Consider the following 49,546-nt stretch of genomic DNA (forward strand, 5'->3'; position numbering starts at 1 on the left):
GAACCCCGCCGCCCGCGCGGCCGCCGGCCGCTCCAGCAACGGAAGCTCGGTGAACAGGATCGACAGATTGACGTTGAAGCGCGTGTCCGAGAAACCCATGAGGGCCGGCGCTCCTTCCGGATAGTGGAACTGTTTTTCTGCGTAACGGAACATTGCCTGCCGTGCTCGGAGGCTGTCAAGGGGGCCCCGGCGCAATTTCTGGTGGCCGGGCCGAACCGCGCGTAGGTTGAGCGACGTGCGATTGAGAGTGGAGTTCACGACGGAGCCGTTCGACCTGGACGAGGCGCCGGAACATGCGGTGGTGGCCCGGGACGTCGTCACCGGCGCCGAGCTGGACGCCGTCGATGTCGGCCCGTTCGGCAACACGGCCGAAGGGGATGCCGAGCAGGTGCTCGGAGCGGTCTCCGCGCTGCTGCGCGAATCCCTGCGGGCGGGCGCCACCCGGGTCTCCCTGCAGGTCAATGTGATCGGGGAAGCCGGGCGGGGCGAGGGGGACGCGACGTGACCGAGCCCGCCGACCACCCGTTCGTCCAGGCGGTCAAGCCGCTGGTGGACGCGATGGGCGGACAGATGGTCGCCCCCGACCTGGCCCAGGGTGACGACGTCGTCCTCGCCTGGGAGGGGCAGGACCGGGTGGCCGTACGGCTCCCGCACCTGTCGGATTCGCTCGACCACATCCTGGCCGAGCTCCAGCGCCGGCACGGCATGCCGCTGGCGGAGCTGGACCGCAAGACCAAGCAGTCGGTGGTGCGCATCCTGGAGACGCGGGGCGCCTTCTCGGTGCGGCACGGGGTCGAGACCGTGGCCGGCGCCCTCGGCGTCAGCCGTTTCACCGTCTACAACTACTTGAACAGGGAGAATGCCGCGAAGGACGCCGACTGAGGCGAACTGCCCGAGTTCCCCGCTCCGGTCGCCGAAGCCGCCGTCCCGCAACCCCGGACGGCGGCTTTTGTGTCGCCGAGTTTTCAACAAAGTGTTGACGTGTTGTTGCCGGGGGTCTTAGCTGTTTCCAGCCAAGCAGAGCTGTCCAGCACCAGGCCACGGAGGCTTCCCGTGTCTTCGACCACCCAGCGTTCGACGGGGGTCACCCCCGAGCCCCCGTCGGGGCTCGCCCGGTTCAACACCGCCGACGACAGTACGGCGCGAGCCGTCCTGCACGAGGTGTGTGCCAGCCGGGTCTGGGGGAGCAAGGTCCTCGCCCGGCGCCCCTACGCCACCACCGACGCCCTGTTCGCCGCCAGCGACGCCGCCATGGCCGAGCTGACCGCGGAGGATCTGGCCGAGGCGATGGCCGGGCACCCGCCCATCGGCCGGCCGAAGCCCGGAGACCCGACCTCGTCCCGCGAGCAGAGCGGGATGGCCGGGGCCTCCGACGAGCTCAAGACGGAGATGCTCGAACTCAACCTGGCCTACCAGGAGAAGTTCGGGCATGTCTTCCTGATCTGCGCCTCCGGCCGTACCGGGGAGCAGATGCGCGATGCGGTCCGTAACCGGATCGACAACACGCCGGAACAGGAACGAGAGATCGTTCGTGTGGAGCTCGGCAAGATCAACCGCATTCGCCTGACCCGTATCGCGGAACACGCAGAAGGAGACGCAGCATGAGCAGCGAGACGGCTGCACAGACGTCGGTGTCCACGCACATCCTGGACACCAGCGTGGGCCGCCCCGCGGAGGGCGTCGCCCTCACGCTCTCGGTGCGCTCCGGCAGCGACGGCACCTGGACCGCCCACGGCGCGTCCAAGACCGACGCGGACGGGCGCTGCAAGGACCTGCCGGCGCTGCCGGAAGGCACCACCCACGTGCGCCTCGACTTCGAGACCGAGGCGTACTTCGTTTCCCATCAGCCCAGTTCCAACCAGCAAGCCGAGGAACAGCAGGACGCCCCCCGCGTAAGGGACAGCGGAGCCTTCTTCCCGGAGGTGGCAATCACCTTTGCCGTCAAGCCGGGCGAGCACTACCACGTACCGCTGCTGCTCAACCCGTTCGGCTACTCCGTATACCGAGGGAGCTAGCACCGACATGCCCACGATTCTCGGCCAGAACCAATACGGCAAAGCGGAAAACCGCGTCGTCAAGATCACTCGCGACGGCGACACGCACCACATCAAGGACCTCAACGTCTCCGTCGCGCTCTCCGGCGACCTGGAGGAGGTCCACCTCTCCGGCTCCAACGCCCACTGCCTGCCCACCGACACGACCAAGAACACCGTGTACGCCTTCGCCAAGGAGTACGGGATCGAGTCGGCCGAGCAGTTCGGCATCCACCTGGCCCGGCACTTCGTGACCAGCCAGGAGCCGATACACCGGGCCCGGATCCGCATCGAGGAGTACGCCTGGGAGCGGATCGCGACCTCCGACGCCAACTCCCGCTTCATCGGCTCCGACGAGGTCAAGCACTCCTTCGTCCGCCAGGGCCAGGAGACCCGCCTGACCGAGATCACCTACGACGGTGAGCAGTGGCAGGTCATCTCCGGTCTGAAGGACCTCGTGGTGATGAACTCCACCAACTCGGAGTTCTGGGGGTACATCAAGGACAAGTACACGACGCTGAAGGAGGCGTACGACCGCATCCTGGCCACCGAGGTATCGGGCCGCTGGCGGTTCAACTGGACCGACGACGACCAGCGGATGCCCAACTGGGAGCGTTCGTACGAGCAGGTGAAGAAGCACATGCTGCACGCCTTCGCCGAGACCTACAGCCTCTCCCTCCAGCAGACCCTGTACCAGATGGGTTCGCGCATCATCAACAACCGCTCCGAGATCGACGAGGTGCGGTTCTCGCTCCCGAACAAGCACCACTTCCTGGTGGACCTGGAGCCGTTCGGGCTCAAGAACGACAATGAGGTCTACTACGCGGCGGACCGCCCGTACGGCCTGATCGAAGCCACTGTTCTGCGCGACGGTGTCGAGCCCAAGATCCCGGTGGATCTGACGAACCTCTGAGCGGCTCCGACGCAACGCCGTGCCTCGCGTCCCCTCCCCACCCCGCAGCGGGGAGGGGACGCGGATCCTGAGGGGAACGACCCATGGCACAGCCATCGCAAGTCCCGCACCACCCCCCGCCCGCGGTCCACCCGGTGGACGAGAAGCCGGCGGCCAAGCGGCTCGTCCCGGCCGCGCTCCAGCACATCGCCGCCATGTACGCGGGTGTCGTCACCCCTCCGCTCATCATCGGCCAGGCCGTCGGCCTGGACGCCGCGGGCCGGACCCGGCTGATCGCCGCCGGCCTGCTCATCGCCGGGCTCGCCACGCTCCTGCAGACGCTCGGCGTCCGTACGTTCGCCGGCAACCGGCTGCCGTTCGTCAACGCGGCCAGCTCCGCCGGCATCACGCCGATGCTCGCCATCGCCGAGACCACCGCCAAGGGCCACCAACTCCCCGCCATCTACGGGGCGGTGATGGTCGCCGGGGTCTTCTGCCTCGCCGTCGGACCGTTCTTCGGCAGACTGCTGCGTTTCTTCCCGCCGCTGGTCACCGGCGTCGTGATCACCCTCATCGGGGTCACCCTGATGCCCGTACCGGTCGGCTGGGCGCAGGGCGGCGACCAGCGCGCCGCCGACTTCGGCGACATGAGCAACCTGGCCCTCGCCGCCTTCACACTCGTGGTGATCCTGCTCATCCAGCGCTTCACCCAGGGCTTCGTCAAGCAGATCGCGCTGCTGATCGGCCTGGTCGTCGGCACCCTCGCGGCGGTCCCCTTCGGCATGGCGAGCTTCGACGGGCTGCGCTCGGCCCCGGTCGCCGCGCTGCCCACCCCGTTCGCCTTCGGCCCGCCGGAGTTCCAGCCCGCCGCGATTCTCTCGCTGTGCATCGTGATGCTGGTGCTGATGACGGAGTCGGCGGCCGGCATGCTCGCCCTCGGCGAGATCTGCGACCGCCCGACCACCGGCGTCACCCTCACCCGCGGACTGCGCACCGACGGCATCGCCACCCTGCTCGGACCGGTCTTCGGCGGCTTCCCGACCAGCGCCTTCGCGCAGAACGTCGGAGTGGTCTCGCTGACCCGTGTGCGCAGCCGCTACGTCGTGGCGCTCGCCGGCGCCACCCTCCTGGTCCTCGGTGCCTTCCCCGTCCTGGGCGCCGTGGTCTCCCTGGTGCCGATGCCGGTGCTCGGCGGTGCGGGTATCGTCCTGTTCGGATCGATCGCGGTCAGCGGTATCCGTACGCTCTCCGAGGCCGGTCTCGACGACAGCTCCAACATCATCCTGGTGGCCGTGTCGCTCGGCGCAGGCATCATCCCGCTCGCCGCGCCGACCTTCTACGCGGACTTCCCCGCCTGGGCACAGACCGTGCTCGGCTCCGGAATCAGTGCCGGAGCCCTGGTAGCGGTCCTGCTCAATCTCTTCTTCCACCATCTCGGCACCCGGAGTCGTTCCACGGTTCCGGCACTCAAATCTTCCTAGGGTCCTGCCGTGCCCACACCATCACCGGAAAGAGGAAGCACGATGGCACCATCGGCAGCCCAGCGCATCGTCATCGAGAACTGTGCGATCGCGACCGTCGACGCCGACGACACCGAGTACGCCACCGGCCATGTCGTCGTCGCCGGCAACATCATCGAGTCCATCGGCGCTGGCAAGGCACCCGAGGGCCTGGAGAACGTCGTCCGCCGCGTCGACGGCACCGGACACCTGGTCACCCCCGGCCTGGTGAATACCCATCACCACTTCTACCAGTGGATCACCCGGGGTCTGGCCACCGACCACAACCTGTTCAACTGGCTGGTCGCGCTCTACCCGACCTGGGCCCGTATCGACGCCCCGATGCTCGCCGCGGCCACCCAGGGCTCGCTCGGCATGATGGTCAGGGGTGGCGTCACCACCGCCTCCGACCACCACTACGTCTTCCCGCAGGGCTCCGGCGACCTGGTCGCCGCCGAGCTGGCCGCGGCCGCCGAGATCGGCGCCCGGATCACCCTGGCCCGCGGCTCGATGGACCGCAGCGAGAAGGACGGCGGGCTGCCCCCGGACTTCGCCGTGGAGACCACCGAGGGCGCCCTGCTGGCCACCGAGGAAGCCGTCGACAAGCACCACGACGCCTCCTTCGGCTCGATGGTGCACATCTCCGTGGCGCCCTGCTCGCCGTTCTCCGTCTCCACCGAACTCTTGCGGGAGGGCGCCGTACTGGCCCGCCGTAAGGGCGTACGGATGCACACCCACGGCTCGGAGACCGTGGAGGAGGAGAAGTTCTGCCACGAGCTGTTCGGCATGGGCCCGACCGACTACTTCGAGTCGACCGGCTGGCTCGGTGACGACGTGTGGATGGCGCACTGCGTCCACATGAACGACTCCGACATCGCCGCCTTCGCCCGCACGGGCACCGGCGTGGCGCACTGCCCGTCCTCGAACGCGCGGCTGGCGGCCGGTATCGCCCGCGTCCCCGACATGCTCGCGGCCGGCGTCCCGGTCGGCCTCGGCGTCGACGGCACCGCCTCGAACGAGTCCGGCGAACTCCACACCGAGCTGCGCAACGCCCTGCTGATCAACCGCCTCGGTGCCCACCGGGAAGCCGCCCTCAACGCCCGCAAGGCGCTGCGGCTCGGCACCTACGGCGGCGCGCAGGTCCTCGGCCGGACCGCCGAGATCGGCTCGTTGGAGGCCGGCAAGCTCGCCGACCTGGTGCTGTGGAAGCTGGACGGCCTCGGCCACTCCTCCATCGCCGACCCGGTCACCGCGCTGGTCTTCGGCGCGGCCGCACCGATCACGCTCTCCCTCGTGGGCGGCAAGCCGGTCGTCGAGGACAACCACCTCACGAACGTCGACGAGGACGCCATCGCCCGCACCGCGCGGGCCGAGGCACAGCGTCTGGCCCGGATCGCCGCCGAGGGCTGACCCCCTCGGCGCGGTCCACGACCGACGCCACCCCAGACTCGGCCGGGAGGGACGGCTCCCGGCCGATCTTGTGGATCCGAGCAGGATCCGCAAGAAGCCGGACCCCGGGGCGCGGGACCCCTCGCGCCCCGGGCCGGTCGGCCTCCCCCACCGCCGTTGACGCGCCACAAGCGCCGCCCGCACCACACGCTCACCAGGCGACTTCTCGCACCACGCACCACATGGCAAGCCCTCCGTGACAGCCTCGCACCGCCGGCCCCGGCGCTGCAGAAATCGACAGGAGGCCCGCAGTGGCCGCAATTACCGGGCAGAAGTCGGAGGCGGACCGGAAGCACCCGGTCGATGAGACCCTCCCGCCCTTCAAGATGTTCACCAGCGGCCTCCAGCACGTGGCCGCGATGTACGCGGGCGTGGTGGCCCCGCCGATGATCGTGGGGCCGGCCTGCGGGCTGAGCGCCACCGAGACCGCCTTCCTGATGGGCGCCAGCCTCTTCACCGCGGGTATCGCCACCCTCCTCCAGACCCTCGGCTTCTGGAAGGTCGGCGCCAAGCTCCCCTTCGTCAACGGCGTCTCGTTCGCCGGTGTCACCCCCATGGTCGCCATCGGCAAGGCGCAGAGCCCCCACAACGCCCTGCCGATCATCTTCGGTGCGGTGATCGTCGCCGGTGTGCTCGGCTTTCTGCTCGCCCCCTACTTCTCCAAGCTCGTACGCTTCTTCCCGCCGGTGGTCACCGGCACCGTCATCACCCTGATCGGTGTCTCGCTGCTGCCCGTCGCGTTCAACTGGTCCCAAGGGGGCAACTCCCGGGACCCCGCCTACGGTTCCCTGACGAACATCGGCATGGCGGCGCTGACGTTCCTGATCGTGCTGGTGCTGCGCCGGGTGCTGCGGGGCTTCCTCCAGCAGATCGCGATCCTGCTCGGCCTGATAGCCGGCACCCTGATCGCGATACCCGTCGGCATCACCGACTTCGCCGCCCTCACCAAGGCCGACGTACTCGGCTTCCCGACGCCCTTCCACTTCGGCGCCCCGCAGTTCGACGTCGCCGCGATCGTCTCGATGTGCATCGTGATGCTGGTCTGCATGACCGAGTCGACGGCCGACATGCTCGCCCTCGGGAAGATCGTCGACCGCCCGGCGGACGAGCGCACCATCGAGGGCGGACTGCGCGCCGACACCCTCGGCACGGCCCTCAGCCCGCTCTTCAACGGCTTCGCCAACAGCGCCTTCGCGCAGAACATCGGCCTGGTCGCGATGACCAAGGTGCGCAGCCGCTTCGTCGTGGCGACCAGCGGTCTGATCCTGATCGTGCTGGGACTGTGCCCGATGGCCGCGTCGGTCATCTCGCTGGTCCCGCTGCCGGTGCTGGGCGGCGCGGGCATCGTGCTCTTCGGGTCGGTGGCCGCCAGCGGCATCCAGACGCTGGCCTCCGCCGCGATGGAGAAGGGCGACAACGCGCTGATCGTCGCGGCCGCGGTCGGCATCGGGCTGATCCCGATCGCCGCGCCGGACTTCTACCACAGCCTCCCCAAGGACCTGTTGGTCGTCCTGGACTCCGGCATCAGCACCGGCTGTCTGGTCGCCATCGTCCTCAACCTCGCCTTCAACCACTTCGGCCGAAGGCCGCAGACGGGGGCGGAGGCCCTCGCGCCCGGCGGCGACCCGCAGATCCCGCTCCAGCCCGATCGCGGCACGGTGGACGACACCGACGAGCCCGCGTCGGCCCCCGCGCACTGACCCCGGACACCGCATCGGCCCGTAGGGGAGCGTCAACCAAGCTCCTCCTACGGGCCGTTGCGCTGCGCGGCGGGCCGCGGCGTGCGGATCAGCCGATGTGGTAGCTGTCCCCGTACACCTTCCAGTCCAGCGGGGTGTGCAGATCGAGGTTTCCCTTCTGGAGGAAGACCCGCTGTGCGGTGTCGACCCGGCTGGTGTCGCTGTGCGCCTCCTCCTGCTTCATCGCCCAGACCCGGGCGTCGAGGAAGGCGTTGAGGTAGGTCTTCTCGTCGCCGCCCTGGGCCGGCGGCTTGGCCTTGGCCAGCGCCCGCTTGCGGATGCTGGAGAAGCTGGTCGGGTCGCTGCCGTCACCGTGCATCACGATCGCGTCGTAGTACGCGAACTGGCCCAGCACGCCGATGCCGTCGGCCTTGCCCTGCTTGACCGCGGGGTTGAAGTACACCCGGTCCCGCTCGTCGTTCTGGGCCTTCTGGAACTCGGGGTCCTGGGCGGCCTTCTTCCAGTCCTTGGTGTAGTTGGGGTCCAGGCCCTCGTGCGAGTCGCTGCCGTCCACCTTGCGCAGCGCGGGGAGGTACTTGGCCAGGACGTTGCCGGGCTTGCGCTGCGTGTAGAGCTCGACGAGTTCGAGCATGTCGTGGGTGCCGGAACAGAAGCCGATGATGCCGCCCGTGTAGCCGCGGCCGTCACCGATGTCCTCGATGTACTTGTACTGGGCCTTCCAGTTCAGCGAGGAGTTCTCGGCGCTGGAGACCAGCTGCATCGCGATCTCCTTCTTCGCCGGGTCGTCGAGGCCGGACGCCGCCCGTGCGGCGTGCGGCGCGGAGTGCGCGGTGGCCGGGGCCGGGTGGTCGGCCGGTCCGGCGGTGGTGGCGAGGGCGGTCGCGGGCACGGCCAGCAGGGCGAGGCCGAGGGCGACGCGGGTGGCTGTCCTGGGCAGGGCCTTGGGCAGGGCCCTGCCTATCGATCGGGTGCGCATGGAGTCAGTCCTCCAGTTCGGAGCGAGCCGTGGGGGGTTCCCCAATCGTTAGGAAGCTTTCCTACCAGACTTACGGGGTGCCGTATAGCCGTCGGGTCGAGCCGGCACGGGACGCCACGACCGCCGGGCGGCGACGGCCCGGTCCGTCCTGCCGTGCTCAACACGACCCGAAGGAACGGCAGTTGCTCACCCCGGCAGCTCGTTCAGCAGTCCGTTCAGCAGCCCGTGAATTCCCGGCCGCGGGTCGAAGTCCGCTGCGGGGAAGGTGAGTTGACGGAACGCGACCCCGTCCAGGTGGTCGAGGAGGATCTCGCAGTGCCGGCGCGGCGTGCGCGAACCGAGGCGCCGCAGCCACTCGGTACCCCGGTCGATGGTGGCCTCCCGGCCGCGGGCGAGGGCCGCGCGCAGTTCGGGCCGGGCCGTGGACTCCAGGGAGAGGGTGAAGCGGGCGGCGGTCCTGGCTCGCGCCGGGCCGGTCGCGTACCGGAGGAAGCGGGTGACCTCATCGGCGAGTTCACCGACGCCGGCCGGCGCGGGCCCCGCGCTGACGCGCTCCCAGTCGCGGCGCTCCAGGGCCCCCAGGTGGTCGACGAGGCCGTCGACCAGGGCCGCCCGGTTGCGGAAGTGGTTGGAGGTCGTACCGGACGGGACCCCGGCCGCGGTGTCCACGGCCTGATAGGTGAGCCGCCGCGCCCCCTCGCTCCCGAGGACCTCCAGCGCCGCGTCCAGAACCTGCTCCCGCCGACGTGCCACTCCGTGCGCCCTTCTCGGTCTTGCCGGATCCACTATTTTTGGATCCACTATTTTTGTAGTGCGCGTTCACTGTAAACGTAGTCCCGGACCGTCGTGACCAGGCGCTTCATCGCTGCCGCGCATCCTCGGAGTCCTGCCGCGCGGAGCACCCCCGCCCGCCGGACCCGACGGCGCCGCCGCCCCATACATCCCGTTACGCCCGATAAGCTGGCCTGCGTCTGACTCAACGTCAGGTACGGGCGATGGCGTCGAGGTGCGTGACACCGGCGGCGCCGAGGAGAGGGGTTCCGCGGTGAACCAGGAAGCCAACGACCCGCACGTCCCGGGCACCGGCGCGGCGGCCGCCGCCCTGGAGTCCACCGTGGACGCACTGATGGACGGGGTGTGCGCGGACCTCAAGCGGCTCGCGGCCATCCCCTCGATCGCCTTTCCCGGCTTCTCGCCCGAACCGGTCCTCCAGGCCCGCGATCTGCTCGTCGCCCTGCTCAGGGACGCCGGCGTCGCCACCATCGGGGAGCTCAACCTCCCCGCCACCGCCCCCGTCATCACCGGGAGCATCCCGCCACCCACCCCCGACGCCCCCACCGTCCTGCTCTACGGCCACTACGACGTCCAGCCGCCCGGCGACGAGCGGCTGTGGACCTCCGCGCCCTTCGAACCCGCCGACTTCCACGAACCGGCCGGCGGCCCCGCGATCCGTGCCCGCGGCATCGCCGACGACAAGGCCAACCTCATGGCCCACATCGGCGCCCTGCGGGCCTACCGCGGCCGTCCACCCGTCGGCATCAAGATCGTCTTCGAGGGTCAGGAGGAGTACGGCAGCGCCTTCGAGGCGTATCCGCCCAGCGAACCCGACCTCTTCGCCTGCGACGCGATGATCATCGCGGACACCGGCAACATCCGCCCCGGCACCCCCACCCTCACCACCGCCCTGCGCGGCTCCGCCGTCGTCCTCGTCGAGGTCCGCACCCTCAACTCCGCCGTCCACAGCGGCGAGTACGGCGGCGCCGCCCCCGACGCCCTGCTCACCCTCCTCAAGGCACTCGGCACCCTCCACGACGTCCACGGCGACGTCGCCGTCGAAGGGCTGCGCCGGGAGCCCTGGCACGGCACCACCTTCACCGAGGAGGAGTTCCGCGACCTCGCCGGCGTCATCCCCGGCACCCCGCTCCCCGGCTCCGGCGGCCTCGGCGAACGCCTCTGGAACGGCCCCGCCCTCACCGTCGTCGGCCTGGACGCGCCGTCCGTCGACCGCGCCGCGTCCGCCGTCGTCCCGTACGCCCGCGCCAAGCTCAACCTCCGCGTGCACCCCCGGCAGGATCCCAAGGAGGCCCAGGCCGCCCTCGTCCGCCACCTTCAGCGCCTGCGCCCGTTCGGCATCCCGCTCACCGTCACACCCGGCGAGGCCGGCCCCGGCTACGAGGCCGCCACCGACGGCCCCGCCTACCGCGCGGCCCGCACCGCACTGCGCCGCGCCTGGGGCACCGACCCCGTCCACTGCGCCAGCGGCGGTTCCATCCCCCTGGTCAACGGCCTGGCCGAGGCCGCCCCGAACGCCGAGATCCTGCTCTTCGGGGCCGAGGACAACCTCTGCAATCTGCACGGCCCGAACGAACGCGTGCTGCGGTCCGAACTCCGCGGCCACCTGCTCGCCGAGGCCGCCTTCCTCGCCGAATACGCCGCCGGCCACCGCACCGGACCCACCCCGTGACGGCCCCCGACCCTGCCGGCACCACCCCGCCGACGGCAGGTCCCCCACCGGGCGAGGACCACCCGCCAGGCCGCCCCCGCTTCACCTTCCCCAGCGCCCTGACCGTCCTGGTCCTGGTCACCCTCGTGGTCTGGACCGTGGCGTTCTTCATCCCGTCCGGTACCTACACCCGCAATGCCGCCGGCGCCCCCGTCCAGGGCACCTACCACCGCACGCCCTCGGGCCTGACCTTCCTCGACCGCCTCGGCGACCTCTTCCTCTCCCCGGTCAACGGGCTCTACGGCATCAAGGACCCCAAGACCGGTCAGGTCGGCCCGGATCTGACCGGTGACCTCTACGGCAGCGCCGGCGTCTTCCTCTTCGTCCTCGCCATCGGCGCCTTCATCACCGTCGTCTTCGCCACCGGAGCCCTCGACCGGGGGATCGGCCGCCTCGCCCACCGCCTCCGCGACCGCGGCGCGCTGCTCATCGCCGGCATCATGACGGTCTTCTCCCTCCTCGGCACCGTCGAGGGCTTCGCCGAGGAGACCCTGGGCTTCTACGGGCTGATCGTGCCCCTGATGCTGGCCCTCGGCTTCGACCGGCTGGTGGCCACCGGCACCATCATCCTGGGCGCGGGTGTCGGCGTCCTGTGCTCCACCGTCAACCCCTTCGCCACCGGCGTCGCCTCCTCCGCCGCCGACATCTCCCTCGGCGACGGCATCGCCCTGCGCTTCGCCATGTGGCTGGTCCTCACCGCCGTGACGATCGCGTACGTCATCCGCTACGCCCGCCGCGTCCGCGCCGTCCCCGAACGCTCCCTCTGCGGCTTCCTCCCCGGCGACCGCGACCATGCCCAGACCGCCGCCGACGCCCAGGAACCCCCGCCCCTCACGCCCCTCCACAAGACGGTCCTGGTCACCGTCGCCCTGGTCTTCGCCTTCATGATCTTCTCGGTGATCCCCTGGTCCGGTGCCCTCACCGGCCGCGCGGACGCCGCCCCCTACGCCTTCGAACTCGGCTGGTCCTTCCCCCAGTTGGCGGCCCTGTTCCTGGTCGCGTCGGTCCTCGTCGGCCTGCTCGCCCGCATGCCCGAACCCCGACTCAGCGCGACCGTCGTCCAGGGCGCCGCGGACTTCATCTCACCGGCCCTGGTCATCGTCCTGGCCCGCGGCGTCACCGTCATCATGAACAACGCCAAGGTCACCGACACAGTCCTGCACTCCATCGAAGGCGTGGTCTCCGGCACCCCCTCCGCCGTCTTCGGCATCACGGTCTTCGTCGTCAACCTCCCGCTGGCCTTCCTGATCCCCTCCACCTCCGGCCACGCCACCCTCGCCATGCCGATCCTGGCCCCCCTGGCCGACTTCGCCCACGTCCCCCGCGCCGTCGCCGTCACCGCCTGGCAGGCAGCCAGCGGCTGGATGAACCTGTGGGTCCCCACCACCGCCGTCATCATGGGCGGCATCTCCCTCGCCAAGGTCGGCTACAACACCTACCTCCGCTTCATCTGGCCCCTCCTGGCCCTCCTCTTCCTCCTGATCTGCGCGTTCGTGGGGGCGGGGGCGGTGGTGACCTGACCACCGGCCGGCCGCGCGCCGACCGCCGTAGACGGCGCAGGGCCGGTACCGCCACCCGAGAGGGAGGAGGTACCGGCCCTGCGTGCGGTGCGAGCGGTGCTCAGCCCAGCAGTTCGTATGCCGGGAGGGTCAGGAAGTCCGCGTAGTCGGCGTCCAGGGAGACCTTCAGGAGGAGGTCGTGGGCCTGCTGCCACTTGCCGGAGGTGAAGGCTTCCTCGCCGAGTTCGGTGCGGAGGGCGGCCAGTTCGTCGGCGGCGATGGTGCGGACGAGGTCCGCCGTGGCCTTTTCGCCGTTCTCGAAGACGACGCCGGCGTCGACCCACTGCCAGATCTGGGAGCGGGAGATCTCCGCGGTGGCGGCGTCCTCCATGAGGCCGAAGATGGCGACCGCGCCGAGGCCGCGGAGCCAGGCTTCGATGTAGCGGGTGCCGACCTGGACGGCGTCGATCAGGCCCTGGTAGGTGGGCTTGGCGTCGAGGGAGTCGATGGCGATGAGGTCGGCGGCGGAGACCGAGACGTCCTCGCGCAGGCGGTGCTTCTGGTGGGGGGCGTCGCCGAGGACCGCGTCGAAGGAGGCGCGGGCGACCGGGACCAGGTCGGGGTGGGCGACCCAGGAGCCGTCGAAGCCGTCGCCGGCCTCGCGGTCCTTGTCGTTCTTGACCTTGGCCAGGGCCTGCTCGTTGGCCTCCGGGTCGCGGCGGTTGGGGATGAAGGCCGCCATGCCGCCGATGGCGTGCGCGCCGCGCTTGTGGCAGGTGCGCACGAGGAGTTCGGTGTAGGCGCGCATGAACGGGGCGGTCATGGTGACCGCGTTGCGGTCCGGCAGGACGAACTTGGCGCCGCCGTCGCGGAAGTTCTTGACGATGGAGAAGAGGTAGTCCCAGCGGCCGGCGTTGAGGCCGGAGGCGTGGTCGCGGAGCTCGTAGAGGATCTCCTCCATCTCGTACGCGGCCGTGATGGTCTCGATGAGGACCGTGGCGCGAACGGTGCCCTGAGGGATGCCCACGTAGTCCTGGGCGAAGACGAAGATGTCGTTCCAGAGGCGGGCCTCCAGGTGCGACTCGGTCTTCGGGAGGTAGAAGTACGGGCCCTTGCCGAGGGAGAGCAGCCGCTTGGCGTTGTGGAAGAAGTAGAGGCCGAAGTCGACCAGCGCGCCGGGGACCGGGCGGCCCTCGAACTGCAGGTGGCGCTCCTCCAGGTGCCAGCCGCGCGGCCGCATCACGACGGTCGCCAGTTCCTCGGCGGGCTTGAGGGCGTACGACTTGCCGGAGGCCGGGTCGGTGAAGTCGATCCGGCGCTCGTAGGCGTCGATCAGGTTGAGCTGGCCGGTGACGACGTTCTCCCAGGTGGGGGCGGAGGCGTCCTCGAAGTCGGCGAGCCAGACCTTGGCACCCGAGTTGAGGGCGTTGATCGTCATCTTGCGGTCGGTGGGACCGGTGATCTCCACCCGGCGGTCGTTGAGCGCCTCGGGGGCCTCGGCGACCTTCCAGCTGTCGTCGGCGCGGACGGCCGCGGTCTCCGGGAGGAAGTCCAGCGTGCTGGTCCGCGCGATCTCGGCGCGGCGCTCGGCACGGCGCGCGAGCAGTTCGTCGCGACGCGGGGTGAACCGGCGGTGCAGCTCGGCGACGAAGGCGAGCGCGGCGTCGGTGAGGACCTCGTCCTGCCGTTCGGGGGTGTGGGCGGGGTCGACTTCGACGATGGCCAGCGGGGACGGCGCTGGTGCGGACATGAGCTGTCACTCCATTCAGCGGCGGTGCCTGGCGGCCGCCGGGGCGCCGGGGCGGCACGGGGTGCCGCGGGCTCCGAGATACGGTCGCGGGCGCCGTTCGGGTTCAGGGCGCTTCTGACCAGTGGAGACTAGTTTCCTTATCGCGGAACTTCAATGGTTTGTTGATGTCGAGATTCTCTGGGTCGACACAAGTGGTGATCGAATGGCGCTCGGTGCCATACCCGTCACTCTCCATCACCCCCGTCGCGCCCGCGCGGCGCCTGCTCCAGTCGGTGCAGGTCCTCCGGCGTGTCGATGTCGTACGGCGCGGCGATGTCGGAGCACTCGACGAGAGTGAGCGCGGCGGCGTGCCGCTGGAGGTAGGCGCGGGCGCCGCGGTCGCCCTCCGCGCTCGCCGCGATGTCCGCCCAGCGGCCGGCGCCGAACAGCACGGGGTGGCCGCGGCGCCCGTCGTACGAGGCCGCCGCCAGGTCCGCGCCCGCGGCGTACGCGGCGATCAGCCGGGCGACCGCCGCGGCGCCGATACCGGGCTGGTCCACCAGGGACACCACCACCGCCCCGGCCCCCGAGCCGGCCAGCGCGGCCAGGCCCACCCGCAGGGAAGTGCCCATGCCCTGCTGCCAGTCGGGGTTCTCCGAGATGCCGTACGCCGAGAGGTCGGCCCGGGCGCGTACCGCGTCGGCGGCGGCGCCCAGTACGAGGTGCACGGGGTCGCAGCCGCCGTCCCGCAGGACCCGCGCGGCGTGCTCGACCAGCGGCCGTCCCCGGTGGTCGAGCAGTGCCTTGGGCCGTCCCCCCAGACGCCGGCCGCCGCCGGCGGCGAGCAGCAGACCGGCGACCCTCCCCTCGGGCCGTGGCGCGGCGGACGGTTCTCCCGGCGGTGTCGATGCTGTCGGTGCCATGGGGACTGCTTACCTCATGGCGCCGTGTGACGCGTCGCCCTGGCGGGTGCCGCCCGCGGTGCCGGTGCGCGGTGCCGTCGCTCAGGCCGCGTCGTCGGACGCGCGCGGGCGGGGGATGCTCGGCCGGAAGCGCTCCCGCAGGTGGTGCGTCCGCTCCTCCACGCGCCGCCGCTCGGCGACGTAGCGGTGTATGTGCTCCAGGGTGATTTCCGACGCATCGGAAAGGCCGTACGCGCGACAGATGAGCTGGACGACGCTGACGCCGCGGCGGTTCGGGCCGGTGCCGGGACCGGTGTTGGGCTCCATGGCAGTCTCCGATCCAGTGATATGCCGGATATTTCCTTAGAAGGGAGAATGCTCCGTTCCGCCACCGCCTACGCATCGAATTCGCGACGAACATGCCAATGGGTGCCGGGGAGAACGCACGTACTGACACATCATCAGGCCGAAAACGGGTACCGCGTGTGGGGGAGTGGTCGATGGGGCGTGTGGGGTGCGAGTGGGGGTGGTGCGGCCCTGGTGACGCCCCAATTGCCGTCGCGAAACCGGCTCTTCGGACAAGGCGTCCCGTTCGCCCGCCGGCGATGTCACGGCCGGGCGTGTGGCCGGATAAGGTTCTGCCCCGTTGCGGACATCGTGGCTGCCCGCCGGTGCGGCGGGTGAGGCGCATGTTTTTCTGAGTCGGGGGACGTCGTGGTGAACAGTGTGGGCTCGTCCGGGATCTTCCAGCCGCTGGAGGGGGACGACCCCCGGGTGATCGCGGGTTACCGCCTCACCGCACGGCTCGGCGCCGGCGGCATGGGCAAGGTGTACCTCTCCTACACGCCCGGCGGACGCCCGGTGGCCATCAAGGTGATCCGCCCCGAGTTCAGCGAGGACGCGGAGTTCCGGCGCCGGTTCAAGCAGGAAGTGCAGTCCGCGCAGCGGGTGCAGGGGCTGTTCACCGCGCCGGTCATCGACAGCGACGCGGACGGCCCGAGCCCCTGGCTCGCCACCGCGTACGTCCCCGGCCCCTCGCTCGCCGCGGCGGTCGCCGAGCACGGCAAGCTGCCGGTGCCGACCGTGCTGCTGCTGGTCGCCGGGATCGCCGAGGCGCTCCAGGTGATCCATGGCGCGGGCATCGTCCACCGGGACCTGAAGCCGTCCAACGTGCTGCTGGCCGCCGACGGCCCGCGGGTCATCGACTTCGGTATCGCCCGCGCCGCCGACGCGACCTCGCTGACCAGCAGCGGCGTCACCGTCGGCACCCCCACCTTCATGGCGCCGGAGCAGGCCGCGGGCAGCACCATCACCCCGGCCACCGACATCTTCGCGCTCGGCCAGGTCGCGGCGTACGCGGCCATCGGCACACCGGCGTTCGGCGAGGGCACCTCGCACGGCGTGCTCTACCGCATCGTCCACGAAGAGCCCGATCTGACCGGACTGCCGGAAGAACTGCGCGAGTTGGTCTCCCGCTGCCTGGCCAAGGACGCGTCGGAGCGGCCGTCCATCGCCGAGGTGATCGCGCTGTGCGGCGCGGCCTCCGGCCAGACCCAGCTGCGCCGCCCCGAGGAGTGGCTGCCCACCGCCGTCGCCGCGGACATCACCACCCGCGCGGCGGCGCCGGCCCCCGCGCAGGCGCCGCCGCCCCCGCTGGAGGCGCCCACCGCGGGCGCTCCGGTCCAGCCGCCCACCGTGCCCGCGCAGCCGGCCCAGGCCCCGGCGCAGCCACCGGCCGCCGTTCCCGCGCAGCCGCCGACCGTCCCGCCGGTGCCGACCGAGCTGAATCACCCGCAGACCCCGCCGCCGGGCTTCGGTCCCGCGTACGCGCCGACCGTCGGCACCCCGGCGCAGGGCACCGCGACGCACGCCGGCGCGGCCGCGACCGGTCCGCACGGCACCGGCCCGCACCCCACCGGCCCGGCCGTCGCCCACCCCGCGGCCGGCGCACCGGGTCCGCAGCCGCCGAAGAAGAAGCGCAAGGGGCTGATCACGGCCCTGGTGGTGGTCTGCCTGCTGGTCTTCGCGGGCGCCGGCGGCGCCGTCGTCTACACCTTCATGAAGGACGACGGCCGGAAGAAGAGCGACCAGGCCACCAGCAACAACAAGGCGGAGAACAGCGACGCCTCGCCGACGCCCACCCCGGCCGGGACGGCGAGCCCCGACGGCGCGACGAACACCCCCGCCGCGCCCCAGCAGGACCCGACCCCGGTCGACTTCAAGAACATCAATCTGCCCGACGACTACCACCTGTCGATGGCCGACGAGGCGATGAAGCCGACGAACACGGACACCGACACCGACACCGACTTCGCGTACCAGGACAACAGCTACTCGGACGACCAGGTCAACACCGAGAACGGCAAGCTGGTGCTGCTCAACGCCGGTGAGGAGGGCTCGCTCGACACCTGCCGCAACGAGACCCGCTTCACCGAGACCATCCTCGCCAAGCAGCTCACCAAGGGCTCGCAGATCTGCCTGACCACCGACTACGGCCACGTCGCCCTGATCACCTTCAAGGGCTTCGCGCCGAAGTCGGACCCCAGCAGCTACATGACCGTCGACGTCCGGGTGTGGCGCAACGCGGTGCAGCCCAAGCAGGACTCCTGAGACGGGAGTCCCGGGCCGGGGCTCCCGAGACGCGGGTGCTCGATACGCGGGGCGCGTTCCCTCAGGGGATCGCGCCCCGACCGCGCCGGTGATCCGGGGATTTTCGCTCTCCGTATGGCGCGAGCAGCGCAGAGTGGCGTTAACTGTCCCGCATTGTGGAACGGGCAACGGCCATGGAGGACGCCGTCGTTGTGGAACAACTGCGGAGGAACGGACGAGTGACCGCGGTCGACGGCGACCCGCGCGTCCAGGAGCTGCGCGGTGCGGTCGCCCGGCTGCGTCGTCAGCTGGCCGTGCTCCCCGGGGAGTTACCGGACCGGGGCGCCGCCGATGACGAGTTGGCGGCGCTGGACGCGATGGTCAGCCACGGGCTGCCGGAGGTGCCCCGGCTGCGCCGGTCGCTGCTGCTGATCGCCGGGGCGGTGGGCTCGGTGAGCGCGCTGTCGCCCGCGCTGAGCGACGTGCGCGAGGGCATCGACCGCTTCGGTCAGCTGCCGCCCGGCCGCTGACCGGGGGATCGTGGCGGCCTGCGAGGTCCGCACCGCCGGCCGTCCCCCCGGCCCCTTCGTCCGGTTCGTCAGGCGGGCGTCTGGTTGGCGAGCGCCACCGACAGCTGCGCCGCGACGTCCTGCAGCACCGGCACGATCTTGTCCGTGGCGTCCTCGGTCACCCGGCCGGTCGGGCCGGAGATGGAGATGGCGGCGGAGGTGGGGGAGTTGGGGACCGGCACGGCGAGGCAGCGGACGCCGATCTCCTGCTCGTTGTCGTCGACGGCGTAGCCGATCCGGCGGACGTCGGCCAGCGCCTCCAGGAAGCGCTCCGGGTCGGTGATCGTCTTGTCGGTCGCGGCGGGCATCCCGGTACGGCCGAGGAGCGCGCGGACCTCCTCCGGCGGGTGGTTGGCCAGCAGGGCCTTGCCGACGCCGGTGGAGTGCGGCAGCACCCGGCGGCCGACCTCGGTGAACATCCGCACCGCGTGCCGGGAGGGCACCTGCGCGACGTACACGATCTCGTCGCCGTCGAGCAGCGCCATGTTGGCGGTCTCGCCGGTCTCCTCCACCAGGCGGGCCAGGAACGGCCGGGCCCAGGTGCCCAGCAGGCGCGAGGCGCTCTCGCCGAGGCGGATCAGCCGGGGGCCGAGCGCGTACCGGCGGTTGGGCTGCTGGCGTACGTAACCGCAGGCGACGAGCGTGCGCATCAGCCGGTGGATGGTGGGCAGCGGCAGGCCGCTGCTGCCGGACAGCTCGCTCAGACCGACCTCGCCGCCGGCGTCGGCCATCCGCTCCAGCAGGTCGAAGGCGCGCTCGAGGGACTGGACGCCGCCGGCGCCTGCGGGCTTGGCTTCGGCGGCGGAGGTGCTGGCGCTGGACGGCGGCACGTCGCGTTCCTTTCAGGGCGGGTCAGATCGGTCTCGGCTCGGGACTAACGGGCGCCGGGCCCGACCGGAGCAGCCTACCGGTCCCCCTACGGTGACACACGGTCTCTCGCACACTCGTTCTCGCCGGTCAGCCCCTCTTTGTCCCACCGTGCGAGATGCCGGGCAACTGGGTAGCCGTGATCCCTTGACGGTGCCAGTGGCCGTAGCTACGTTCTGCTGCGCGAAACCTACTGTCCATTCTGTGGAATCCTCCAAATCGCTGGAGTGTCATGCGCATTCTCGTCATGAACCCGAACACCACGGTTTCCATGACCGCCTCGATCCGCGCCACCGCAACCGCAGCCGCCGCACCGGGCACCGAGATCCTCGCCACCGAACCCCTGTGGGGTCCGGAATCCATTGAGGGGCACTTCGAGGGCTACCTGAGCGCCGCGGCCGTCCTGGACCGGCTCGCCACCCTCGGCATCCCCTTCGACGCGCTGGTCATGGCCGGCTTCGGCGAACCGGGCCGGGAGGGTGCCCAGGAACTGCTGGACGTCCCCGTGCTGGACATCACCGAGAGCGCCGCCCAGATGGCGATGATGCTCGGGCACGCCTACGGGGTCGTGACCACGCTCGACCGCGCCGTACCGCAGATCCAGGACCGGCTGCTGACCGCCGGGCTGCTCCAGCGCTGCGCCGCGGTGCGCGGCACCGGGCTCGGGGTGCTGGAACTGGAGGAGGACCCCGCGCGGACCGTCGAGGTGATCATCGAGACCGCCCGCGAGGTAGTCCGGGCCGGTGCTGAGGTGATCTGCCTGGGCTGCGGCGGGATGGCCGGGCTGGACGCCGAGGTCGCGGCGGCGCTCGGGGTGCCGGTCGTCGACGGGGTCGCCGCGGCGGTGAAGTTCGCCGAGGCGGTCGTCGGTCTCGGGCTCACCACCAGTACGGCGCGCAGCTTCGCGCCGCCGCGCCCGAAGGTCATCGGTGCGTGGCCGCTGAGCAGGCATTTGTCCTCGGGGCGCGCCGCGGACCCGCTCCGTGCCGCTGAATTTTCCGCACAGACATCAGACATCTGACAACTGGTGTCCTTCTGACCCTTCTGAGCCCTCCGACCCTCGCTCTCCAAGCTCCACCCAACCTGCCTGGGAGGACCCGTGACCACACCCCCGCAACCGGACCCGCGGCTGTTCAACGAGGATCTCGCGCCGGCCCCCGAGCGCAAATGGGGCACGTACAGCATCTTCGCGCTGTGGATGTCCGACACTCACGCGATCAGCAACTACGCCTTCGCCTCCAGCCTGTTCGTGCTGGGCCTGCCGGCCTGGGAGGTGTTCGTCGCGCTGCTGGCCGGCATCACGATCGTCTACTGGCTGATGAACCGCATGGGGCACGCGGGGCACCGGACCGGTGTGCCCTACCCGGTGCTCGCCCGCGCCAGCTGGGGGGTGTACGGAGCCAACATCCCGGCGCTGTTGCGCGCGGTGATGGCCGTCGCCTGGTACGGCATCCAGACCTGGCTGGCCTCCACCGCCGTCGTGCTGCTGACCCTCCAGCTCGCGCCCGGTCTGGACGCGTACAACCACAACTCCGTGCTGGGCCTGTCGACGCTGGGCTGGGTCGCGTTCATGGTGATGTGGGGGCTCCAGGCGGCCCTGCTGACCCGGGGGATGGAGTTCATCCGCAAGGTGCAGGACTTCGCGACCGGGCCGGTGGTCTGGCTGGTGGTGCTCGCCCTCGCGCTCTATCTGGTCATCAGGGCCGGCGGGGACATCTCGCTGACCCGCAGCATCACCGGCCTCAGCGGCGCCGAGCAGGCCCGGCAGAGCCTCATCGCGGTCAGCCTGACCGTCGCCACCTTCCTGACCCTGGTGCTCAACTACGCGGACTTCGCCCGCTTCACGCCCGACCACCGCTCCTACCGGCGCGGCAATCTGATCGGGCTGCCGGTGAACTTCACCGCCTTCGCCGTGGTCGCCGTGCTGGTCACCGCCGGCACCATCTCGGTGTTCGGCGAGGCGATCTACGACCCGGTGAAGGTGATCCAGAAGATCGACAACCCGGTGGTCACCGTCATCGGCGCGCTGGCCTTCATCGTCGCCACCATCGGCATCAACGTCGTCGCCAACTTCGTCTCGCCCGCCTACGACTTCGCCAACCTCGCGCCGAAGTATCTGAACTTCAAGCGCGGCGGCATGATCACCGCGGTGCTGGCCGTCGTCGTCATGCCCTGGAAGCTGTACTCCTCGGCGCTGGTGATCCAGTACTTCCTGGGCGCGCTGGGCGCCTTCCTCGGGCCGCTGGTGGCGATTCTGCTCGTCGACTACTACCTCGTGCGGCGCGGCCGGATCGACGTCGACGCGCTGTTCTCCGCCGACGCCGCGGGCGCGTACTTCTACCGCAGGGGCTACAACCCCAAGGCCGTGATCGCCTTCCTCCCGGCCGCCGCGGTCTCGGCCGCGGTCGCGCTGGTGCCGGCCTTCGGGGCGGTGGCGCCGTTCTCCTGGATCTTCGGGATGGCGCTCGCCGGCGGGCTGCACGCCCTGGTCTCGGGCCGGGGCAGGGGCGCCGCGGGTGCCGGGCCGATTCCGGACGAGATCATCCCGTCCCAGGTCAGGGCCGTGGCGGCGGAGGAGCGGGGGCCGGCGCCCCACCTCGGGGTGACGTCCGCGCCGGTGCCGGCGGAGGGGTCTTGACGGGCCGGGATCCGGAGTGAAGACTCATTCAACAGACTGTTGAATTCGCTCGCCGGGGAGTCGGACCGGCGGATTCCGGTCCGGGAGTCCGCCCGGACCACGCTCCGGTGCGGGCCCCGCGCGGCGGGCCGCGGCCCGACGGCCGTGCGTCCCCCGCGCCGCCACGCAACGATGAAGACACGAAACGAGGAGGGGACCGGGTGTCCGAAATTGAGCTGGTGCTGCGTTCCACGCGGGTCGTCACCCCGCAGGGGACACGCGCCGCGTCCGTCACCGTCAAGGACGGCCGGATCGACGCGGTGCTGCCGCACGACGCCGAGGTCCCGGCCGGGGCACGGATCGAGGACCTCGGGGACGACGTCCTGCTGCCCGGCCTCGTCGACACCCACGTCCACGTCAACGACCCCGGCCGCACCGAGTGGGAGGGCTTCTGGACCGCCACCCGCGCGGCCGCGGCCGGCGGCATCACCACCCTCGTGGACATGCCGCTCAACAGCCTGCCGCCCACGACCACCACGGCCCACCTCGACACCAAGCGCGAGGTGGCCCGCAGCAAGGCCCACATCGACGTCGGCTTCTGGGGCGGTGCCATCCCCGGCAACGTCAAGGACCTGCGCCCGCTGCACGACGCCGGCGTCTTCGGCTTCAAGTGCTTCCTGTCGCCCTCCGGCGTGGACGAGTTCCCCGAGGTCGACCAGGAGCAGCTCGCCGCCGCCCTCGGGGAGATCGCCGGCTTCGACGGTCTGCTGATCGTGCACGCCGAGGATCCCGGCCACCTGGACGAGGCGCCCGAGCCGCACGGCCCCAGGTACGCCGACTTCCTCGCCTCCCGCCCCCGCATCTCCGAGAACGACGCCATCGCCGGCCTCATCGTCCTCGCCAAGCGACTCGACGCCCGGGTGCACGTCCTGCACCTGTCCTCCAGCGACGCGCTGCCGCTGATCGCCGCGGCCAAGCGCGAGGGCGTGAAGATCACCGTCGAGACCTGCCCGCACTTCCTGACCCTGACCGCCGAGGAAGTCCCGGACGGCGCGACGGAGTTCAAGTGCTGTCCGCCGATCCGCGAGGCCGCCAACCAGGACGCGCTGTGGGAGGGCCTGGCCGACGGCACCATCGACTGCATCGTCTCCGACCACTCGCCCTCCACCGCCGACCTCAAGACCGCCGACTTCGGCGCGGCCTGGGGCGGCATCTCCTCCCTCCAGCTGGGCCTGCCCGCCATCTGGACCGAGGCCCGGGAACGCGGCCACTCCCTCGACGACGTCGTGCGCTGGATGGCCACCGCGCCGGCCGCCCTGGTCGGCCTCGGCCGGAAGGGCGCCATCGAGCCCGGCCGGGACGCCGACTTCGCGGTCCTCGCGCCCGACGAGACCTTCACCGTCGACCCGCAGGCCCTCCAGCACCGCAACAAGATCACCGCATACGCCGGCAAGACCCTGTACGGCGTCGTACGGTCCACCTGGCTGCGCGGCCGACGGATCAACGACGGCACCACCCTCGCCGAACCCACCGGCGAACTGCTCGAACGGACCCCCCAGGCATGACCACCGACGGCATACCCCGCTACACCGGCGACGCGAGCCCGTACGGCGGCGGCGACCCGTACGCCGACTACCGCACCCCCGGCGCCGCCGGCTTCCCCTTCACCCACCTCCCCGACCTCGCCGACCGCCGGCTGGGCGCGGGCGTGATCGCCGCGAACGACGAGTTCTTCGCCGAGCGGGAGAACCTCCTCAAGCCCGAGCCCGCCCACTTCGACCCCGAGCTCTTCGGCCACAAGGGCAAGGTCATGGACGGCTGGGAGACCCGCAGACGGCGCGGCACCGACGGCGCCCACCCGTTCCCGGCGGACGACGACCACGACTGGGCACTGGTCCGCCTCGGCGCACCCGGCGTCATCCACGGCATCGTCGTCGACACCGCCCACTTCCGCGGCAACTACCCGCAGTCCGTGAGCGTCGAGGGTGCCTGCGTCGACGGTTCCCCGTCGCCCGACGACCTCCTGGCCGGCGACGTGACGTGGACGACCCTCGTGCCGCGCACCGCCATCGGCGGTCACGCGGCCAACGGCTTCGCCGTCGACGCCGGGCGGCGCTTCACCCACCTGCGCCTCAACCAGCACCCCGACGGCGGCGTCGCCCGCCTGCGGGTGCACGGCGAGGTCGTCCCGGCGCCCGGCTGGCTGGCCGCACTGGGCACCTTCGACCTCGTCGCGCTGGAGAACGGCGGCCGGGTCGAGGACGCCTCGGACCGCTTCTACTCCTCGCCGACGCACACCATCCAGCCGGGGCGCTCCCGCAAGATGGACGACGGCTGGGAGACCCGCCGCCGTCGCGGCACCGGCAACGACTGGGTGCGCTACCGCCTCGCCGAACAGTCCCGGATCCGCGCGGTGGAGATCGACACCGGCTACCTCAAGGGCAACGCGGCCGGCTGGGCGAGCCTGTCCGGACGCGACGGCGACAGCGGCGCGTGGGTCGAACTGCTGCCCCGTACGCGGCTGCAGCCCGACACCGTCCACCGGTTCCTGCTCGACGACGCGCCCGCCACCACCCACGTCCGGATCGACATCTTCCCGGACGGCGGCATCGCCCGGCTGCGGCTGCACGGCTCGCTCACCGAGGAGGGGGCGCGCCGACTGGCGTCCCGTCACGAGGAGTTGGGCGGCTGACTGCCGTGCGTCCGGCGGGGCGGCAGGAGATCCCCGGCCCGCCGGACGCCCGCCGGACGGCCGGTGTCATGATGCGAGCCATGACCGACACCCTCTCGTCCGCGTCGCCCTCGGTGGTACGGCTCACGCGGTACACGGCGACGGAGCAGAGCGAGATCCTCGGAGACGGCGCCGACCCCTTCGGAGTCGCGGACGCCGGCCTGAGCTGGCTGCCCAAGGACGAGCACTTCGGCATCAGGCGGAACGGCCGACTGGTCGCGCACGCCGGGCTGTTGCGGGTGCCGCTGTCGGTCGGCGGGGCCGCGACACCGGCCGTGGGGCTCGGCGGGGTGGCCGTCGCACCGGACCTGCGGGGGCACGGCCTGGCCCGGCTGGTGGTCACCGCCGCGCTGGCACACGCCCGCACGCTGGGGCCGCGTTACGGTCTGCTGTTCTGCCGGCCGCCGCTGGTCGCGCTCTACCAGCGGCTCGGGTGGCACACCGTCCCGGTCGACGTCCAAGTCGAGCAGCCCGCGGGGCCCGTCGTCATGCCGCTGCGGACCATGTGGACGCCCCTCCACGACGGCGCCGCCTGGCCGGCCGGCCCGGTGCGGCTGCTCTCCCTGCCCATGTGAACCGGCCGGTCCCGCGCGGACCGGCGCCGCGCGGTCAGTCCGCCACGGAGTTCCAGAACATCAGCTCGTACGCCTGGAGGAGGGGTACGCCTGGCAGCCCGGCCGCGGCAGGTAGTCGGCGAGGGCGCGGGCGGTCAGCCCGCAGGTGTCCGCCAGCCCGGCCAGCCGCTCCAGGGCCAGCGTCTCCCCCTGGGCCAGCAGGTCGAAGAAGTGGCGGGGCGGCGGGCGCGGGACGGGCCATGGACGGTCTCCTCCGGGGTGCGGCACGAGGCGGCGGCCAGGCCCTCACAGTAGGGGCGGGGGCGCCGCGCGGCCGGTCACCGAGCCGCGCCACGGCGCCCCCGCCCCTCCGTTCACCGCAGAATCACCTCATTGACGGCGGGCGCCGCCGTCCCCGCCCGCCACACCAGCCGTACGCCCTCGATCGCGCCGTCCCCGGCCGCGAAGCGCGTCAGGGCACCGGACAGCGTGCCGAGCGTGCGCCAGGAGCCGCCCGTACGGACCTCCACCCGCGCCGCCCCCGCCGGAGCGCCCTGCGGCCGCAGCACGGTCACCGAGTGTGCGGTGCGCGGCGTGTCCGGGGTGAGCTCCAGCGCCTCGCCGGGCTGCGCCGCCCGCGCCGCGCGGTAGACGGTGGCCGGGTCGCCGTCCGCCGCGGACCGCAGCGCGCTGTCCGGTGCCGCGGGCGGGCCGCCGGCCACCGTCACCCGGTCCGTCCCGGCGACCGCGAACTCCCGTACCACCAGCCAGTTGTCCTGTGCCCGGGTGGCCCGGGCGCGTACGTACCGGGCGGTGGTGCCGGCCGGCGGCTCGGCGGTCACCGCCGGCTTCCCGTCGAAGGCCGCCAGCGGTTGCCAGGTCTTGTTGTCCGTGGAGTACTCCAGCACGCCGTGGTGCAGATAGTCCTCCGGGCTGCCACTCTTTCCCATCGTCAGGGTGACGGTGCCCAGTGGACGCTCGGCGTGCAGGTCCAGCCCGACGAACGCACCGGCCGCGGGCCCCGCCCCGCTCCAGAAGTACGTCGCGTCGTCGCCGTCGGTCATCCGGGAGAGCGCGTTGTCCTGATAGACGGACAGGTCCGTCGACGCCTTGGGACGGCCGACGACGCCCAGCGCCCGGTCGTACCCGGCAAGCGCGTCGTCCACGAAGGTGTCCAGCACCCCGTCGGCCACCAGGACCGGAATCCGCTTCCCCGTCAGATCGACGTACACGAACGAGGTGGCGGTCCGCACCAGCTCCGGGACCTGCTGCCGCAGCCGCCACGCCTCGGCATCGTGACCCGTCCTGGTCGCCTCGATCAGCCGCAGGGCGGTGCGCGCAGCCACCCCCCAGGCGTGGGCCGCGTCCAGCCAGGGCCCGCTGTCCTCGACGAAGCCACGGTCGGGCAGCCGGTCGCGCAGCACCCCGGGGGCGTCCTGAAGGGTCCGCAGCACCGCGTCCAGCTTGCGCGCCGCCCCGTCCTTGCCGAACTCCTCGATGGCGGCGGCGAGTTCGGGTGCCTGCTTCGGGTTGAGCGACGAGGAGTAGCCGGTGTCCGCGAAGGCCCGCAGCGCCTCGGCCGTACGGGCGTCGCCGCCGGCCAGCTCCTCGATCGCCGCGCCCCAGGAGGCGCGGGCGTCGTAGGCGGTGTCGTTCCACGCGTAGTCGGCCACGGTGTGCAGCGCCAGCTTCGAGGCCGCCGGCTGGATCATGGGGTTCGCGGTGATCCCCGCCAGCTGCGCCGGCAGCCCCTTCTCCCGTCCGTTGAACGGCCCGAGCAGCAGCCGGTTGGTCACGTAGTCGTTGACCGGGTAGTTGTCCCAGGTCAGGATCGGGTGCCCGAAGACCTCCCGGGCCTGCCGTGCCTGGGCGACGGTCATCGTCGGCGCGATCACCCCCACCCCCGTCCACTCCACCAGCACGTCCTTGTCCAACTGGGCGGCGAGCGCCTTCTTGTACGGGGACGGCTTCACGTCGTAGTACTCGGTCGGCACCATCTGGAGCGGCTGGGCGCCGGGGTGGGTGGCGATGAACTCGCGGTTGACGCGGTTGAGCAGATGGGCCTGCGCGGCACCGGCCGCCCCGCCGCCGGTCCCGAACCGGTCCTTGTCCGCCGCGCAGTTCCAGTCCGTGTAGCTGATGTCGTCCAGTGGCACGGCGAAGGTCCGTACGCCGATGTCCCACAGCGTCCGGAACTTGGCGGTCAGCGCCGTGAGGTCGGCGTCGGAGCTGTAGCAGACGGAGAGCCCGGGCGAGAGCGCGTAGGTGAACTCCACGTGCCGCTCGCGGGCCCGGTCCACCAGATCCTTGATCTGCGCGAGCCGGTCGGCGGGGTACGGGTCGCGCCACTTCTCCCGCAGGTAGGCGTCGTCCTTGGGGGAGTACACGTAGAGGTTCATCTTGTGCGCGCCGTAGAAGTCGAGCTGGTCGAGGCGGGCCCGGTGGGACCACGGTGTGCCGTAGAAGCCCTCGATGACGCCGCGCAGCGGGGTGGCCGGCCAGTCCCGTACGGCGGTGCCCCGGATCTGCGCGCCCGGGTGGTCGCGGTGCGGCAGCAGCTGCCGCAGCGACTGCGCGGCGTAGTACGTGCCGGTGGCGTCCCGGCCGGACAGGGCGATCCGGCCGTCACCGACGGCCAGCGCGTAGCCCTCGGCGGGCAGCCCGTCGCTGCCCCGCGCGCCCAGCTCCGCGAGGGCCCGCGCGGCGCCCGTACCGTCCACGTACACCGTCAACTGCCGCCCGGCAGGGGCCTGCTCGGCCCGTACGACCCGGTCGGCGCCGGCGTCGTGCAGCGACTTCTCGACCAGCGCGACGGCGGCGGGGTCGGCCTTCGGGCCCGCGACGACGGTGACGGCCGGGGTGACGGTGACCCGGTCGGCGCGCGGGTGGACGGACTGCGGGGTGGGGGAGACGGCCGGGGCGGATCCGGCCCGGGAGGTGTCGGCGTGGGCGGCGGCGCCCGGCGGCCCCGACATGCCCAGCAGGGGGACCACGGCGAGGGCCAGGGCCAGAGCGGTGGCCGCCGCGGTGCGCGAACGGTGCATCCTTCGGTCCTCCTCGGTACGGCGAGGGACGGGGTGAGGCGCGCTGCGAGCGCTTCGCGGCAGCAAGGCTTCACCCCGGCGGCGCACCGGGGCCATGGACTTTCAGGACGGGGTGATGGACGGTCCCACGGGCCGCCCGCGGCGGCGGGGAGGCGCTACTTGGACTTCGCCATGAGGACCACCAGGCTCATCATGGCCAGCAGCACATGGGTCGCCACGACGTAGATGAACACCCGCACGTAGACCCCGCGGGGTGCCTTGGTCTCGACGTAGCGCCGGGTGGCCGGGGCGCCTGCCTCGGTGCTCCCGGGGGAGCCGGCGGCGGTCTCCGTCGGCGAAGGGATGGTGTGGTCGGGCACGGCGGACGATCCTTCCAGCTCACAGGCCACGGCGCGGTGCGTCGTCGCCGAGGCACAGCTCGGCGGCACCGCTCTGCAGCAGGGTGTGTACGAACAGCAGCTCCGCCCCGCCCGGCGAGGCGGCGGCGATGCGGTGCGGGGTCAGCGAGTCGAAGTGCGCCGCGTCGCCCGGGCCCAGCAGATGCGCCGCGGCCCCCAGCGTCAGCCGCAGCTGACCGGTGAGGACGTACAGCCACTCCTCGCCGGGGTGCACCCGCACCAGCTCGCCCTGCGCCTGCGCCCGCCGCGGCACGTGCACCCGCAGCGCCTGCATGGCCCGCCCGGGGCCGCCGACGGTCCAGTACGTCCAGCCGCCGGCCTGTGACGGCTCGGTGCGGCCGGCCCGGACGACGGGGTCCCGCTCGGGAACGGTCTCGCCGAGCAGGTCGGATACCGTTGTTCCGTAGGTACGCGCGAGGGCCAGCAGCATCGGCAGCGAGGGCTGGCGTTGATTGGTCTCCAGCCGGGACAGGTGCGCGGGCGAGAGCCCCACCAGCCGCGCCGCGGTCTCCAGCGTGAGACCACTGCGTCGTCGCAGGTCACGCAGGCGCGGCGCGACGGTGGGGAGCTCCTCCGGCGGAGCGCCGGAGGGCTCTTCGGGGAGCTCGGTCATGTACCCGGTATAGCCAGCTTTCGCCTCTCGGGCAAAAGTTTTGCCTCTGAGGCAAACCGCCCGTTTACCGCTCGGCGTCCTGCGGGTACCAGCGCAGCTCGACGGTGAAGCCGTCCGGGTCCGCCACGTAGATCGACTGCGCCCCGCCCCGCGCGCCGTAGCGCTCCACCGGGCCCTCCAGCACGGTGAGGGCGCCGGAGTCGATGACCTCCTGCCAGTCCAGCGGGTCCACGACGAGGCAGAGGTGGTCCACGTTGGAGTCGCCGGACTCCTCCTCGGGGCGGACGATCAGGTCGATGATCGCGTTCGGGCTGATCCGTACCGACGGGAACGGGGCGGCGCCGGCGCGCCACTCCTCCACCCGGACCGGCTCCAGGCCGAGCGGACCGGTGTAGAACGCCAGCGAGCGCTCGATGTCCCGCACCTTGAGCACCAGGTGGTCGAAGTCCTTGACGCGCATGGTTGTTCCTCCGTTGTGTGAGACGGGGGCCGTCTCGTGTGATCAGATTCAACCCCGCCCGCCGGCCGGCCCCGTAGTCGGGGTTACCAATTGGGGTGGCCGGTGGGGGTTCTTGTGAACTCCCGGGAAACTTCCTTCACTTGGCATTGACAGGGTCATGTCTACGCGCGTCATGCTGTAAGGCATGAGAATCCCCCCACGGATCACCAGGATGGGCGCTGCCGGCGCCCTCGTTTCGGCCCTTCTCATCGGCGGGACCGCGGTCGCCGCCACCCCCGCCACGGCGCGGCCGGCCACGACGTACGCCACGGCCGTGCACGTCCAGAGCGTCGGCAACGTCTGCTATTCCAAGCTGCCTTCGCAGGCACACGACACCCTCGACCTGATCGCGAAGGGTGGGCCGTACCCGTACCCGAAGGACGGCACGGTCTTCGACAACCGCGAGGGCAGCCTGCCGGCGCAGAGCACCGGCTACTACCACGAGTACACCGTCATCACGCCGGGCTCGCCCGACCGCGGTGCGCGCCGGATCGTGGCCGGTGAGAAGAAGGACGAGGACTACTACACCGCCGACCACTACTCCACGTTCGACCTCGTCGACCGCAGCTGCTGACGTCCCGCCACATACCGGCACATCTTGGCGGCCGGGGTGCCCACGCACCCCGGCCGCTTTGCTGTGCGCCCCCTCCCACCTGCCACTTCGGGCGTTCTGTGCAGAAGGGGCGCGCGGGGCGCACCCCCCGGGGGACGATTGTCAGTGGTTCCCGGTAGCGTTTCGGTAGAAACGAGGAGCGGGCGGGCATCGGCGGACAAGGGACCATGTGAGGTCAGCTGCTGCGGCGCGCCCCGGAAAGTGCCGCGTCCGCCGTGGGGACGGCGCCGGCACGAGACGTCGGAGACGAGGAAGGACGGCGAACTGCCGTGTATCGCTGGGAGATCACCCGGGCAGCACTGGCGCAGCGTGTTTTCGCCATCGTTCGCAGCAAGACCTATGACGAGGCGAGCGCCACCGCCGACACCCTGCTGTCGGCCGGCATCACGAGCCTGGAGATATCCCTGACCACCCCCTTCGCACTGGAGGCGGTCACCACGCTGACCCGCGAGCTGGGCGACGACGCGGTCATCGGCGCGGGCACGGTCCTTGACGCGGTGTCGGCCCGGATGGCGGTCGACGCGGGAGCCCGCTACCTGGTCTCACCGAGCCTCGACGCCGAGGTCATCGCCACCGGCCACCGCTACGGCGTCCCGGTCTTCCCCGGGGTGGCGACGCCGACCGAGATGGTCCGCGCGCTCGAACTGGGCGCGGACGCGGTCAAGCTGTTCCCCGCCTCGGCGTACGACCCGTCCTGGCTCAGGGACGTACGCGCCGCCCTGCCGCAGGTGCCGGTGCTGCCGACGGGCGGGGTGACGGTCGACAGCGCGCCGGAGTGGATCGCCGCGGGCGCGGTCGCCGTCGGCATGGGCGCGGCGCTCTCCGAGGGCGACCGCGACACCGTCGCCAAGCGCGCCGCCGAGCTGCTGACCCGTCTCGCCGACGCGGCCCCGGAGCCGATGGACGGCGCGGAGCTCGTGGGCGGCTTCCACCGCTGAGGGGCCGGGGGCGAACTCCCGCTCCGGCGGCCGCCGTTGCCGCGTCCAGCAGCCGGGCAGGGGGTTCACCGGCGCCGTCGGCTCTGCCACGCTGAGCGCTGCGGTCACGTGATCATTGCCGCCGGGTCGCCGCCGTACCGGACCCGGCGCGCCGCGTCCGGCCACGTGCCCCGCCCCGCCCAGCAGCCACAGGAGCCCCCATGAAGCGTGCCGCCGCCCTCTCCGCCCTCGCCTGTCTGCTCGCCGTCACCGCCGCCGCACCGGCGTCCTCCGCCGCCCCCGCGGCCGTACGGGGCCCTGTCCACCCCGCCGGCACCAAGGCGTCGGCCCTGGACACCGTCCCGCGGCGCGGGGTGCTGCGGGTCTGCACCACCGGCGACTACCGCCCCTTCAGTTACCGCGACCCCAGGACCGGCGGCTACCGCGGTGTGGACATCGACATGGCCCGGGACCTCGCCCAGAGCCTGGACGCCACGCCGCGCTATGTCCCCACCACGTGGGCCGAGTTGGTCGGCGACCTCGCCGCCGGCCGCTGCGACATCGCCATGGGCGGCGTCTCCATTACCCTCCCGCGCGCCCGTTCCGTGTACTTCAGCGAGCCGACCCGCACCGACGGCAAGACGCCGATCGTGCGCTGCGCGGACAAGGACAAATTCCGGACGCTCCAGCAGATCGACCGGCCCGGTACGACCGTCATCGTCAACCCCGGCGGCACCAACGAGCAGTTCGCCCGCGCCCACATCAAGCAGGCCACCCTCAAGGTCCACCCCGACAACACCACGATCTTCGACGAGATCATCGCGGGCCGGGCCGACGTGATGATGACGGACGCCAGCGAGACCCGCTACCAGGCCAAGATCCACCCCGAACTCTGCTCGGTGCACCCGGACCAGCCCTTCACCTTCTCCGAGAAGGCGTACGCCCTGCCCCGCGGCGACGACGAGTTCAAGGCGTACGTGGACCAGTGGGTACACCTGGCCACGCACGACGGCACGTACGCGAAGTACGAGGCCGCGTGGATGAAGTAGCCGGGGCGGATGTGTCACACCATCAGCGCGGCGGCTGCCTGACGTGCCTGGCGCAGCCAGGAGGCGCGCAATGCGTCGGCCGAGTCGGTGACCGTACGGAAGACGATGCGGCGGACGTCGGCGACACCCACGTACGGCAGGACGCATGCCGCCCAGATCCTCTGCAGCGGGTCGCCGAACTCGCTCTCCTCGCGGTCGGCCGGGGTGTCGGAGGTGTTCAGAACGAGCGCCCGGCCGGCCTTCAGCAGCCCTGCGGGCTCCCCGTCCGCGGTGCCCAGCTTGTACGCGACACCGGGCGCGAGCACACGCTGCACCCAGCCCGTGAGGACGGCGGGCGGCATGCCCCACCAGTTCGGATGGACCAGCACCATGGCATCAAGGGTGGCCACCTCCGACCGGTGCAGCTCCACCTGCACGTCACGGGCGGGGGTGGCCGACCGGACCGTCTCCGTCTCGTCGGCGGTCAGCACCGGGGCGAATCCCTCGGCGTAGAGGTCGTGCGCGAGTACGTGACACCCCCGGTCGCGCAGTTCTTCCACGACGGCAGTGAACACCGCGTGGTTGAAGCTGCCCGGACACGGGTGCGCGAGGTAGACCCCGATGCGCATGGTTTCTCCCTGATCGATGGCTGGTGTACGGCATCAGCGGTCTTGCCGGCGTCAGGCCGTGTCGCCGGCCGCCGCGTGCCCCAGGACGTTGACGATCCGGCCGTTCGGGTCCTTCACGAAGAAGCGGCGCACGCCCCACTCCTCGTCCCTGAGGGGCCGGACGATCTCACCGCCGGCGGCCAGTACTGAGGCGTACACCGCGTCGACGTCCTCGACCTCGATGCTGAGGTCGGGGGCGACCGGGGCGGTGCGGTCCTCGGTCATGAGGGTGAGCTGCGCGGTGGGGTTGCCGGGCGACGCGAGCGTCATCACCCACCCCTGGTTCATCACCTCTTGGAGCCCCAGCAGGCCGTAGAAGGCGCGGCTCTCCTCCAGGGCGTCGGAGGTGATGTCGGGGACGACGCGGCGTACGGACACGGGGGCTCCTCGGGTCGGGATCTCCCTGGCTACCACCCGGCGGCCGCCGAGCGGGGCTGAACCCCTGATTCCGCGTTCGTCGCACACCGGTGGCCCACCGGCGCGGGCCCTTGTCCGGACAATGTGACCTCCGGGCTTCCCGTCATCTGCCGGGCCGGATACGCTCGCCAACGTGGGGAAACGCGAGACACAACAAGCCCTCGGCGCCGAGAGTCCGGTCCAGTTCAGCGTGGACCGGAGCAGTCCGGTGCCGCTGTACTTCCAGCTGTCCCAGCAGCTGGAGGCGGCGATCGAGAACGGCGGGCTGGCTCCCGGCAGTCTGCTCGGCAACGAGATCGAACTCGCCGGCCGACTCGGGCTGTCCCGGCCGACCGTGCGGCAGGCGATCCAGTCGCTGGTGGACAAGGGGCTGCTGGTGCGTCGCCGCGGCATCGGCACCCAGGTCGTGCACAGCCAGGTCAAGCGGCCGCTGGAGCTGAGCAGCCTCTACGACGACCTGGAGGCGGCCGGCCAGAAGCCGGCCACCCGGGTGCTGCTCAACACCACCACCGAGGCCGATGCCGAGGTCGCCGCCGCCCTGGGCATCGCCGAGGGCGTCGAGGTCGCGCTGGTCGAGCGGCTGCGGCTGGCCCACGGTGAGCCGGTGGCGCATCTGCGCAACCACCTCCCCGCCGGACTGCTCACGCTGGAGACCGCGGAGCTGGAGGAGACCGGCCTGTACCGGCTGATGCGGTCGGCCGGGATCACGCTGCACAGCGCGCGGCAGGCCGTGGGTGCCCGCGCCGCGACCGCGGAGGAGGGGCAGCGGCTCGACGAGCCCGAGGGCGCTCCGCTGCTCACGATGCAGCGGACGACCTTCGACGACACCGGGCGCGCGGTCGAATTCGGCTCGCACGTCTACCGCGCGTCCCGCTACGCCTTCGAATTCCAGCTGCTCGTACGGCCCTGAGGGTCCTCGGCCAGGGCCGTGGCGGGTGGTTTTCGCCCGCTATGGCCCGCTGAGGAAGGGTGCTGAGACGTCCGATCGTCAGAATGTTCTGACAAAGTATTGACGCGGTCGAGCGCACGCCGTTAGAACTCCTCCAGCCGCACTCCGGCGGCCGTGGAGAAAAGGCGGTTCCACGATGATCAGCGTGCGTACGACCGGCGCCCGGCGGCTCACCGTCCGCAGCGCCGCCGCTTTACTGACCACCGTCGCACTGGTCGCCGGCTGCAGCGCCACCGGGGGCCAGGACGCCAAGGGCGGGGGCACCGGCAGCCGCATGACCATCGGGATGGTCAGCCACGCCGGGGACGGTGACACCTTCTGGGACATCGTGCAGAACGGCGCCCAGCAGGCCGCCGCCAAGGATCATGTGACGTTCCTCTACGCCCACGACAAGGAGGGCGGGCAGCAGGCCCAGCTGATCCAGTCGTACATCGACCAGAAGGTCGACGGGCTGATCGTCACCCTCGCCAAGCCGCAGGCCGTCAAGGCGGCGGTCCGCAAGGCCGAGGCGCAGGGCATACCCGTGATCACGATCAACTCGGGCGGCGAGTTCTCCAAGGCGTACGGGGCGCTGACCCACATCGGGCAGGACGAGTCGGTGGCCGGCGAGGCGGTCGGCGCGGAGCTGAACAAGCGGCACGTCAAGAAGACCCTCTGCGTCCTCCACGAGCAGGGCAACGTGTCGCTGGAGGACCGCTGCGCGGGCGTGCGCAAGTCCTTCCACGGGACCGTCGAGAACCTCAACGTCGACGGCACCAACGCGCCGTCCGCCCAGTCCTCGGTCGAGGCCAAGCTCCAGTCCGACAAGTCCATCGACGCGATCGTCACGCTCGGCGCCCCGATGGCGGCGATCTCGGTGCAGGCCAGGAAGGAGGCCGGCAGCGCGGCGCAGATCGCGACCTTCGATCTGAACGCCGCCGTGGTCAAGCTCCTCAAGGCGAAGGACGTGACCTTCGCCGTCGACCAGCAGCCCTACCTCCAGGGCTACGAGGCGGTCGACCTGCTCTGGCTGCACAAGGCCAACGCCGACGTGCTCGGCGGCGGCAAGCCGGTGCTCACCGGGCCCGCCCTGGTGACGCAGAAGGACGTACCCAAGCTGACCGAGTACACCGGGCGAGGCACCAGATGAGACCACAGGGGAGACCGGACCCCATCAACCGGGACAGATCACCGGTAACGGATACTTGTTCGGTCGGTCCCGGCCGGCCGTCACTGTACGACACCAGGGGTGTACGGACCGGGAAGTCCACACAGCGCAGACAACCGACGCGGATACAGGCAACGCAGCCGACACGGCAACAACAGCGGGAAGGGCGAGTCCTCGTGGCAAGGGTTCGGAGAAGGGGACGCGTCGTCAGCGCCGTGCTGGTGGCGGTGCTCGGCGCCTCCCTGGCGGGGTGCAGCAGTACCGGAGGCAAGCGCGCCGAGGACGCGCGTCTCGCCAGGACCGCCGGCGGCAAGGCCGCGGTGAACACCCCCAGGTGGACGTTCGCGATGGTCACCCACTCGGGAGACGGCGACACCTTCTGGGACATCGTGCAGAACGGCGCCCAGCAGGCCGCCGCCAAGGACAACATCAAGTTCGTCTACGGGCACGACGAGGAGGCGTCACGGCAGAGCCAGCTGGTGCAGTCCTACATCGACCAGAAGGTCGACGGACTGATCGTCTCGCTCGCCAAGCCCAACGCCATGAAGGACGTCGTCGCCAAGGCCGAGAAGGCCGGCATCCCGGTGATCACGGTGAACTCCGGCGCCGAGGAGTCCAAGGCGTTCGGCGCGCTCAGCCACATCGGGCAGGACGAGACGGTGGCCGGTGAGGCGGTCGGCGAGGAGCTGAACAAGCGCGGCCGCAAGAAGGCCCTCTGCGTCCTGCACGAGCAGGGCAACGTCGGGCACGAGCAGCGCTGCGACGGGGCGAAGAAGACCTTCAAGGGCGATCTGCAGAAGCTCTACGTCGAAGGCACCAACATGCCCGACGTGCAGTCCTCCATCGAGTCCAAGCTCCAGGCCGACCCGTCCATCGACGCCGTCGTCACCCTCGGCGCGCCGTTCGCCCCCACCGCGGTCAAGGCCGCGCAGCAGGCCGGCAGCAAGGCCGAGGTCGACACCTTCGACCTCAACGCGCAGGTCGCGACCGGCCTGAAGGACGGCTCCCTCGGCTTCGCCGTCGACCAGCAGCCCTACCTCCAGGGCTACGAGGCGGTCGACCTGCTCTGGCTGTACAAGTACAACGCGGACATGCTCGGTGGCGGCAAGCCCGTGCTCACCGGTCCCCAGGTGATCACCAAGAAGGACGCCGCGGCCCTGCAGGACTACACGAAGCGGGGAACGCGATGACCACCACCCTCAAGGCACCCGCCCAGGACGAACGGCTGCTGCACCGCTCGCTGGCCCGCCGGCTGATGGGCCGCCCCGAACTGGGCTCGATCGTCGGCGCCGCCGCCGTCTTCGTCTTCTTCTCCGTCGTCGCCGAGCCCTTCCTGCGGGCCTCCAGCCTCTCCACCGTGCTCTACGCGTCCTCCACCATCGGCATCATGGCCGTCCCGGTGGCGCTGCTGATGATCGGCGGGGAATTCGATCTGTCGGCCGGCGTCATGGTCGTCAGCTCGGCGCTGATCTCGTCGATGTTCAGCTACCAGATGACCGCCAACACCTGGGTCGGCGTCGGGGTGTCCCTGCTGGTCACCCTCGCGATCGGGGCGTTCAACGGCTTCCTGCTGACCCGTACGAAACTGCCCAGCTTCATCATCACGCTCGGCACCTTCTTCATGCTCACCGGCCTCAACCTCGGCTTCACCAAGCTGATCGACGGCACCGTCTCGACGAAGTCCATCGCCGACATGGAGGGCTTCGACTCGGCCCGGACGCTCTTCGCCTCGCACCTGAGCCTCGGCAGCGTCGACATCCAGATCACCATCCTGTGGTGGATCGTGCTGGTCGCCGTCGCGACCTGGATCCTGCTGCGCACCCGCGTCGGCAACTGGATCTTCGCGGTGGGCGGCAACGCCGACGCCGCGCGGGCGGTCGGCGTCCCGGTCACCAAGACCAAGATCGGCCTCTACATGGGCGTCGCCTTCGCCGCCTGGGTCTCCGGACAGCACCTGCTGTTCTCGTACGACGCGATCCAGTCCGGCGACGGCGTGGGCAACGAATTCCTCTACATCATCGCGGCGGCGGTCGGCGGCTGCCTGATGACCGGCGGCTTCGGCTCGGCGATCGGCGCCGCCGTCGGCGCCTTCATCTTCGGCATGGCCAGCAAGGGCATCGTGTACGCGCAGTGGAACCCGGACTGGTACAAGTTCTTCCTCGGCGCGATGCTGCTGCTCGCCACACTTCTGAACGCATGGGTCCGCAAGCGGGCGGAGGCACAGGCATGACCGCGCTGGTCGAGCTGACGGACGTCAGCAAGTACTACGGCAACGTCCGGGCACTGGAGGGCGTGTCCCTGGAGGTGCACGCGGGCGAGATCTCCTGCGTGCTCGGCGACAACGGCGCCGGCAAATCCACCCTCATCAAGATCATCGCGGGGCTGCACCGGCACGACGCCGGCTCCTTCACCATCGACGGCGAGGAGACCACCCTCTCCTCCCCGCGCGAGGCCCTGGACCGCGGGATCGCCACCGTCTACCAGGACCTCGCCGTCGTCCCCCTGATGCCGGTGTGGCGGAACTTCTTCCTCGGCTCCGAGCCCACCACCGGCATCGGCCCCTTCAAGCGGCTCGACGTCGCCACGATGCGCGAGACCACCCGCAGCGAGCTGCTGCGGATGGGCATCGACCTGCGGGACGTCGACCAGCCCATCGGCACCCTCTCGGGCGGCGAGCGGCAGTGCGTCGCCATCGCCCGCGCCGTGTACTTCGGGGCCAAGGTCCTCGTCCTGGACGAGCCGACGGCGGCGCTCGGCGTCAAGCAGTCCGGCGTCGTCCTGAAGTACGTCGCGGCCGCCCGGGACGCCGGCCTCGGCGTGGTGTTGATCACGCACAATCCGCACCACGCCTACCTCGTGGGTGACCGCTTCGTCCTCCTCAAGCGGGGCGCCATGGCCGGCAGCCACACCAAGGCGGAGATCGCCCTGGAGGAGCTGACCCGGCAGATGGCGGGCGGCAGTGAGCTGGAACAGCTCAGCCACGAGCTGGCCCGCACCGCCACCCCGGAATTCCCCGGCGGACACCGGCCCGACTGACCGCCGGCACGGTACGCCGCGCCCCGCGCCGCAGGTGCGATGCGGGGTGCGGCCGTCCCGTGCGCCATGCGCCGTAAGGCCCGGATGATGCACAATCGCTGCGAACCCGCACATCGAGGCCCCGGCCTCCCGAGACCGCGCAGGGACGAGACGACTCTTGCGAGCACGCAGCCGCCGCGACCGGACCGGCGAACAGGGCCGCGACCGTAACGCCGAAGAGGTGGGTCGATGAGCATGTACCGGGACCGGGTGCACCGGGGATCGGCCAGAGCGACCGTGCTGCGCACGGTCGGCACCCGCGAGCGGCGCTCGCACCTGACCGCGCCCCGCGTGCCCACCGTCGGCATCGACATCGGCGGCACCAAGGTCATGGCGGGCGTCGTCGACGCCGACGGCACGATCCTGGAGAAGGTCCGCACCGAGACGCCGGACAAGTCCAAGAGCCCCAAGGTCGTCGAGGACACCATCACCGAGCTGGTGCTCGACCTCTCCGACCGGCACGACGTGCACGCGGTCGGCATCGGCGCGGCCGGCTGGGTCGACGCGGACCGCTCCAACGTGCTCTTCGCGCCGCACCTGAACTGGCGCAACGAGCCGCTGCGCGACCGGCTGGCCGGCCGGCTGGCCGTCCCCGTCATGGTCGACAACGACGCCAACACCGCCGCCTGGGCGGAATGGCGCTTCGGCGCCGGACGGGGCGAGGACCACCTCGTCATGATCACGCTGGGGACGGGCATCGGCGGCGCCATCCTGGAGGACGGCGCGGTCAAGCGCGGCAAATACGGCGTGGCGGGCGAATTCGGTCATATGCAGGTCGTGCCCGGCGGCCACCGCTGCCCGTGCGGCAACCGCGGCTGCTGGGAGCAGTACAGCTCCGGCAACGCCCTCGTCCGCGAGGCCCGGGAACTGGCCGCCGCCGACTCCCCGGTCGCGTACAACATCATCGAGCGGGTCGGCGGCCGGATCGGCGACATCACCGGCCCGCTGATCACCGAGCTGGCCCGGGAGGGCGACGCGATGTGCGTCGAGCTCCTCCAGGAGATCGGCCAGTGGCTCGGCGTGGGCATCGCCAACCTCGCGGCCGCGCTCGACCCGTCCTGCTTCGTCATCGGCGGGGGCGTCAGCGCCGCCGACGACCTGCTGATCGCCCCGGCCAGGGATGCCTTCCGGCGCCATCTCACCGGCCGTGGCTACCGCCCCGAAGCCACCCTCGCCAAGGCCCAGCTGGGCCCCGAGGCCGGTATGGTCGGCGCCGCCGACCTCGCCCGGTTGGTGGCCCGCCGCTTCCGCCGCGCCAACCGCCGTCGCGTCGAGCGCTACGAGCGCTACGAACGGACCGGCCGCCGATGACCGAAACCGAGTCCCACGCCATGCACGACGACCACCTCGCCGCCGCCCCGCCCCGGGTCAAGCGCCGCCGCCCCCTGCTGATGGCGCTGATCGTCTTCCTGCTGATCGCCATCCCGGCCGGCTACATCGTCATCTCCGCCGAGCAGAGCCGCGACAGCGGCGAGGGCAAGGAGGCCGAGGCCGCCGCCACCGGCCTGACCAACGCCTTCCCCACCAAGGTCCAGCAGCGGATCTACAACGTTCCGGTACCGATCGGCTCCACCCCGGTCTACTACTACGAGACCAACTCCTGGCAGACCAGCTCGCTGTTCGTGCAGTTCCGGACGAACGAGTGGGGCCTGGAGCACTACCTCGCGGCCATCGGCACCAGCACCGCCGCGCTGAAGAAGGACCGGCAGACCATCCCGCCCGCCCAGGCGGCGAAGGTCGGCTGGGACTTCAGCGTCGACTGGCCCTGGGCGGGCACGACGACCAGCACCAAGGCACCGCATCCGGCGCAGCGGATCATGGTCAGCTACGACGAGCCGGGGCACCCCGTCGTGTACACGGTCTCGACCGTCAACTTCTGACCGGAGCGCGCCCGGGGCCGGTCCCTTCCTGACCCGGGTGTCAGGACCGGGTCCGCGAGTCGGTGCCGTGGCCGGGTGAGTGAGGAACCCCCGTCGGACGGCTCCGGCGGGGGTTTCTGCGTCAGCCGCTTGAGCGCCGGCGTCGTACCGGGTGTGGTGCGGGGCTGCTGTCGGACGTGCGCGCCCGTCGTACGTGCCACCGGCCGACCGCCAACCGCCGACCCAGCCTGCCACTTCGAGCGCTCGTACCGCTATCGGTGAGATGACCGATGTGCGGTGGGTGGGCGCACGGCCATAGTCCTCGAAAGATCGTTCGCGGGTGACTGCTGTGCGCCCGCCGCCTTTCGAAAGGACTCCTTCTGTGGACACGTACGCGGACCTGGTATTTCTCGGCGGGCGGGTCGTCACGGTTGATGCGCGGTTCACCGTCGCCTCGGCCCTGGCGGTGACCGGGGGGACCATCAGTGCCGTGGGAGGGCGGGCTGACATCGCGCCGCTCGTCGGCCCGGGCACCCGCGTCATCGACCTGCGCGGGGCGACGCTGCTTCCCGGTATCAACGATTCCCATCTCCACGGATGCGCCTTCGGCATGGCCAGCCCGCCGCTCTCGCTCGACCTCGGGCACCCCGCCGTCTCCTCGCTCGCGGACGTGGCCGAGGCGGTACGGCAGGCCGTCGGGCGGGCCCCGGACGGGCAGTGGATCACAGGCCACGGCTGGGACACCGGTTACCTCGACGAATGCGTCACCGATTCCTCGCGGCAGCCCTCGCGGCACGACCTCGACACCGTGAGCCGGGACCACCCGGTCGTCCTGTACTCCTTCTCCGGCCACGCCACGTGGGTCAACTCCAAGGCGCTGGAGCTCCTCGGCGTCGACCGGTACACCGTCGCACCACCCGGCGGGGCCATCGTCACGGACGACGCCGGGGAGCCGACCGGACTGCTGCACGAGGGGGCCCAGGCCCTCGTCCAGAATGCCCTGCCGCCGCTCAGCCGGCAGGAGCGGACCGACGCCATCCGGTCGACCCTCGCCACCCTCGCCCGGCGACCGCCGATCCGCGCCGCCTGGCGATCCACGGCGTCAAAATATTCGCCGACGGCATCGTCCCCAACAAGACGGCCTGGATGCACGAGCCGTACGTCGGCGGCGGCTGCGGTTGCCTGTGCGTCGGCGGCGGGACCGACGCCGAGCGGATCACCGAGATCGACGCCATGATCCGGCATGCGCACGTCGCCGGGCACCAAATGGGCGTCCACGTCACCGGCGACCGGGCCATCGACACCGTGGCGGACGCCTTCGCCGCGGCCATGGCCGCACACCCGCGTCCCGACGCCCGCCACTACCTCATCCACGGCGACTTCCTCACCGCGCACAGCATGAAGGTGCTGGCCGCGCACGGCTTCGGCGTGAACATGAACCCCACCATCAAGTGGACCGTCGCCGACATGGAGGAGGACTTCGTCGGCGCCGGACGTGCCGCGTACGCATGGCCCTACCGGGACGCCCTCGACGCCGGCGTGCGGGTCGCCAGCGGATCCGACGCTCCCGTCACCCACCCGGACTGGCGCCAGGGCATCGCCACCATGATGCTCCGCGAGTCGAAGGCCACCGGCCGGGTCAGCGGCCCCGAACAGCGCATCGGCCTTGCCGAAGCGGTCCGCACATACACCATCGACGCGGCCTGGCAGGACTTCGCCGACGACTGGAAGGGCTCCCTGGAGCCCGGCAAGGTCGCCGACCTCTGTGTGCTCGACGGGGATCTGCTCGCCGCCGACCCCCACGACATCCCGGAGATGCCCGTCGTCCTGACCGTCATGGACGGGCAGGTCGTGCACGACACCCTCCGCGATTGACCTACCCCCTCCACATGATCATCCTTGGAGGATGGCAGCCAACCGGAGCACGGCAGACATCCTGGACGCGGCCGTGCACGTCCGCCAGGCCGCCAGGAGCGCCACGAGCGGCACGGCCGGCCTCGACGCGGTCCTGGCGGCGCTGTCGGAGGTGATGGAGTACGACCATGCCTCCCTGACCCGGTGGGATCCGCTGCGCCGGCGCCACACCACCCTGGCCGGAAGCTACCCGGACGACGCCACGGCCTACATCGAGACCCGCCTCCACCACGACCCGGTCTTCCCGGTCCTCCGCAGCCCGGCCCGAGGCGGTCTCTGGCTCAGGGACGTTCCCAGGCACCTCCTGGCAGCCTCACCGGGCTTTCTGGAGGTGCTGTCTCCCCTCGGCATCCAGGACGGGGTGGCCCAGTGCCTGTTCGGCGCCGACGGCCGGTACGTCGGCATGCTGAACGTCAGCACCCGCCGACCACGGCGCACCCCCGACCCGGCGCGCGCCGTGGTCACCCTCCTCACCGAGTCCCTCGCCGCTGCCGTCGCTCCCCGCACCACCCCGCAATGCCCGGAGGCCGCCGCAGACCACGCCGCCGTTCCTCCGCGGCGGCCGGGCGGCCTCTCACCACGGGAACTCCAGGTACTGGCCGAACTGACCACCGGCCGCACCAACCGCGAGATCGCCGAACGCCTCTACATCACACCGCGCACCGTCGCCACCCACATCGAGCACATCCTCACCAAGCTCGACCTCCCCAACCGCGCGGCCGCCGCCGCCCGAGCCGCCACGTGGGGAATCGCACCTTCAGCCTGACCCGGCCGGGGTGCCGACCGGCCTGCCGGCCGAGTCCGGTTATGCGTCCGCTCCACGCCTCCACGTTCCGTCAACTGCCGCCATACTGGAGGCATTTGGTCGCCACGCAGGGATGAACGACGAGGGGGCAACGTGGTGCCGCAGGACTCCGGGCACAGACCGGACTTACGGACCGACACCGAGACCGGGACCACGACCGGCATCGAATCCACGACCACCGTCGACGCCGGCCCCTCCCTCGTCCGTTTCTCGCGCGACGAGTACGCCCGGCGAGTGGTGGCCCGGGTCGCGCCCGAGGAGCTGCCGGCCTTGGTGCTCGCCGATGCCGTGGCCGGCGAACTGGCGCTGCTGAGACCCGGCGGGGATGAGGAGCCGACGCAGTGAAGCCCGCTGCCTCGCGCCCTCCGCGCCCGTCGGGCCCTTCCGGCTCCCTCGACATCGAAGCGTTCCCCTCCGATCTGTCGCTGATGCTGCTCCTGCTGGTGGTCTCGGTCCTGGCCCAGGACCTGTTCTTCGCCCTGTGGATGGCCACGTTGCAGGCGCCCGTGACGGAGCTGTGCACGGGCTCGGCGCTGGACTGTCCCAGGGATGCCGGCGCGATGGTCAGCGGCACGGTGAACTACCTTCTGATGCTGCTCACGCCCGGGCTCGCGATCGGGGCGAGCACCGGCCGGCGCCGGCGCCGGCGTGCCACGCCGCTGGCCGAGACACCGTTCCACGGGGCCGCAGAGGCGGTGGGGAACCTCATCCGGGAGGCCCGACTGAGCCGGAAACCGGTGGTGATGCTGGACCCGCGGCTGGCGTCGGCAGCGTACGTCACCGGTCAGCAACACCGGCCCCTGCTGATGCTCGGCCCGGAACTGCTGGTGCTGCGCGGGAAGGGCGACCACGGACGGCGGATCTTCGACACGGTGGTCCGGCACGAGCTGGCGCATCTGCGCGGCAGGGACCTGCAGACGTACCACGTGCTGACGGTGTTCCGCCGCTCCAACCTGGTCGCCGGGGCCTTCATCGTCTTCGCCATCACCCTGGACGTGCTCAACCTCAACTCCACGCCGGGCGCGCTGGTGGTCACCCTGCTCCGGGCCCTCCTGCTCACTCTGCTCGGCGAGTTGATCTCCCGCGCCTACCTGCGGGTCCGCGAACACCATGCCGACCTGCACGCCGGCAGGACCGACCGCGACGGACTGCTCGCCGCCCTCGGTGCGAACAGCGGCCGGGCGGACGGAACGGGCGCGGCACGGCTGCGGTCCTGGCTGCGCCACCACCCCCTGGGCGACGAACGGCTGGGCGTGGCCAGGACCCCGGGCCGGATGCTGGCCTCCTCGCCGGGGCGGGTGTTCCTCGGTGCGACCGTCGCCGGTGTGCTGCTGCCGACGCTCCAGGACATGCTGCTGCGGTTCTACGGACCCGAGCACGGGGCCCTCACGATGATTCTGTGCGGGCTGCTCGTCGGGGTGGCTCTGACGCTGTTCGTGGGGTTCACGCTGTGGCGTCACCAGTGGTACGCGGCAGGTCCGGCCCGGCTCGGCCGGTCTGCGCTCACCGGCCTGATCGTGGCGGTGGGGGTGGTGGCGGGCGGTTGGCTCGCCCTCTACACGCGGGTGTCCGGCTACGGTCTCTCCGGTATGCCGCTGGAACCTTCGTTCCTCGCCGTGGTGGTCGTCGCGGCCGTGCTGCTGTGCGGCTGGCTCACGGTCGTCGGGGCGCAGTGGTACCGGGGCGACCCCGAGGCGCAACGCATGCCCCGGTTCCTGAAGTTGGCCGTGGTGCCGGCGTGCCTGCTCGGAGGGTGGCTGATGGCCGGTGTCTGGGTGTGGGGAGTGACCCTTCAGGGCGTCCTGACCGCGTGCTCGATGAAGGGCTACCGGTGTGTGACGAACCCGGACCGGGCTGTTGCCGAGGCGGTGACCGGGTTCATCGCACCCGGCCCGGTGCTGGTGGCGGTCATGCTCATCGCTCTGGCCGTCCCGCTGGCCGCCCGTTTCGCCGCACCGGTCACCGACAGGATCTCGCGATGAGGAGCGGAACTCCTCCGTGCCACCTCGACGGCACCGCCGCCCCGCGGGCCGCCCAGTGAGCCCGTGCGGGCGCCCCGGACTCGTCCCATGCTGGACACGAGGGGGTTCGGGCGACGGAGGAAGTGGTGAGCATGCAGACCGTTGTGGATCTCACGCGCTGCCAGGGCTACGCGCAGTGCGTGTTCCTCGCGCCGGACGTGTTCCAGCTGCACGGGGAAGAGGGGCTGCTGTACGCCACGGCCGTCCCCGACGACCAGGTCGAACGGGTGCGCCGGGCCGCTGCGGCCTGCCCGGTACAGGCGATTCTCCTCGGCGAGGAGGTGAGCACCGGTGCCCGGTGACCTCAAGGACGGGCGCATCGTCATCGTCGGCGCGTCGCTGGCCGGATTGCGGGCCGCGGAGGCGCTGCGTACGGAGGGCTTCACCGGCTCACTGACCGTGGTCGGGGACGAGCCCCATCCGCCCTACGACCGGCCGCCACTGTCCAAACAGGTACTCCTCGGCCAGGCAGCGGCGCACACCACCGGACTGCCGATGCGGTGCGACCCGGAAGCCGACTGGCGGCTGGGAGTGCGTGCCACCGGACTGGACCCCCTCGCGAAGCGGGTGCAGCTGGAGAACGGCGAGGCACTCCCGTTCGACCGGGTGCTGATCGCCACCGGGACCCGGGCGCGGCCCTGGCCGAACCCGGAGGAGGCCGCCCTGGACGGGGTGTTCACGCTGCGTACCAGGGATGAAGCCGGGAGCCTGACCGAGCGGCTGGCGGCCGGGCCGCAGCGGGTGCTGGTGATCGGTGGCGGCTTCACCGGCTCGGAGATCGCCTCGGCCTGCCGCGAGCGCGGGCTGGAGGTCACGGTCGCCGAACGCGGCCCCGCGCCCCTGGTGGGCGCGCTCGGCGGCACCCTGTCGAAGCTGGCCGCCGTCATGCAGCGCAATCACGGCGTTGACCTGCGGTGCGGGGTCACGGTGACCACCCTGCGCGGGGACGGGAACGGCCGGTTCACCGGTGCGGAGCTGTCCGACGGGAGCCGCGTCGACGCGGATGTGTGCGTCGTGGCGCTGGGCGCCGTGCGGAACGTGGAGTGGCTCGCGGAGTGCGGGCTGGCCGCGGGCCCGCGCGGGATCGCCTGCGACGCCGGCTGCCGGGCCTTCACCATGTACGGGATCGTCACCGACGACGTCTTCGTGGCCGGCGACGTGTCCCGCTTCCCCCACCCGCTGTTCGGCTACCAGATGCTGTCCCTGGAGCACTGGGGCAACGCCGTCGCCCAGGCCGACGTGGCGGCCCACAACATGGTCAACCCGGGTCCGCTGCGGCGCCCGCACCTCGCCATCCCGACGTTCTGGTCGACCCAGTTCGGATTCAACATCAAGTCGGTGGGCGTGCCCACCTTCTCCGACCACGTGGTCATCGCCCAGGGCTCCCTGGAGGCGCGCCGGCTGGTGATGGCCTACGGCTACCAGGGGCGGATCACCGCCGCGGTCACCGTCGACATGGCCAAGTCGCTCGACTACTACCGGCACCTGATCGAGACGGCCGCTCCGTTCCCGCCCCCGCCCGGGGCGGCGGACCGTGCGCTCGCCGCCGAGATCCCGATCCCTTCCGACGTGCCGGACCCGAAGGTGCTCTCCCACGGGCCCACCGTGGCGCTCACCGGATACCTGCCCGATCGCCGACTGACCGTGGTGCAGCCCTCGCGCTGAGCCACGCCCCGCCCCACCCCGAGGAGCGCCACCATGGACTCCGGCACCCTGGACTCCCAGACCCTGCTGGCACGGATCACCGACTACGCCAGCCGTCCCGATCCCTACCCGCTGTACGCGGAACTCCGCAGCGCCGGTCCGGCGGTGCGGCAGACCGACGGCAGCTATCTGGTCGGCACGTATCACGAGATCGCCGCCCTGCTCCACGACCCGCGCATGAGTGCCGACCCCCGCTCCCGCGGCGAGAGCGAGATGACCCACAAGCCGCCCTTCCTACGGCTCGACGATCCCGAGCACCACCGGCTGCGCACCCTGGCCATGCGACCGTTCGGCCCGCCGCACAGCCCGGGCCGGGTCGAGGCCATGCGCGGCGAGATCGACGAGATCACCAAGGAGTTGATGGGTTCCTTCCAGGCGGGGCGCCAGGTCGACATCGTCGACGACTTCGCCTACCCGCTGCCCGTCACCGTCATCTGCCGGTTGCTCGGCGTGCCGCGCGAGGACGAGCCGCGCTTCCGGGAATGGTCCAACACCCTCGTCGCATCCGCCGACGTGCGGCCGGAAGACGACTCCACCGACCCGGCCCGGGCGGGCGACCAGGCACGGATCGAGATGGGCGGGTACCTGGTCGACCTCGCCGAACAGCGCCGTGGCCACCCGACCGGCGACATGCTGTCCGACTTCGTCAACGAGCCGGACCCCGCCCTGCGGCTCACCCAGGAGGAACTCGCGGGAACCGCCGTGCTGTTGCTCATCGCGGGCCACGAGACCACGGTCAACCTCATCACCAACGGGGCGCTCACCCTGCTGCGCCACCCCGAGCACCTGGACCGGCTGCGGCGCGAGCCCGACCTGATGCCGCGGGTGGTGGAGGAACTGCTGCGCTACGAACCGCCGGTCCACATGCGGGAGCGCATCCCCCTCGACGACATCGAGGTCACCGGCACCACGATCGCGCAGGGCACGCCCGTGGTACTGGTGTTGGCTTCCGGTAACCGTGACCCGATGCGGTTCCACGAGCCCGACCGGTTCGACCCCACCCGCCCGGACAACGAGCACTTCGGCTTCGGCAGTGGCATCCATCTCTGCTACGGCGGTCCCCTGGCCCGCATCGAGGCCGAGTCCGCACTGCGCGCGCTGGTCCCGTACCTCGGCACCGCCCGCCTGGGCCAGGACCCGCCCCCGTACCGGCAGAACGCCATGCTCCGCGGCCCCCGCCACCTGCCGGTCGACCTGAAGGTACCCGTCCCGCACTGAGCAGGCCGTCGGCCTGTGAACCTGCCTGGACACCCGGGGCCAACCCCGCGGGCGCCGGCACGCGTCGACGCCGCCGGCGAGTGGCTGCACGCGGGCTGCCGGAGCGGAGCCCGCGTGGACAAGCCTCCGGGTGTGTCCGCTCGATCGCGCCGGGCGGCCGATGAGCTTTTCCGGGCCTCGGTCGGACGGTCGGATCAGCGCAGTCCGGCGAAGAGATCGTTCTCCGGTACGGCCGTGCCGGTGGCGTCCTGGACACGTACGAAGGTCTCCATGCCCATCAACTCGCCGAACCTCTCCTTGCCCATCTTGAGGAAGAAGATGTTCTCGCCCTGACTGGCGTGCGCGGCCAGGGCATCGAATTTCTGACCGCTGAATGCGGTGGTGTCCACCCACGTGGTGATCTCATCGTCGGGGAGGCCGATTTCGGCTATCGCGGCGGCCTCGGCAGGATCCGGCTCCGGCACGTCCTCCTGAAACTCGCGCATGGTCTCCCCGAACCGCTGCATCATCGAGCGGGGCATCGTCGTCCAGTACACCTTCGGTGTCAGCGCGGTCATCTCCAGCGCCGCCATCGTGATGCGGTGGGCCTGGATGTGGTCGGGGTGGCCGTAGAAGCCGTTCTCGTCGTAGGTGACGACCACATCGGGTCGGTAGTGCCGCATGAGTTCTGCGAGTCGGGCGGCGCCTTCCTCCACGGGGGTCTGCCAGAAGGATCCGGGGGCGTCGTTGCTCGGCCAGCCGATCATCCCGGAGTCGGCATAGTCCAGCATCTCCAGATCGCTGACCTTCAGGACGTCACAACTCGCCTCAAGTTCTTGACGGCGCATCAAAGCGACGGTCGCCGGATCGTGCCCGGGGTCGCCCGGCTTGGCACCCCCTGGTCCGTCACCGCAACCGCCGTCGGTACACGTCACGAGAACCGTGCGGATGCCCTCGGCCGCGTACCGCGCGAGGACCCCTCCGGTTCCGGTGGCCTCGTCGTCGGGGTGGGCGTGTACTGCCATGAGCGTCAAGGGCCGGTCAGTCATGAAACAGTCCTCCTGCAGAAAAGCGTCTTGTCCGAGGGCGCGGCGGGTGTACCGCGATCCCGGGACCGGATCCTGGTGGGACGGACGACCTTGTGGTCTCCGTGTTCCCCGCCTTGCGGCTCCGGTCCCTCGGTCGATGCAACCGTGCCGACCGGCCTGGCTGTTCCCGGCGCGCGGTGGCTTTCCAGGCTTCGGGATTCAACGCGAACGAGGTGCAGGCGCGACTGCCGTCCTGTGGAGGCGCCTTACGTGTGGTGGGTTGCTGACTGCTGAATCTGCGGCTGCCCCGGGTGGTCGGCCGAGAGCTAGTGGGACCGGCCGCGCCCGGTACGGCAGCAGGGCCCGGACCGCGTGTCGCGGTCCGGGCCCTGCCTCGTGCGGTGCCGCCCTGCGGCGGCGGTGCGTCAGCTCTGTGCGGTGTCGTCGCCCGTCTGCCCGGCGCCCTCAGCTGCGCCTGCCTTCTCGCGCATCTTGCGCACCAGCTCCGCCTTCTGGTCGGCGGCACCCTGGCGGTCGAGGT

General features: G+C 71.3%; 50 protein-coding genes and 1 pseudogene. 35 read left to right on the forward strand and 16 right to left on the reverse strand.

Features of this window, described 5'->3' with window-relative positions; genetic code table 11:
- Positions 1–99: pseudogene (locus OO62_RS39250) on the reverse strand (hydroxypyruvate isomerase); the annotation flags it as partial.
- Between the two features lie 136 nt (positions 100–235).
- Between OO62_RS39250 and OO62_RS32610 the strand changes: the two are divergent.
- From OO62_RS32610 to OO62_RS32645, 8 genes are all read left to right on the forward strand, one after another.
- Positions 236–505 (forward strand): YkoF family thiamine-binding protein, encoded by a 270-nt coding sequence (locus OO62_RS32610; protein ID WP_077193864.1) that lies wholly within the window; start codon positions 236–238, stop codon positions 503–505.
- Entirely contained in the window at positions 502–882 is a 381-nt protein-coding gene (locus tag OO62_RS32615) for a helix-turn-helix domain-containing protein (protein ID WP_033271297.1), read from the forward strand. Before OO62_RS32610 ends, OO62_RS32615 begins: the two co-directional genes overlap by 4 nt.
- Positions 883–1,053: 171 nt before the next feature.
- Entirely contained in the window at positions 1,054–1,605 is a 552-nt protein-coding gene (gene uraD, locus OO62_RS32620; protein ID WP_033271298.1) for a 2-oxo-4-hydroxy-4-carboxy-5-ureidoimidazoline decarboxylase, read from the forward strand.
- Entirely contained in the window at positions 1,602–2,015 is a 414-nt protein-coding gene (uraH, locus tag OO62_RS32625; RefSeq protein ID WP_033271299.1) for a hydroxyisourate hydrolase, read from the forward strand. Before uraD ends, uraH begins: the two co-directional genes overlap by 4 nt.
- A gap of 7 nt (positions 2,016–2,022) precedes the next feature.
- Positions 2,023–2,946: a factor-independent urate hydroxylase gene (gene pucL, locus OO62_RS32630; protein ID WP_033271300.1), complete on the forward strand. Its 924-nt coding sequence runs from the start codon at positions 2,023–2,025 to the stop codon at positions 2,944–2,946.
- Positions 2,947–3,029: 83 nt separating this feature from the next.
- Positions 3,030–4,406, forward strand: a complete 1,377-nt coding sequence (locus OO62_RS32635; RefSeq protein WP_033271301.1) for a nucleobase:cation symporter-2 family protein — start codon at positions 3,030–3,032, stop codon at positions 4,404–4,406.
- Between the two features lie 42 nt (positions 4,407–4,448).
- Complete coding sequence (locus OO62_RS32640; protein WP_033271302.1) at positions 4,449–5,834, forward strand: 8-oxoguanine deaminase; 1,386 nt, start codon at positions 4,449–4,451, stop codon at positions 5,832–5,834.
- A 290-nt stretch (positions 5,835–6,124) separates the two neighbouring features.
- Positions 6,125–7,573: a nucleobase:cation symporter-2 family protein gene (locus tag OO62_RS32645; protein WP_033271303.1), complete on the forward strand. Its 1,449-nt coding sequence runs from the start codon at positions 6,125–6,127 to the stop codon at positions 7,571–7,573.
- Positions 7,574–7,661: 88 nt separating this feature from the next.
- Here OO62_RS32645 and OO62_RS32650 read toward each other — a convergent pair whose 3' ends face one another.
- Together OO62_RS32650 and OO62_RS32655 are read right to left on the reverse strand one after the other, a co-directional pair.
- Positions 7,662–8,549, reverse strand: a complete 888-nt coding sequence (locus tag OO62_RS32650; protein WP_033271304.1) for a chitosanase — start codon at positions 8,547–8,549, stop codon at positions 7,662–7,664.
- Positions 8,550–8,735: 186 nt separating this feature from the next.
- On the reverse strand, positions 8,736–9,302 hold the full coding sequence (locus OO62_RS32655) for a TetR/AcrR family transcriptional regulator (protein WP_033271305.1): 567 nt from the start codon (positions 9,300–9,302) through the stop codon (positions 8,736–8,738).
- Between the two features lie 373 nt (positions 9,303–9,675).
- Here OO62_RS32655 and OO62_RS32660 point away from each other — a divergent pair, with 373 nt between their 5' ends.
- Positions 9,676–11,013, forward strand: a complete 1,338-nt coding sequence (locus tag OO62_RS32660; RefSeq protein ID WP_051733814.1) for a M20/M25/M40 family metallo-hydrolase — start codon at positions 9,676–9,678, stop codon at positions 11,011–11,013.
- Complete coding sequence (locus tag OO62_RS32665; protein WP_051733813.1) at positions 11,010–12,572, forward strand: YfcC family protein; 1,563 nt, start codon at positions 11,010–11,012, stop codon at positions 12,570–12,572. The genes OO62_RS32660 and OO62_RS32665 overlap by 4 nt, the downstream gene beginning before the upstream one ends.
- 100 nt (positions 12,573–12,672) lie before the next feature.
- Here OO62_RS32665 and aceB read toward each other — a convergent pair whose 3' ends face one another.
- The 3 genes from aceB to OO62_RS32680 all read right to left on the reverse strand — a co-directional run bounded on the left by aceB (position 12,673) and on the right by OO62_RS32680 (position 15,509).
- Complete coding sequence (gene aceB, locus OO62_RS32670; RefSeq protein ID WP_033271306.1) at positions 12,673–14,301, reverse strand: malate synthase A; 1,629 nt, start codon at positions 14,299–14,301, stop codon at positions 12,673–12,675.
- A gap of 224 nt (positions 14,302–14,525) precedes the next feature.
- Entirely contained in the window at positions 14,526–15,203 is a 678-nt protein-coding gene (locus tag OO62_RS32675; RefSeq protein WP_078617481.1) for a nucleotidyltransferase family protein, read from the reverse strand.
- Between the two features lie 81 nt (positions 15,204–15,284).
- Positions 15,285–15,509 carry a hypothetical protein gene (locus OO62_RS32680; RefSeq protein WP_033271307.1) on the reverse strand — a complete coding sequence of 75 codons (225 nt, stop codon included), beginning with the start codon at positions 15,507–15,509 and terminating at the stop codon, positions 15,285–15,287.
- A 387-nt stretch (positions 15,510–15,896) separates the two neighbouring features.
- Here OO62_RS32680 and OO62_RS32685 point away from each other — a divergent pair, with 387 nt between their 5' ends.
- Positions 15,897–17,792 (forward strand): protein kinase domain-containing protein, encoded by a 1,896-nt coding sequence (locus tag OO62_RS32685; RefSeq protein WP_033271308.1) that lies wholly within the window; start codon positions 15,897–15,899, stop codon positions 17,790–17,792.
- Between the two features lie 173 nt (positions 17,793–17,965).
- Entirely contained in the window at positions 17,966–18,301 is a 336-nt protein-coding gene (locus OO62_RS32690) for a DUF5955 family protein (protein WP_228332686.1), read from the forward strand.
- Between the two features lie 68 nt (positions 18,302–18,369).
- Here the strand turns inward: OO62_RS32690 and OO62_RS32695 are convergent, their stop codons facing one another.
- Positions 18,370–19,170, reverse strand: a complete 801-nt coding sequence (locus OO62_RS32695; RefSeq protein ID WP_033271310.1) for an IclR family transcriptional regulator — start codon at positions 19,168–19,170, stop codon at positions 18,370–18,372.
- A gap of 269 nt (positions 19,171–19,439) precedes the next feature.
- On the opposite strand from OO62_RS32695, the gene OO62_RS32700 reads away from it, so the two are divergent.
- The 5 genes from OO62_RS32700 to OO62_RS32720 all read left to right on the forward strand — a co-directional run bounded on the left by OO62_RS32700 (position 19,440) and on the right by OO62_RS32720 (position 25,130).
- Positions 19,440–20,228, forward strand: coding sequence for an aspartate/glutamate racemase family protein (locus OO62_RS32700; protein ID WP_033271311.1), 789 nt, complete (start codon positions 19,440–19,442; stop codon positions 20,226–20,228).
- Positions 20,229–20,306: 78 nt separating this feature from the next.
- The gene (locus OO62_RS32705) at positions 20,307–21,845 is read left to right on the forward strand and encodes an NCS1 family nucleobase:cation symporter-1 (protein ID WP_063739081.1); all 1,539 of its coding nucleotides are present in this window, start codon (positions 20,307–20,309) and stop codon (positions 21,843–21,845) included.
- A 200-nt stretch (positions 21,846–22,045) separates the two neighbouring features.
- Positions 22,046–23,389: an allantoinase AllB gene (gene allB / locus OO62_RS32710; RefSeq protein ID WP_033271313.1), complete on the forward strand. Its 1,344-nt coding sequence runs from the start codon at positions 22,046–22,048 to the stop codon at positions 23,387–23,389.
- Entirely contained in the window at positions 23,386–24,516 is a 1,131-nt protein-coding gene (gene alc, locus OO62_RS32715; protein WP_033271314.1) for an allantoicase, read from the forward strand. Before allB ends, alc begins: the two co-directional genes overlap by 4 nt.
- An 80-nt stretch (positions 24,517–24,596) precedes the next feature.
- Positions 24,597–25,130: a GNAT family N-acetyltransferase gene (locus OO62_RS32720; RefSeq protein WP_033271339.1), complete on the forward strand. Its 534-nt coding sequence runs from the start codon at positions 24,597–24,599 to the stop codon at positions 25,128–25,130.
- Positions 25,131–25,190: 60 nt separating this feature from the next.
- Here OO62_RS32720 and OO62_RS41060 read toward each other — a convergent pair whose 3' ends face one another.
- The 5 genes from OO62_RS41060 to OO62_RS32745 form a co-directional block, all read right to left on the reverse strand.
- Positions 25,191–25,397 (reverse strand): hypothetical protein, encoded by a 207-nt coding sequence (locus OO62_RS41060; protein WP_033271315.1) that lies wholly within the window; start codon positions 25,395–25,397, stop codon positions 25,191–25,193.
- An 86-nt stretch (positions 25,398–25,483) separates the two neighbouring features.
- A complete protein-coding gene (locus tag OO62_RS32730) occupies positions 25,484–28,153 on the reverse strand; it encodes a glycoside hydrolase family 84 protein (RefSeq protein ID WP_033271316.1) in 2,670 nt (889 codons plus the stop codon).
- A 155-nt stretch (positions 28,154–28,308) separates the two neighbouring features.
- Positions 28,309–28,512, reverse strand: a complete 204-nt coding sequence (locus OO62_RS32735; RefSeq protein WP_033271317.1) for a DUF6126 family protein — start codon at positions 28,510–28,512, stop codon at positions 28,309–28,311.
- 19 nt (positions 28,513–28,531) lie between these two features.
- Positions 28,532–29,164: a helix-turn-helix domain-containing protein gene (locus tag OO62_RS32740; protein WP_033271318.1), complete on the reverse strand. Its 633-nt coding sequence runs from the start codon at positions 29,162–29,164 to the stop codon at positions 28,532–28,534.
- Between the two features lie 64 nt (positions 29,165–29,228).
- Positions 29,229–29,624, reverse strand: coding sequence for a VOC family protein (locus OO62_RS32745; RefSeq protein ID WP_033271319.1), 396 nt, complete (start codon positions 29,622–29,624; stop codon positions 29,229–29,231).
- A 184-nt stretch (positions 29,625–29,808) separates the two neighbouring features.
- Between OO62_RS32745 and OO62_RS32750 the strand changes: the two genes are divergently transcribed.
- The 3 genes from OO62_RS32750 (at position 29,809) to OO62_RS32760 (ending at position 32,242) form a co-directional block, all read left to right on the forward strand.
- Positions 29,809–30,237, forward strand: coding sequence for a ribonuclease domain-containing protein (locus tag OO62_RS32750; RefSeq protein WP_033271320.1), 429 nt, complete (start codon positions 29,809–29,811; stop codon positions 30,235–30,237).
- 308 nt (positions 30,238–30,545) lie between these two features.
- Entirely contained in the window at positions 30,546–31,214 is a 669-nt protein-coding gene (locus OO62_RS32755) for a bifunctional 4-hydroxy-2-oxoglutarate aldolase/2-dehydro-3-deoxy-phosphogluconate aldolase (protein WP_033271321.1), read from the forward strand.
- A gap of 200 nt (positions 31,215–31,414) precedes the next feature.
- Positions 31,415–32,242 (forward strand): transporter substrate-binding domain-containing protein, encoded by an 828-nt coding sequence (locus OO62_RS32760; protein WP_033271322.1) that lies wholly within the window; start codon positions 31,415–31,417, stop codon positions 32,240–32,242.
- 14 nt (positions 32,243–32,256) lie between these two features.
- Here the strand turns inward: OO62_RS32760 and OO62_RS32765 are convergent, their stop codons facing one another.
- Entirely contained in the window at positions 32,257–32,850 is a 594-nt protein-coding gene (locus tag OO62_RS32765) for an NAD(P)H-dependent oxidoreductase (protein ID WP_033271323.1), read from the reverse strand.
- 51 nt (positions 32,851–32,901) lie between these two features.
- On the reverse strand, positions 32,902–33,267 hold the full coding sequence (locus OO62_RS32770) for a VOC family protein (RefSeq protein WP_033271324.1): 366 nt from the start codon (positions 33,265–33,267) through the stop codon (positions 32,902–32,904).
- Positions 33,268–33,496: 229 nt separating this feature from the next.
- Here OO62_RS32770 and OO62_RS32775 point away from each other — a divergent pair, with 229 nt between their 5' ends.
- From OO62_RS32775 to OO62_RS32840, 15 genes are all read left to right on the forward strand, one after another.
- Positions 33,497–34,216, forward strand: coding sequence for a GntR family transcriptional regulator (locus OO62_RS32775; protein ID WP_033271340.1), 720 nt, complete (start codon positions 33,497–33,499; stop codon positions 34,214–34,216).
- A gap of 175 nt (positions 34,217–34,391) precedes the next feature.
- Positions 34,392–35,384: a sugar ABC transporter substrate-binding protein gene (locus OO62_RS32780; RefSeq protein WP_033271325.1), complete on the forward strand. Its 993-nt coding sequence runs from the start codon at positions 34,392–34,394 to the stop codon at positions 35,382–35,384.
- Positions 35,385–35,578: 194 nt separating this feature from the next.
- Entirely contained in the window at positions 35,579–36,592 is a 1,014-nt protein-coding gene (locus OO62_RS32785) for a sugar ABC transporter substrate-binding protein (protein ID WP_443045367.1), read from the forward strand.
- Entirely contained in the window at positions 36,589–37,632 is a 1,044-nt protein-coding gene (locus OO62_RS32790) for an ABC transporter permease (protein ID WP_033271327.1), read from the forward strand. Before OO62_RS32785 ends, OO62_RS32790 begins: the two co-directional genes overlap by 4 nt.
- Positions 37,629–38,438 carry an ATP-binding cassette domain-containing protein gene (locus tag OO62_RS32795; RefSeq protein ID WP_033271328.1) on the forward strand — a complete coding sequence of 270 codons (810 nt, stop codon included), beginning with the start codon at positions 37,629–37,631 and terminating at the stop codon, positions 38,436–38,438. Before OO62_RS32790 ends, OO62_RS32795 begins: the two co-directional genes overlap by 4 nt.
- Before the next feature lie 228 nt (positions 38,439–38,666).
- On the forward strand, positions 38,667–39,788 hold the full coding sequence (locus OO62_RS32800; RefSeq protein WP_033271329.1) for an ROK family glucokinase: 1,122 nt from the start codon (positions 38,667–38,669) through the stop codon (positions 39,786–39,788).
- Entirely contained in the window at positions 39,785–40,357 is a 573-nt protein-coding gene (locus tag OO62_RS32805) for a hypothetical protein (protein ID WP_033271330.1), read from the forward strand. The genes OO62_RS32800 and OO62_RS32805 overlap by 4 nt, the downstream gene beginning before the upstream one ends.
- 361 nt (positions 40,358–40,718) lie before the next feature.
- The gene (locus tag OO62_RS41815) at positions 40,719–41,573 is read left to right on the forward strand and encodes an amidohydrolase (protein WP_428835914.1); all 855 of its coding nucleotides are present in this window, start codon (positions 40,719–40,721) and stop codon (positions 41,571–41,573) included.
- The gene (locus OO62_RS41820; RefSeq protein ID WP_428835915.1) at positions 41,459–42,211 is read left to right on the forward strand and encodes an amidohydrolase family protein; all 753 of its coding nucleotides are present in this window, start codon (positions 41,459–41,461) and stop codon (positions 42,209–42,211) included. The genes OO62_RS41815 and OO62_RS41820 overlap by 115 nt, the downstream gene beginning before the upstream one ends.
- A gap of 31 nt (positions 42,212–42,242) precedes the next feature.
- A complete protein-coding gene (locus OO62_RS32815; RefSeq protein ID WP_033271331.1) occupies positions 42,243–43,016 on the forward strand; it encodes a helix-turn-helix transcriptional regulator in 774 nt (257 codons plus the stop codon).
- A gap of 132 nt (positions 43,017–43,148) precedes the next feature.
- Positions 43,149–43,400: a hypothetical protein gene (locus OO62_RS32820; protein ID WP_033271332.1), complete on the forward strand. Its 252-nt coding sequence runs from the start codon at positions 43,149–43,151 to the stop codon at positions 43,398–43,400.
- Positions 43,397–45,037, forward strand: a complete 1,641-nt coding sequence (locus OO62_RS32825; protein ID WP_033271333.1) for a M48 family metallopeptidase — start codon at positions 43,397–43,399, stop codon at positions 45,035–45,037. Before OO62_RS32820 ends, OO62_RS32825 begins: the two co-directional genes overlap by 4 nt.
- Positions 45,038–45,168: 131 nt before the next feature.
- On the forward strand, positions 45,169–45,378 hold the full coding sequence (locus OO62_RS32830; protein WP_033271341.1) for a ferredoxin: 210 nt from the start codon (positions 45,169–45,171) through the stop codon (positions 45,376–45,378).
- Positions 45,368–46,741 (forward strand): NAD(P)/FAD-dependent oxidoreductase, encoded by a 1,374-nt coding sequence (locus tag OO62_RS32835; protein WP_033271334.1) that lies wholly within the window; start codon positions 45,368–45,370, stop codon positions 46,739–46,741. The genes OO62_RS32830 and OO62_RS32835 overlap by 11 nt, the downstream gene beginning before the upstream one ends.
- Positions 46,742–46,789: 48 nt before the next feature.
- Entirely contained in the window at positions 46,790–47,998 is a 1,209-nt protein-coding gene (locus OO62_RS32840; RefSeq protein ID WP_033271342.1) for a cytochrome P450, read from the forward strand.
- A gap of 194 nt (positions 47,999–48,192) precedes the next feature.
- Here the strand turns inward: OO62_RS32840 and OO62_RS32845 are convergent, their stop codons facing one another.
- Both OO62_RS32845 and OO62_RS41065 read right to left on the reverse strand, forming a co-directional pair.
- Positions 48,193–49,026 (reverse strand): PIG-L family deacetylase, encoded by an 834-nt coding sequence (locus OO62_RS32845; protein ID WP_033271335.1) that lies wholly within the window; start codon positions 49,024–49,026, stop codon positions 48,193–48,195.
- A 404-nt stretch (positions 49,027–49,430) separates the two neighbouring features.
- Positions 49,431–49,546 (reverse strand): DUF6243 family protein (locus tag OO62_RS41065; RefSeq protein ID WP_248782308.1); only part of this gene is annotated, 116 nt, incomplete at its 5' end.

It is taken from the genome of Streptomyces lydicus, assembly GCF_000717345.1.
GTDB classification, from domain to species: domain Bacteria; phylum Actinomycetota; class Actinomycetes; order Streptomycetales; family Streptomycetaceae; genus Streptomyces; species Streptomyces lydicus.

Bases quoted from the DNA above. Each gene is read 5' to 3' on its own strand.
- OO62_RS32830 (WP_033271341.1), top strand. From the start codon at position 45,169: ATGCAGACCGTTGTGGATCTCACGCGCTGCCAGGGCTACGCGCAGTGC.
- OO62_RS32760 (WP_033271322.1), top strand. From the start codon at position 31,415: ATGAAGCGTGCCGCCGCCCTCTCCGCCCTCGCCTGTCTGCTCGCCGTC.
- OO62_RS32790 (WP_033271327.1), top strand. From the start codon at position 36,589: ATGACCACCACCCTCAAGGCACCCGCCCAGGACGAACGGCTGCTGCAC.
- OO62_RS32845 (WP_033271335.1), bottom strand. From the start codon at position 49,026: ATGACTGACCGGCCCTTGACGCTCATGGCAGTACACGCCCACCCCGAC.
- OO62_RS32805 (WP_033271330.1), top strand. From the start codon at position 39,785: ATGACCGAAACCGAGTCCCACGCCATGCACGACGACCACCTCGCCGCC.
- OO62_RS32635 (WP_033271301.1), top strand. From the start codon at position 3,030: ATGGCACAGCCATCGCAAGTCCCGCACCACCCCCCGCCCGCGGTCCAC.
- OO62_RS32795 (WP_033271328.1), top strand. From the start codon at position 37,629: ATGACCGCGCTGGTCGAGCTGACGGACGTCAGCAAGTACTACGGCAAC.
- OO62_RS32730 (WP_033271316.1), bottom strand. From the start codon at position 28,153: ATGCACCGTTCGCGCACCGCGGCGGCCACCGCTCTGGCCCTGGCCCTC.
- alc (WP_033271314.1), top strand. From the start codon at position 23,386: ATGACCACCGACGGCATACCCCGCTACACCGGCGACGCGAGCCCGTAC.
- pucL (WP_033271300.1), top strand. From the start codon at position 2,023: ATGCCCACGATTCTCGGCCAGAACCAATACGGCAAAGCGGAAAACCGC.
- OO62_RS32720 (WP_033271339.1), top strand. From the start codon at position 24,597: ATGACCGACACCCTCTCGTCCGCGTCGCCCTCGGTGGTACGGCTCACG.
- OO62_RS32680 (WP_033271307.1), bottom strand. From the start codon at position 15,509: ATGGAGCCCAACACCGGTCCCGGCACCGGCCCGAACCGCCGCGGCGTC.
- OO62_RS32640 (WP_033271302.1), top strand. From the start codon at position 4,449: ATGGCACCATCGGCAGCCCAGCGCATCGTCATCGAGAACTGTGCGATC.
- OO62_RS32750 (WP_033271320.1), top strand. From the start codon at position 29,809: ATGAGAATCCCCCCACGGATCACCAGGATGGGCGCTGCCGGCGCCCTC.
- OO62_RS32660 (WP_051733814.1), top strand. From the start codon at position 9,676: ATGGACGGGGTGTGCGCGGACCTCAAGCGGCTCGCGGCCATCCCCTCG.
- OO62_RS32780 (WP_033271325.1), top strand. From the start codon at position 34,392: ATGATCAGCGTGCGTACGACCGGCGCCCGGCGGCTCACCGTCCGCAGC.
- OO62_RS32815 (WP_033271331.1), top strand. From the start codon at position 42,243: ATGGCAGCCAACCGGAGCACGGCAGACATCCTGGACGCGGCCGTGCAC.
- OO62_RS32765 (WP_033271323.1), bottom strand. From the start codon at position 32,850: ATGCGCATCGGGGTCTACCTCGCGCACCCGTGTCCGGGCAGCTTCAAC.
- OO62_RS32745 (WP_033271319.1), bottom strand. From the start codon at position 29,624: ATGCGCGTCAAGGACTTCGACCACCTGGTGCTCAAGGTGCGGGACATC.
- OO62_RS32650 (WP_033271304.1), bottom strand. From the start codon at position 8,549: ATGCGCACCCGATCGATAGGCAGGGCCCTGCCCAAGGCCCTGCCCAGG.
- OO62_RS32740 (WP_033271318.1), bottom strand. From the start codon at position 29,164: ATGACCGAGCTCCCCGAAGAGCCCTCCGGCGCTCCGCCGGAGGAGCTC.
- OO62_RS32675 (WP_078617481.1), bottom strand. From the start codon at position 15,203: ATGGCACCGACAGCATCGACACCGCCGGGAGAACCGTCCGCCGCGCCA.
- OO62_RS32800 (WP_033271329.1), top strand. From the start codon at position 38,667: ATGAGCATGTACCGGGACCGGGTGCACCGGGGATCGGCCAGAGCGACC.
- OO62_RS32690 (WP_228332686.1), top strand. From the start codon at position 17,966: ATGGAGGACGCCGTCGTTGTGGAACAACTGCGGAGGAACGGACGAGTG.
- uraH (WP_033271299.1), top strand. From the start codon at position 1,602: ATGAGCAGCGAGACGGCTGCACAGACGTCGGTGTCCACGCACATCCTG.
- OO62_RS32700 (WP_033271311.1), top strand. From the start codon at position 19,440: ATGCGCATTCTCGTCATGAACCCGAACACCACGGTTTCCATGACCGCC.
- aceB (WP_033271306.1), bottom strand. From the start codon at position 14,301: ATGTCCGCACCAGCGCCGTCCCCGCTGGCCATCGTCGAAGTCGACCCC.